Origin of the sequence: Devosia sp. (assembly GCF_048261455.1) — a bacterium.
Classification (GTDB): Bacteria; Pseudomonadota; Alphaproteobacteria; order Rhizobiales; family Devosiaceae; genus Devosia_A.
Map to the genome: position 1 here is coordinate 246,572 of NZ_JBLXGA010000001.1, position 54,848 is coordinate 301,419.

General features: G+C 62.4%; 57 protein-coding genes, 1 tRNA gene and 1 pseudogene (1 of these 59 cut by a window edge). 26 read left to right on the forward strand and 33 right to left on the reverse strand.

Annotated features, from left to right (window positions below; all coding sequences use genetic code 11):
* The first annotated feature begins 99 nt into the window (after nt 1-99).
* Nucleotides 100-600, forward strand: a complete 501-nt coding sequence (locus tag ACN0TK_RS01220; RefSeq protein WP_417307607.1) for a YidB family protein — start codon at nt 100-102, stop codon at nt 598-600.
* Nucleotides 601-634: 34 nt separating this feature from the next.
* On the opposite strand, the gene fghA is transcribed toward ACN0TK_RS01220, so the two are convergent.
* The 7 genes from fghA to ACN0TK_RS01255 all read right to left on the reverse strand — a co-directional run bounded on the left by fghA (nt 635) and on the right by ACN0TK_RS01255 (nt 8,872).
* Nucleotides 635-1,477: an S-formylglutathione hydrolase gene (gene fghA, locus ACN0TK_RS01225; protein ID WP_417307608.1), complete on the reverse strand. Its 843-nt coding sequence runs from the start codon at nt 1,475-1,477 to the stop codon at nt 635-637.
* Nucleotides 1,477-2,586, reverse strand: a complete 1,110-nt coding sequence (locus ACN0TK_RS01230) for an S-(hydroxymethyl)glutathione dehydrogenase/class III alcohol dehydrogenase (protein WP_417307609.1) — start codon at nt 2,584-2,586, stop codon at nt 1,477-1,479. The genes fghA and ACN0TK_RS01230 overlap by 1 nt, the downstream gene beginning before the upstream one ends.
* 106 nt (nt 2,587-2,692) lie before the next feature.
* The gene (locus ACN0TK_RS01235; RefSeq protein WP_417307765.1) at nt 2,693-3,523 is read right to left on the reverse strand and encodes a carbohydrate ABC transporter permease; all 831 of its coding nucleotides are present in this window, start codon (nt 3,521-3,523) and stop codon (nt 2,693-2,695) included.
* Between the two features lie 43 nt (nt 3,524-3,566).
* Nucleotides 3,567-4,475: a carbohydrate ABC transporter permease gene (locus ACN0TK_RS01240; protein ID WP_417307610.1), complete on the reverse strand. Its 909-nt coding sequence runs from the start codon at nt 4,473-4,475 to the stop codon at nt 3,567-3,569.
* 73 nt (nt 4,476-4,548) lie between these two features.
* On the reverse strand, nt 4,549-5,808 hold the full coding sequence (locus ACN0TK_RS01245) for an ABC transporter substrate-binding protein (protein ID WP_417307611.1): 1,260 nt from the start codon (nt 5,806-5,808) through the stop codon (nt 4,549-4,551).
* A gap of 188 nt (nt 5,809-5,996) precedes the next feature.
* Nucleotides 5,997-6,776 (reverse strand): orotidine 5'-phosphate decarboxylase / HUMPS family protein, encoded by a 780-nt coding sequence (locus tag ACN0TK_RS01250; RefSeq protein WP_417307612.1) that lies wholly within the window; start codon nt 6,774-6,776, stop codon nt 5,997-5,999.
* 137 nt (nt 6,777-6,913) lie between these two features.
* The gene (locus ACN0TK_RS01255; protein WP_417307613.1) at nt 6,914-8,872 is read right to left on the reverse strand and encodes a putative bifunctional diguanylate cyclase/phosphodiesterase; all 1,959 of its coding nucleotides are present in this window, start codon (nt 8,870-8,872) and stop codon (nt 6,914-6,916) included.
* A gap of 181 nt (nt 8,873-9,053) precedes the next feature.
* Between ACN0TK_RS01255 and ACN0TK_RS01260 the strand changes: the two genes are divergently transcribed.
* Together ACN0TK_RS01260 and ACN0TK_RS01265 are read left to right on the forward strand one after the other, a co-directional pair.
* The gene (locus ACN0TK_RS01260; protein ID WP_417307614.1) at nt 9,054-10,040 is read left to right on the forward strand and encodes an SDR family oxidoreductase; all 987 of its coding nucleotides are present in this window, start codon (nt 9,054-9,056) and stop codon (nt 10,038-10,040) included.
* Nucleotides 10,041-10,218: 178 nt separating this feature from the next.
* Nucleotides 10,219-11,037, forward strand: a complete 819-nt coding sequence (locus ACN0TK_RS01265; protein ID WP_417307615.1) for a hypothetical protein — start codon at nt 10,219-10,221, stop codon at nt 11,035-11,037.
* Here ACN0TK_RS01265 and ACN0TK_RS01270 read toward each other — a convergent pair.
* Nucleotides 11,029-12,024: a DUF2125 domain-containing protein gene (locus ACN0TK_RS01270; RefSeq protein WP_417307616.1), complete on the reverse strand. Its 996-nt coding sequence runs from the start codon at nt 12,022-12,024 to the stop codon at nt 11,029-11,031. The genes ACN0TK_RS01265 and ACN0TK_RS01270 overlap by 9 nt on opposite strands.
* Nucleotides 12,025-12,107: 83 nt before the next feature.
* Here ACN0TK_RS01270 and ACN0TK_RS01275 point away from each other — a divergent pair, with 83 nt between their 5' ends.
* Nucleotides 12,108-12,653, forward strand: a complete 546-nt coding sequence (locus tag ACN0TK_RS01275; protein WP_417307617.1) for a gamma-glutamylcyclotransferase — start codon at nt 12,108-12,110, stop codon at nt 12,651-12,653.
* On the opposite strand, the gene ACN0TK_RS01280 is transcribed toward ACN0TK_RS01275, so the two are convergent.
* From ACN0TK_RS01280 to ftsE, 4 genes are all read right to left on the reverse strand, one after another.
* Nucleotides 12,650-12,988, reverse strand: coding sequence for a hypothetical protein (locus ACN0TK_RS01280; protein WP_417307618.1), 339 nt, complete (start codon nt 12,986-12,988; stop codon nt 12,650-12,652). The two genes, ACN0TK_RS01275 and ACN0TK_RS01280, sit on opposite strands and share 4 nt — an antisense overlap.
* Before the next feature lie 114 nt (nt 12,989-13,102).
* Nucleotides 13,103-13,927, reverse strand: coding sequence for a lysophospholipid acyltransferase family protein (locus ACN0TK_RS01285; RefSeq protein WP_417307619.1), 825 nt, complete (start codon nt 13,925-13,927; stop codon nt 13,103-13,105).
* Nucleotides 13,928-13,964: 37 nt separating this feature from the next.
* Entirely contained in the window at nt 13,965-14,912 is a 948-nt protein-coding gene (locus ACN0TK_RS01290; RefSeq protein ID WP_417307620.1) for a cell division protein FtsX, read from the reverse strand.
* Nucleotides 14,905-15,564 carry a cell division ATP-binding protein FtsE gene (gene ftsE, locus ACN0TK_RS01295; protein ID WP_417307621.1) on the reverse strand — a complete coding sequence of 220 codons (660 nt, stop codon included), beginning with the start codon at nt 15,562-15,564 and terminating at the stop codon, nt 14,905-14,907. Before ftsE ends, ACN0TK_RS01290 begins: the two co-directional genes overlap by 8 nt.
* An 89-nt stretch (nt 15,565-15,653) precedes the next feature.
* Here ftsE and ACN0TK_RS01300 point away from each other — a divergent pair, with 89 nt between their 5' ends.
* The 3 genes from ACN0TK_RS01300 to ACN0TK_RS01310 all read left to right on the forward strand — a co-directional run bounded on the left by ACN0TK_RS01300 (nt 15,654) and on the right by ACN0TK_RS01310 (nt 17,748).
* Nucleotides 15,654-16,649: an MJ0042-type zinc finger domain-containing protein gene (locus ACN0TK_RS01300; RefSeq protein ID WP_417307622.1), complete on the forward strand. Its 996-nt coding sequence runs from the start codon at nt 15,654-15,656 to the stop codon at nt 16,647-16,649.
* 22 nt (nt 16,650-16,671) lie between these two features.
* A complete protein-coding gene (locus ACN0TK_RS01305) occupies nt 16,672-17,079 on the forward strand; it encodes a response regulator (protein ID WP_417307623.1) in 408 nt (135 codons plus the stop codon).
* Nucleotides 17,080-17,226: 147 nt separating this feature from the next.
* Nucleotides 17,227-17,748 carry a tetratricopeptide repeat protein gene (locus tag ACN0TK_RS01310; RefSeq protein WP_417307624.1) on the forward strand — a complete coding sequence of 174 codons (522 nt, stop codon included), beginning with the start codon at nt 17,227-17,229 and terminating at the stop codon, nt 17,746-17,748.
* Nucleotides 17,749-17,787: 39 nt separating this feature from the next.
* Here ACN0TK_RS01310 and ACN0TK_RS01315 read toward each other — a convergent pair whose 3' ends face one another.
* The 4 genes from ACN0TK_RS01315 to lysA all read right to left on the reverse strand — a co-directional run bounded on the left by ACN0TK_RS01315 (nt 17,788) and on the right by lysA (nt 22,028).
* Entirely contained in the window at nt 17,788-18,051 is a 264-nt protein-coding gene (locus ACN0TK_RS01315) for a hypothetical protein (protein ID WP_417307625.1), read from the reverse strand.
* Entirely contained in the window at nt 18,048-19,466 is a 1,419-nt protein-coding gene (locus tag ACN0TK_RS01320; RefSeq protein ID WP_417307626.1) for a type II and III secretion system protein family protein, read from the reverse strand. Before ACN0TK_RS01320 ends, ACN0TK_RS01315 begins: the two co-directional genes overlap by 4 nt.
* A 90-nt stretch (nt 19,467-19,556) precedes the next feature.
* The gene (cpaB, locus tag ACN0TK_RS01325) at nt 19,557-20,630 is read right to left on the reverse strand and encodes a Flp pilus assembly protein CpaB (protein WP_417307627.1); all 1,074 of its coding nucleotides are present in this window, start codon (nt 20,628-20,630) and stop codon (nt 19,557-19,559) included.
* A 141-nt stretch (nt 20,631-20,771) separates the two neighbouring features.
* Nucleotides 20,772-22,028: a diaminopimelate decarboxylase gene (gene lysA / locus ACN0TK_RS01330; protein ID WP_417307766.1), complete on the reverse strand. Its 1,257-nt coding sequence runs from the start codon at nt 22,026-22,028 to the stop codon at nt 20,772-20,774.
* A 67-nt stretch (nt 22,029-22,095) separates the two neighbouring features.
* Between lysA and ACN0TK_RS01335 the strand changes: the two genes are divergently transcribed.
* Complete coding sequence (locus ACN0TK_RS01335) at nt 22,096-23,154, forward strand: helix-turn-helix domain-containing protein (protein ID WP_417307628.1); 1,059 nt, start codon at nt 22,096-22,098, stop codon at nt 23,152-23,154.
* Between the two features lie 478 nt (nt 23,155-23,632).
* Here the strand turns inward: ACN0TK_RS01335 and ACN0TK_RS01340 are convergent, their stop codons facing one another.
* Nucleotides 23,633-24,334: a gamma-glutamylcyclotransferase gene (locus ACN0TK_RS01340; protein WP_417307629.1), complete on the reverse strand. Its 702-nt coding sequence runs from the start codon at nt 24,332-24,334 to the stop codon at nt 23,633-23,635.
* 9 nt (nt 24,335-24,343) lie between these two features.
* Nucleotides 24,344-25,789 carry an argininosuccinate lyase gene (gene argH, locus ACN0TK_RS01345; RefSeq protein ID WP_417307630.1) on the reverse strand — a complete coding sequence of 482 codons (1,446 nt, stop codon included), beginning with the start codon at nt 25,787-25,789 and terminating at the stop codon, nt 24,344-24,346.
* A gap of 144 nt (nt 25,790-25,933) precedes the next feature.
* On the opposite strand from argH, the gene ACN0TK_RS01350 reads away from it, so the two are divergent.
* Nucleotides 25,934-26,485, forward strand: coding sequence for a TlpA family protein disulfide reductase (locus ACN0TK_RS01350; RefSeq protein ID WP_417307631.1), 552 nt, complete (start codon nt 25,934-25,936; stop codon nt 26,483-26,485).
* Entirely contained in the window at nt 26,485-27,372 is an 888-nt protein-coding gene (locus ACN0TK_RS01355) for a PfkB family carbohydrate kinase (protein WP_417307632.1), read from the forward strand. The genes ACN0TK_RS01350 and ACN0TK_RS01355 overlap by 1 nt, the downstream gene beginning before the upstream one ends.
* Nucleotides 27,373-27,692: 320 nt before the next feature.
* On the opposite strand, the gene ACN0TK_RS01360 is transcribed toward ACN0TK_RS01355, so the two are convergent.
* From ACN0TK_RS01360 to ACN0TK_RS01380, 5 genes are all read right to left on the reverse strand, one after another.
* Nucleotides 27,693-27,878: a hypothetical protein gene (locus tag ACN0TK_RS01360; RefSeq protein ID WP_417307633.1), complete on the reverse strand. Its 186-nt coding sequence runs from the start codon at nt 27,876-27,878 to the stop codon at nt 27,693-27,695.
* A 58-nt stretch (nt 27,879-27,936) separates the two neighbouring features.
* Nucleotides 27,937-28,626, reverse strand: coding sequence for a rhomboid family intramembrane serine protease (locus ACN0TK_RS01365; RefSeq protein WP_417307634.1), 690 nt, complete (start codon nt 28,624-28,626; stop codon nt 27,937-27,939).
* Nucleotides 28,627-28,630: 4 nt separating this feature from the next.
* The gene (locus tag ACN0TK_RS01370; RefSeq protein ID WP_417307635.1) at nt 28,631-29,215 is read right to left on the reverse strand and encodes a cob(I)yrinic acid a,c-diamide adenosyltransferase; all 585 of its coding nucleotides are present in this window, start codon (nt 29,213-29,215) and stop codon (nt 28,631-28,633) included.
* Between the two features lie 72 nt (nt 29,216-29,287).
* Entirely contained in the window at nt 29,288-29,482 is a 195-nt protein-coding gene (locus ACN0TK_RS01375; protein ID WP_417307636.1) for a twin transmembrane helix small protein, read from the reverse strand.
* Entirely contained in the window at nt 29,479-30,375 is an 897-nt protein-coding gene (locus ACN0TK_RS01380; RefSeq protein WP_417307637.1) for a LysR family transcriptional regulator, read from the reverse strand. The genes ACN0TK_RS01375 and ACN0TK_RS01380 overlap by 4 nt, the downstream gene beginning before the upstream one ends.
* A 102-nt stretch (nt 30,376-30,477) precedes the next feature.
* Between ACN0TK_RS01380 and ACN0TK_RS01385 the strand changes: the two genes are divergently transcribed.
* Complete coding sequence (locus tag ACN0TK_RS01385; protein WP_417307638.1) at nt 30,478-31,443, forward strand: NAD-dependent epimerase/dehydratase family protein; 966 nt, start codon at nt 30,478-30,480, stop codon at nt 31,441-31,443.
* Here ACN0TK_RS01385 and gluQRS read toward each other — a convergent pair.
* Complete coding sequence (gene gluQRS / locus ACN0TK_RS01390) at nt 31,440-32,303, reverse strand: tRNA glutamyl-Q(34) synthetase GluQRS (RefSeq protein WP_417307639.1); 864 nt, start codon at nt 32,301-32,303, stop codon at nt 31,440-31,442. The two genes, ACN0TK_RS01385 and gluQRS, sit on opposite strands and share 4 nt — an antisense overlap.
* Between gluQRS and ACN0TK_RS01395 the strand changes: the two genes are divergently transcribed.
* From ACN0TK_RS01395 to ACN0TK_RS01415, 5 genes are all read left to right on the forward strand, one after another.
* Nucleotides 32,302-32,982 (forward strand): DNA-3-methyladenine glycosylase family protein, encoded by a 681-nt coding sequence (locus ACN0TK_RS01395; protein ID WP_417307640.1) that lies wholly within the window; start codon nt 32,302-32,304, stop codon nt 32,980-32,982. The two genes, gluQRS and ACN0TK_RS01395, sit on opposite strands and share 2 nt — an antisense overlap.
* Complete coding sequence (locus ACN0TK_RS01400; RefSeq protein ID WP_417307641.1) at nt 32,979-33,632, forward strand: alpha/beta hydrolase; 654 nt, start codon at nt 32,979-32,981, stop codon at nt 33,630-33,632. The genes ACN0TK_RS01395 and ACN0TK_RS01400 overlap by 4 nt, the downstream gene beginning before the upstream one ends.
* A gap of 95 nt (nt 33,633-33,727) precedes the next feature.
* Nucleotides 33,728-34,285, forward strand: coding sequence for an HNH endonuclease (locus tag ACN0TK_RS01405; RefSeq protein ID WP_417307642.1), 558 nt, complete (start codon nt 33,728-33,730; stop codon nt 34,283-34,285).
* Between the two features lie 59 nt (nt 34,286-34,344).
* Nucleotides 34,345-34,608 carry a type II toxin-antitoxin system ParD family antitoxin gene (locus tag ACN0TK_RS01410; protein ID WP_417307643.1) on the forward strand — a complete coding sequence of 88 codons (264 nt, stop codon included), beginning with the start codon at nt 34,345-34,347 and terminating at the stop codon, nt 34,606-34,608.
* The gene (locus ACN0TK_RS01415; RefSeq protein WP_417307767.1) at nt 34,598-34,906 is read left to right on the forward strand and encodes a type II toxin-antitoxin system RelE/ParE family toxin; all 309 of its coding nucleotides are present in this window, start codon (nt 34,598-34,600) and stop codon (nt 34,904-34,906) included. The genes ACN0TK_RS01410 and ACN0TK_RS01415 overlap by 11 nt, the downstream gene beginning before the upstream one ends.
* Here ACN0TK_RS01415 and ACN0TK_RS01420 read toward each other — a convergent pair.
* The 5 genes from ACN0TK_RS01420 to ACN0TK_RS01440 all read right to left on the reverse strand — a co-directional run bounded on the left by ACN0TK_RS01420 (nt 34,903) and on the right by ACN0TK_RS01440 (nt 40,137).
* Nucleotides 34,903-35,430 (reverse strand): disulfide bond formation protein B, encoded by a 528-nt coding sequence (locus ACN0TK_RS01420; RefSeq protein ID WP_417307644.1) that lies wholly within the window; start codon nt 35,428-35,430, stop codon nt 34,903-34,905. The genes ACN0TK_RS01415 and ACN0TK_RS01420 overlap by 4 nt on opposite strands.
* Before the next feature lie 85 nt (nt 35,431-35,515).
* Nucleotides 35,516-36,379, reverse strand: coding sequence for a DUF72 domain-containing protein (locus tag ACN0TK_RS01425; RefSeq protein WP_417307645.1), 864 nt, complete (start codon nt 36,377-36,379; stop codon nt 35,516-35,518).
* Nucleotides 36,380-36,431: 52 nt separating this feature from the next.
* The gene (locus ACN0TK_RS01430; RefSeq protein WP_417307646.1) at nt 36,432-37,415 is read right to left on the reverse strand and encodes a hypothetical protein; all 984 of its coding nucleotides are present in this window, start codon (nt 37,413-37,415) and stop codon (nt 36,432-36,434) included.
* Nucleotides 37,416-37,464: 49 nt separating this feature from the next.
* On the reverse strand, nt 37,465-38,172 hold the full coding sequence (locus tag ACN0TK_RS01435) for a phosphatase PAP2 family protein (RefSeq protein ID WP_417307647.1): 708 nt from the start codon (nt 38,170-38,172) through the stop codon (nt 37,465-37,467).
* 111 nt (nt 38,173-38,283) lie between these two features.
* Nucleotides 38,284-40,137, reverse strand: a complete 1,854-nt coding sequence (locus ACN0TK_RS01440) for a DUF2264 domain-containing protein (protein ID WP_417307648.1) — start codon at nt 40,135-40,137, stop codon at nt 38,284-38,286.
* 231 nt (nt 40,138-40,368) lie between these two features.
* Here ACN0TK_RS01440 and ACN0TK_RS01445 point away from each other — a divergent pair, with 231 nt between their 5' ends.
* The 5 genes from ACN0TK_RS01445 to ACN0TK_RS01465 are packed head-to-tail and all read left to right on the forward strand — an operon-like array spanning nt 40,369 to nt 44,300.
* Complete coding sequence (locus tag ACN0TK_RS01445; protein ID WP_417307649.1) at nt 40,369-40,797, forward strand: hypothetical protein; 429 nt, start codon at nt 40,369-40,371, stop codon at nt 40,795-40,797.
* Complete coding sequence (locus tag ACN0TK_RS01450) at nt 40,794-42,071, forward strand: relaxase/mobilization nuclease domain-containing protein (RefSeq protein ID WP_417307650.1); 1,278 nt, start codon at nt 40,794-40,796, stop codon at nt 42,069-42,071. The genes ACN0TK_RS01445 and ACN0TK_RS01450 overlap by 4 nt, the downstream gene beginning before the upstream one ends.
* A 26-nt stretch (nt 42,072-42,097) precedes the next feature.
* Complete coding sequence (locus tag ACN0TK_RS01455) at nt 42,098-42,598, forward strand: hypothetical protein (protein WP_417307651.1); 501 nt, start codon at nt 42,098-42,100, stop codon at nt 42,596-42,598.
* Nucleotides 42,595-42,825, forward strand: a complete 231-nt coding sequence (locus ACN0TK_RS01460; RefSeq protein ID WP_417307652.1) for a hypothetical protein — start codon at nt 42,595-42,597, stop codon at nt 42,823-42,825. Before ACN0TK_RS01455 ends, ACN0TK_RS01460 begins: the two co-directional genes overlap by 4 nt.
* Nucleotides 42,822-44,300, forward strand: coding sequence for a type IV secretory system conjugative DNA transfer family protein (locus ACN0TK_RS01465; RefSeq protein WP_417307653.1), 1,479 nt, complete (start codon nt 42,822-42,824; stop codon nt 44,298-44,300). Before ACN0TK_RS01460 ends, ACN0TK_RS01465 begins: the two co-directional genes overlap by 4 nt.
* 526 nt (nt 44,301-44,826) lie before the next feature.
* Here ACN0TK_RS01465 and ACN0TK_RS01470 read toward each other — a convergent pair.
* Nucleotides 44,827-46,251, reverse strand: a complete 1,425-nt coding sequence (locus tag ACN0TK_RS01470; RefSeq protein WP_417307654.1) for a hypothetical protein — start codon at nt 46,249-46,251, stop codon at nt 44,827-44,829.
* A gap of 273 nt (nt 46,252-46,524) precedes the next feature.
* On the opposite strand from ACN0TK_RS01470, the gene ACN0TK_RS01475 reads away from it, so the two are divergent.
* From ACN0TK_RS01475 to ACN0TK_RS01490, 4 genes and pseudogenes are all read left to right on the forward strand, one after another.
* Complete coding sequence (locus ACN0TK_RS01475; RefSeq protein WP_417307655.1) at nt 46,525-47,304, forward strand: DUF6602 domain-containing protein; 780 nt, start codon at nt 46,525-46,527, stop codon at nt 47,302-47,304.
* Between the two features lie 218 nt (nt 47,305-47,522).
* Nucleotides 47,523-49,526: an ATP-dependent nuclease gene (locus ACN0TK_RS01480; protein WP_417307656.1), complete on the forward strand. Its 2,004-nt coding sequence runs from the start codon at nt 47,523-47,525 to the stop codon at nt 49,524-49,526.
* A 2-nt stretch (nt 49,527-49,528) separates the two neighbouring features.
* On the forward strand, nt 49,529-51,385 hold the full coding sequence (locus tag ACN0TK_RS01485) for a UvrD-helicase domain-containing protein (RefSeq protein ID WP_417307657.1): 1,857 nt from the start codon (nt 49,529-49,531) through the stop codon (nt 51,383-51,385).
* Between the two features lie 995 nt (nt 51,386-52,380).
* Nucleotides 52,381-52,617: pseudogene (locus tag ACN0TK_RS01490) on the forward strand (zinc ribbon domain-containing protein); the annotation flags it as partial.
* Nucleotides 52,618-53,107: 490 nt separating this feature from the next.
* Here the strand turns inward: ACN0TK_RS01490 and ACN0TK_RS01495 are convergent.
* From ACN0TK_RS01495 to ACN0TK_RS01505, 3 genes are all read right to left on the reverse strand, one after another.
* Nucleotides 53,108-53,192: transfer RNA gene (locus ACN0TK_RS01495), tRNA-Leu, on the reverse strand.
* Between the two features lie 58 nt (nt 53,193-53,250).
* A complete protein-coding gene (locus ACN0TK_RS01500) occupies nt 53,251-53,568 on the reverse strand; it encodes an AzlD family protein (protein ID WP_417307658.1) in 318 nt (105 codons plus the stop codon).
* A complete protein-coding gene (locus tag ACN0TK_RS01505; protein ID WP_417307659.1) occupies nt 53,558-54,274 on the reverse strand; it encodes an AzlC family ABC transporter permease in 717 nt (238 codons plus the stop codon). The genes ACN0TK_RS01500 and ACN0TK_RS01505 overlap by 11 nt, the downstream gene beginning before the upstream one ends.
* Before the next feature lie 295 nt (nt 54,275-54,569).
* Here ACN0TK_RS01505 and ACN0TK_RS01510 point away from each other — a divergent pair, with 295 nt between their 5' ends.
* Nucleotides 54,570-54,848, forward strand: partial view of an MATE family efflux transporter gene (locus tag ACN0TK_RS01510; RefSeq protein ID WP_417307660.1) — the 5' portion only. It continues 1,038 nt past the right edge of the window; only the first 279 of its 1,317 coding nucleotides appear in the window; it begins with the start codon at nt 54,570-54,572; its stop codon lies off the right edge, out of view.

Here is a 54,848-nt window from a genome sequence, read left to right on the forward strand (position 1 = left end):
GTCTGATCGGCGCCGTGGTCGGTGCGATCATCGTGCTCGCCGTGTGGGGTTTCATCGCCCGCCGTCGCGCCTGATCCAGCGCCAGGGAGGAGACAGACCATGGCCAAAGGCATGCCATCATTGCTCGCGTTGCTCGGCCTCGTGGCCGTCGCGGGCTATCAGCATCGTGACAAGATTGCCGGCGCGCTTGGCGATATGCAAAAGCGCGCCGACCGCCAGCCGGGCGACCAGCCCGGTGGGCTGGATGGCCTGATCTCCGGCATCGGCGGGTTGTTCGGCGGCGACGGCAATGCCGACGACAATGTGCTGACCGGCGGATTGGCTGACCTGATGGACCGGTTCAAATCGTCCGGGCAGGGCGAGGTCGCCGATTCCTGGGTCAATCCGAATGTGGAGACCCGGGGCCTGACGCCGGACGAGGTTGAACGCGCCGTGGGTGCGGACAATCTCGAAGAGCTGTCGCGACGCACCGGACTGTCGCGGGAAGAACTGGTCCAGCGGCTGGCGACGGAGATCCCCCGTCAGGTCGATGAAATGACACCCGGCGGACGCATGCCGACCGAGCAGGAGGCGCGTCAGCGCTTCTCCCAGTCGGTCTGAGCAAACTGTCGAATTGAAGCCGAGCGGCTGGGCCTTAGCCCAGCCGTTCTGCGTGCCAGCGCAGATGCGCGGCCATGAAGCTCGAGATGAAATAGTAGGAGTGGTCATAGCCGGGCTGCATGCGCAGCGTCAGCGGCTGACCAACGCTCTCACACACCGCAGCCAGCCGATCCGGCATCAGCTGTGTTTCCAGAAAGCCATCCGCCTCGCCCTGATCGACCAGGATGTCGGGCACACGGCCACCATCCTCGATCAGCGCACAGGCATCATATTGCCTCCAGTCGGCGCGTTCGCTGCCCAGGTAGCTTGAAAAGGCCTTTTCCCCCCACGGCACTTCCTTCGGGGTGCAGATCGGCGCGAAGGCCGAGACGGACTTGAAGCGGCCGGGATTGCGCAGCGCACTGGTCAGCGCGCCATGCCCGCCCATCGAATGGCCCATTATCGCTTGGCGGTCCATATCGGCAGGGAAGCTGTCGCCGATCAGGGTGGGCAGCTCCGATTCGATATAGCTGCGCATCTGGTAGTGCTCAGCCCAGGGCGCCTGCGTGGCATCGAGATAGAATCCCGCACCCAGCCCGAAGTCCCACGCACCCTCCGGATCATCCGGCACGTCCTCGCCCCGCGGCGAGGTGTCGGGCGCGACGAAGATCAGCCCGAGTTCGGCGCAGGCGGCGCGAAACTCGCCTTTTTCGGTGACGTTGGCGTGGGTGCAGGTGAGCCCCGACAGGTACCAGACGACCGGCAGTTTCGCCCCTTCGGCATGGTCCGGCACGAAGACCGAGAACGTCATCGGCGTGCCGGTTGCGGTGGACTGATGGCGATAAACGCCCTGCGTGCCGCCGTGACTGCGAGTGGTCGAGAGGGTTTCCAGCCCCATCAGAAGACCACCACGGAGCGGATCGACTCGCCGGCATGCATCAGCTCGAAGCCCTTGTTGATTTCCTCGAGATCGAGCACGTGGGTGATCATCGGGTCGATCTCGATCTTGCCGTTCATGTACCAGTCGACGATCTTGGGCACGTCGGTCCGGCCGCGGGCGCCGCCGAAGGCCGAGCCCTTCCACACACGGCCCGTCACCAGCTGGAACGGCCGGGTGGAGATTTCCTTGCCCGCCTCGGCAACGCCGATAACGGTCGAGACGCCCCAGCCGCGATGGCAGGCCTCGAGCGCGGTGCGCATCACGTCGGTATTGCCGGTGCAATCGAAAGTGTAGTCGGCGCCGCCATCCGTGAGGCCCACGAGGTGCTGGACGATGTCGCCTTCCACTTTGCGTGGGTTGACGAAATCGGTCATGCCGAAGCGGCGGCCCCATTCTTCCTTGTCGTCATTGAGATCGACGCCGATGATCTTGTCGGCCCCGACCATGCGGGCCCCCTGGATGACATTGAGGCCGATGCCGCCGAGCCCGAAGACGATGACATTGGAACCAGGCGTCACCTTGGCGGTGTTGATCACCGCGCCGACGCCGGTGGTGACGCCGCAGCCGCAGTAGCAGGCCTTTTCGAAGGGCGCGTCTTCACGGATTTTCGCCACCGCGATCTCGGGCAGCACGGTGAAGTTCGAAAAGGTCGAACAGCCCATGTAGTGGTAGATCGGCTGGCCTTTGTAGCTGAAGCGCGTCGTGCCATCGGGCATCAGCCCCTTGCCCTGCGTGGCGCGGATGGCGGTGCAAAGGTTGGTCTTGCCGGAAAGGCAGCTTTTGCACTGCCGGCATTCGGGCGTGTAGAGCGGAATCACGTGGTCGCCCGGCTGCACCGAGGTGACGCCGGCGCCCACCTCGACAACGATGCCGGCGCCTTCATGGCCCAGCACCGAGGGGAAGATACCCTCGCTGTCGAAGCCATCGAGCGTATAGGCGTCGGTGTGGCAGATGCCGGTCGCCTTGATTTCGATCAGCACCTCTCCGGCCTTGGGGCCTTCGAGGTCGAGTTCAACGATCTCCAGCGGCTTTTTCGCCTCGAAGGCCACGGCGGCACGGGTTTTCATGGGTCTTGATCCTCCAATAGGCAGCCGCGTTCCGGCCGCGCGCGAAGCGTTTGTGTCGCCTTGCTGGGTATTGGAATGCGGCCGCGATGTCCACGGCGGCCGTGTGTCACGCCTTCATGGCACCCGCCGTGAGACCCGCTATGATGTAGCGCTGGGCCAGGAGGAAGACGGTGATCGCTGGTAGAATGGTGATGGTGATGTAGGTCAGGATCTTCGGCCAGTCGGTCGAATAGAGGCTCTGGAACTGCATCAGGCCCAGCGGCCAAGGGTAGTTCTCGGGCGAGTTGAGGACGACCAGCGGCAGTAGGTAATTGTTCCACGACTGCACGAAGGTGATGATCGCGACGGTCGAAACGATCGGCAGCGACAGCGGCAGCACGATCGACCAGAAGATGCGCGCATAGGAGGCGCCGTCGATCAATGCCGCCTCGACCAGTTCGGTCGGCACATGCCGGAAGGCATTGCGCATCAGCAGCACCGATGCGGCGAGGCCGAAGGCGACTTGGGGCAGGATGATGCCCCAATGGGTGTCGAGCAATTGGAGATCGCGGATCTTGAGGAATAGCGGCAGGATGGCGGTCGCAAAGGGGAAGGTCAGCCCCAGGATCAGGTAGTTGAACAGCATCTGTTCGCCGAAGAATTTCAGATGCGCGAAGGCGAAGGCCGCCGGCGCCGCGACGGCGAGGGTGAGCAGCACGGTGAAGATCGCGATGTTGAGCGAATTGCCGAGCATGCGCCAGACCTCGGGCCGGGTGATGACATCGGCGTAGTTGTCCCAGATCCACTCCTGCGGCAGGCCCAGCGTATTGGTGCGTAATTCGCCCAGGGTCTTCAGACCGCCGAGGCCCGTCGCGACGATCGGGATCAGCACGAAACCCGCAATGAGGACCAGAACCAGCAGGCGCGCCAGCGCCGCACCCGGTCCGGTGAAGCTCATGTCACGGTGGGCCGCGCGGCGGCGGGCGAAGGGCAGTGCGTGGTCAGTCATTCTTCATCACCCAGCGGCGGTAAGAGAAGGCGACCACGACGCAGATGAGGAACAGGGTGACGCCGACGGCGTCGCCGAAGCCGATCCGCATGCGCGTGATGCCGAAATAATAGAGGAAGGAGACGATGGTGTGCGAGCTGTTGAGCGGGCCACCTCCCGTCAGCGGCACCACCAGATCGAAGAACTGCAGACAGCCGAGGATGGCAAAGAAGACGCTGAGCCGGATGGTCGGGGCGAGGCCGGGCAGTGTGATGTTGACGAAGCGCTGCCAGGCAGTGGCCCCGTCGATCGCCGCGGCTTCATAAAGCGAGCGGTCGATGGCCTGCATGCCGGCGATGTAGAGCATCATGTGGAAGCCGAAATACTTCCAGGTGGCGACAACGAGAATGGAGACAATGGCGAGGTTCTTGTCGCTGAGCAGGTGAATCTCGCCGCCGCCAAAAGCCTGCGAGATCTGTGTGATCAGCCCGACGTCGCCATCGAACATGAACCGCCAGATCAGCCCGCTCGCGACTTCGGCGAGGATGAAGGGCAGAAAGAAGATCATGCGGAACAGCACCGTGCCGGTCTGGCGTCCGGACAGCAGGGCGGCGACGCCAAGCGCCAGCGGCAGTTGCACGACGAGAGAGGTCGCGATGATCAGTCCGGTATTGAACAGTGCGCGCTGGAAGGTCTTGTTGCCGACGAGCTGCTCGAAATTGCCCAGGCCGACGAAATTGTCTGCGCTCGGGGCGCGCAGGCCGTTCCAGTTGAAAAAGGAGGCATAGCCCGCCTCCAGCACCGGCAGGGTGATGAACAGCGTGAAGAGCAGCAGCGCAGGCGCCGCAAAGATCAGCGCCGTCTTCCAGCCGCGCTGGGCGCGCATCGATCCGGAATAGGCAAGGCGTTGGGTCGTGGCCATGGTCAAGTCTGCTGGAGGTCAGGGAGCCCCCCGGCGCGTCGGCACCGAGGGGCGGTGAGAGACCCGGTTCGCGTCAGCGATTGTCCCAGGCGTCCTGCAGGGTGGCGGCCGCATCCTCGGCCGTCATTTCGCCCGCGGCGAGCGCCACAGCGACGTCGTTGAAGGCGCCACCGGCCGAAGGGCCGAGGTCGCGGTCGGCGAAGTTCTGGTGCTTCGAGGCCGCGGCGATGGTTTCCACCACCCACTGCAGCGTGGGGTCGGTGATGTATTCCGCCACGCCGGTGGCCGACGGAATGCCGAGACCGGATTCGGCATAGGCCTTCTGCTGCTCGAGCCCGGCATAGTAGATCAGGAAGTCGACGGCCTCGGGCGGCGCGCCGGCGGTGATCGTATAGCCCGACAGCCCGCCGACGGTTTCGGTGCCGTCGCCCATGCCGCTTTCGACAGCGGGGAAGGGGGCGACCAGAAGGTTGTCGCGGGAAATGCCTTCGCCATCCGAGGCATTGTCGGCCTGTTGCACGATGGCCCAGTTGCCGGCGAGATAGATGGCGCCCTTGCCGTCGCCGAACTGGCCGATCGAGGTCAGCCAGTTGGTGTTGAGCCAGCCGTCCTGGAACGGCTCGCGTTCGCCGAGCGCGATCAGGTCATTGGCCGCAGCGATGAACGGCTCGATCGCGAAGCCTTCCTCGCGGACGCGGTTCATGATGTCGCCGCCGCCCTCGCGCAGCATCAGGTAGAGCAGCCAGTGCTGCACCGGCCATTTGTCGCCGCCCGAGGTGACGATCGGGGTGATGCCCGCGGCCTTGAGCTTTTCCACAGCGCCGAGGAAGCCCTCCCAGGTCTTCATTTCGTCGAGGGTGACGCCGGCCTCGTCGATCAGCGTCTTGTTGACGTAGAGATTGACGAGGCTGAAGTCGGTTGCCACCCCGACCTGCTTGCCGTGCACTTCGAAGGCGCGGACGGCCGATTGCGGCACCACGGCCAGCAGGTCGTCGGTGCGCTCGGAAATGTCGGCGAGATAGCCGGCGTCATCCTGCGCCTCGATGTCGCCGCCGCCGAAGCTGGAAATGATCGACGGCGGATCGTTGGACTGCAGCAGGGTCGGCAGCTTGGTGCGCAGGGCCTCGTTTTCCATGGCCTCGCGGACCACGGTGACGCCCGGATGGCTCTCATTGTAGCTGTCGATGATGGACTGCAGAATTTCGTTGGTCGCCGGCGTGTCGCCGATGTGCAGCATGCGGATTGTCGTATCCTGCGCCAGCGTGTGCGGGGCCGTTGCGCTCAAGGCAAACCCCGCTGCGAGCGCGAGCGCGCCCAGCAGCTTGATCTTCATATCGAACTCCTCCCATTGGGCGGCCGACCGTTCCGGTCTGTGCCGTCCTAATATTAGTGAATCCAATAATATTAGAGGAAGTCAACCCGGTTCTGAGTAACGTACGTCTTTTTGCGTTTCGTTCGGGATATGAACATATGGAGTGCAAGTAAGCGTGGGAGTCTCGGCCCGACCGGCGCTGGACTGTTTCAGCCGCCAACCTCGGCGATGAAGCCGGCAATGTGGCGCTGGAGCTGGTCGGCAGGCAGCGTGTAGCGCGGCGTGCCGTCGTCTTCGCCGAGATTGCCGGAAATGACGAAGGCCTTGAGTCCGTCTGCTGCCAGCGCCTTGGCCTGGGCGATGGTCAGCCCGCCGACCACCTGCACCGAGACGCGATCGCCGACGGCGGCATAGACGGCGCGGGCGGCATCGGACAGATAGCTCGAGCGGAACAGCTCCGGGTCGGCGCGGCGGGCGTCGAGCTGCAGATGCAGGCCCACGCCGTCGACACCGGCTTCGACCATGCGTTCGGCGGTTTCGACCGCTGCCTGCGCCGGGCCCTGCTGGGGCAGCAGGATGTCGGCGAAGGCAAGGCGCGGCAGCGTCGGGTCGTCCTGACGGAACTGATCGCGCACCGCGCATACGGCCCGCGCCGTAGCGGTGCCGGCGGCCGAGAGGAAATCGATGATATTGGCGCCGCCACCATAGACGCCCTTGGCTTCAAAGCCGCCCCCATCCATGGTTTTCATGTCGGCGAGCAGCATTGCGTCGGGAAAATGCGCGCGAAAGGCCGGCACGACGTTGCGCACACCTTCGGTCTTCAAAAGCGGCGTTCCCATTTCGACAAGGTCGACGCCGGCGCTTAGGGCGGCCGTTGCGACCGTCAGCCCCAGCGACATGTCGTCGACATCGACCGAGATCTGAAAGCTCGGCCGGGTGCGCAGGCGCTCGACTAGCGCAACGGATGGCGCGTGGGCGGTGGTAGTCATGGGGTTCCTCCTGATTTTTCGGCGAGGCTATCCTCTGGCGCAGCAGAGGAACAGGCGGAATGCTGGTCTCTTGAAGGATCGGCATCGCAACGCAGCGCGGGAAAGGTGTGCAGGCCGCCTCGGGTCGGCCCTGCCTGTCAGCTGGCGCGCTTGGCGAGGCCGACAGGCGGCAGGTGAAACTCCGGAACGATCGGGTCGGGGCTCGGTCGTCCGATCAGATAGCCCTGCAGGCTGTCCACCCCCAGGGCCCGCAAGGCCTCGACCTGTTCGCTGGTTTCCACGCCCTCGGCGATCACGGTCAGCTCGAAGCGGCGCGCAATCAGCACGGCACCCTCGATCACCGTGCGCGATTTGCCGCCGATATCGCATATAAAGCTGCGGTCGATCTTGAGCTGGCGGATCGGGTAATCGCGCAGCCGCGACAGCGACGAGTAGCCGGTGCCGAAGTCATCGATGGCGAGGCAGATGCCCATGGCATCGATGCGGCACAGGATATCGAGGACGGGCGCGTCGCTCGACGGATGAAAGACGGATTCGGTGACTTCGATCTGCAGGCTCGCTGGCGCGAGCCCGTGGCGGTCAAGCGACAGCGCTGCAAGCTCGAGAACGGACCGGTCGAGCAGCTGCTTGATCGAGAAGTTGACGGCGACACCCGCCTCAACGCCCTGGCGTTGCCAGTCGGCAGCGGCGGCGCAGGCGCGGTCCAGCACCCAGTTGCCGATTTCCTGTATCTGGTTGGTCTGCTCGGCAATGGGGATGAACTCATCGGGCATGAGCTCTCCAAGCACTGGGTGTGTCCAGCGCAGCAGGGCTTCGAAGTGCTGCAGCTTGCCGGTTGTCGCGTTCACGATGGGCTGGAAGGCAAGCCAGAGCTGGTCCGCCTTGATGGCAGTTGCCAGATCATCCGCAATGGTGTCGCGGCGGTGCATCGCTGTGGCGAGTTGGGGTTCATAATGCAGCGGCGTGGTCAGCCCCAGACGCTTGGCCTCGGTGCCGGCGAGATCGGCGCAACCGACGAGGGTTTCGAGGGTCGTGCCGTCCTGGGGCATGAGGGCGCGGCCGACGCTGGCGCTGACGTCCAGTTCGAGCCGGTTGAAACTGAAGTGCTCGGCAAAGGCCACGCTGATGGCAGCGTCGAGCCCTTTCGTGTCGGCGGTATTGGGCACGATGCAGACGAATTCATCGCCGCCCCAACGCGCTACGGTGGCATCAGCGGGCAGCGCGGTGCGCAGTCGCCGTGCCACTTCGATCAGCAGTTCGTCGCCGGCTTCGTGGCCCAGCGTATCATTGATGCGCTTGAAGCGGTTGAGATCCAGAAAATAGATGAGCACGGGCGCCTGATCGGGGGACAGCGCGGCGAAGACCGACTCCAGCCCGCGTCGGTTCATCGCGCCGGTCAACTGGTCGTGCAGCGCCATCTGGCGCAAGGTCTCGGTGCGTTCGGCCACGCGCTTTTCCAGCGTCTGGTTGGCGTCCAGCACCTTGGTCAACAGGGCTGAGTTCTCTTGGCTCAGCAGCACCGAATTGCGCAGTTGCGCGCGGCTCGAACGCTGGGTGACGATCATGACCAGGGCGTACATGACAGCGAGGCCACCGACCATGGCGTCGGCGCCTTCGTGGGGCGTCATCCTGAGCGCAGGCGGAATGATCAGAATGAGGATATAGAGCGGGCCGATCCAGCGGTAGGGCGCCAGAACGCCGGATGCGCCTGCGGCCATGCCGCCGATGATGATGCTGGTGGTGTAGCGGACCTCGGGGGCATCTGCTCCGACCAGCGGCCAGGCGACTGCCACCCACAGCATTGCTGCAGCGAGTGTGCCGGCGGCGGAAATACGCAGGCACAGCTGATTGCGCGCGTGGTCACCGGGCGCGTGCGGCGGCACTTTGTAATGCAGGACGATACGGACGAGTGTCAGCGCCAGCACAGCTGCCAGCCACCAGTCTATCCATGGTGTCACCTCGCGCGGCGCCACCAGCGCAGTGCCGATGGACGCTGCCAGGTTGATCATCATCGAGGAAATGAAATTGCGGCGGATGAAACCCAGCATTGCCGAGGTCATCTCGATGCTGTCACCTGTAAGGAGAAGCTTTTTCATGCCGCGAAGAGGCCAGTCTTAATTACCTGCCCAGAACTTATCTACCGCGGTTTAAGGCAAGCTAAACGCGGTGCGTTGAAATCGTGTGGTGGGATGGCACTGGAGCCTGCGGCCGCAATTTTCTATGATGCGGTCGCCCGTCCGGGCGGAAATTTCCACATGTTCAGAATGGAATAGTATTATGGGGTCGAGGGTACTTTTTGTTGGCGGCACGGGACAGATTTCGCTGCCGTGCGTGGCCGAGGCGGTGGCGGCGGGCCACGATGTGACGGTGTTCAACCGCGGCAAGCGCGAGGCCGACCTGCCGGCCGGTGTCACCTCCATTGTCGGCGACATGGGCGACAAGAACGCCTATCGGGCGCTGGGGGAGCAGAATTTCGACGTCGTGGCACAGTTCATGGTGTTCAAGCCCGAGCAAATGGAGGAGGACATCGCGACCTTCGCCGGCAAGTGCGGGCACTACATCTTCATCTCGTCGGCCTCGGTCTACGAGAAGCCGCCGCGGCATTATGTGATCACCGAAGAGACGCCGGCGGTGAACCCCTACTGGCCCTATAGCCAGGCCAAGATCGCCTGCGAGGAGATCCTGGCGAAGTCGGAGGGGCTGAACTGGACCATCGTGCGACCCAGCCACACGGTGCGCAACGGGTTGCCGACCATGGTGGGCGAGAACGACGTGATCCCGCGCCGCATGCTGGCAGGCAAGCCGGTGATCGTCGCCGGCGACGGGGCGACGCCGTGGACGCTGACGCGTTCGGAGGATTTTGCCGTGCCGTTCGTCAACCTGTTCGGTAAGTCCGATGCCAGCGGCGAGATCTTTCACATCACCTCCGACAAGGCCTACACCTGGGACGATATCTACAAGGCGATCGCGCGCGGCATCGGAGCTGAGGCCAAGATCGTGCATGTGCCGACCGATACACTGGTCCGCTACAACCCGGAATGGGAGGGCCCGCTGACCGGCGACAAGAGCTGGGCAGCGCTGTTCGATAACTCCAAGGTCAAGCGGGTCGCAGGCGATTTCAGCTGTTCCGAGGATCTCGACGAGGTGCTGGCGGAACCGATCCGCTTCCTCAAGGCGCGCATGGCCGAAGGGCTGGCGCCGGGAGGCGAACTCGACCAGTTGATCGACCGGATCTGCGCCGAACAGTCGGCTCTCGGCGCCTGACCCAGTTCTGACGCAACACGCATCTGGCAACGCCAAGACGTCATGGCGTTGCCAGAACCCGATGTTTCGCAATAGAAATATTGCATGGAGCCGTTCTCAGCGGCCGCGTCGGGATCAGCAGTCCCTGTTGTGAGCGCTCCTTATCCCTTTGGGGGGGATAATGCAGGAGGACGATAGAGTGACTGCAGTTTTCAATCCCGTTGCTGCGGGGTGTCTGGTGCTGGCCGCGTTCGCGGCGCTGATGACCGGCACAGCGATGGCGCAGGAAACCGTGCCCATGGGCAATGGCACGACCGTGACCATCAATGAATATCTGATCGAAACGCCGAATGACGGCGGTCCCAAGACCCTGATCGTCAAGGGCGTGCCGAATTTCGATCCTGAACCCTATGGGCAGGTGCCGGCCGACAATTATGCGCGTTACGCCCGGCAGCTGTGCCAGAATCTCGTCAACAACAGCTGGGCGCAGCTGCAGGAAGAGGGCGTCGCCACTGTGCGGGTCCGCTATGATTTCACGCCGACCAAACCTGCCAATGAGCCGCCCGAAGGCGTGACCGTCACCCGCTTCCACGAGATGCGGTATGCCCTTGCCGACGACAGGACCTGCGATCCCATGCCCTATGGCGTGCGCGAAGTTGCACCGGCCATCCCCAGCGATGTCGGTGCGGTGCTCAAATATGTCGAATACGGCCCCGATCCGCGCGAGCTGAAGCTCACCTATCGCCTTGGCGACTCATCGCAGCCGGCTGACAAGCTGGAGCGGGCGGCCATCGAGCTATGCATCGTGCATGCCGACCCGATCCTCGCCGACCGCGCGAAGTACTATACGCAGCTCGAGCCGGACTACGTGACCATCGCTTTCGTTTCCGGCACGGTACAGAACGAACGCGAAGACAGGATCCGCTTTCCAATCCAGGGCGATCGCTGCGTCTCGGGACTGAGCGACATGCTGGTCGAGGGGATCCGCGGCGAGGCTGAGGGAACGTCCTCAGAATAGCGCTGGCAGTTCCAGCAGGGTGAAGGTCAAAAGGCGCACGGCGCCGCCGGAAATGGCGAGCGTATTGCCGAAATAGCCTTCGCCCTGCGCCATGCCCTTGAAGGCGGCGAGCTCCAGCGGCGGCACGGTGCCGGCCAGCCGGTCGAACACGCCCTTGCCGCGGTAGGTGAGGTCGCCGTCGGCCAGTCCGGCATCGTCGAGCCGGATGGTGCCGGTGATCTCGAAATCCTCGTCCGGGGCCGGCTGGTTGCCGGCTATGCGGATGTTGCGCAGTTCGCCGCCCCGCCGCTGCCAGTTGCGCACGGGATCCGGATCGGCGGCGAGAATGCTCAGATCGTCGGGCAGGCCGGTCAGTTCCCCTTCGATGCTGAAACGGCCATCGGTGACGTTGGCGAGGGGCAGGTTGAGGCCGTCGGCCTGGGCATAAAGCGCCAGTCCGGCCAGGCCGGCGTCGCGGTCGTGGACCTCGGGCATATCGAGCAGGTGCAGTTCGACATGGGCGGCGTCGCCGCGGTCGAGATCGCCGGTCGTGGTGTCGACCCATTTGAGTTCGTCCGCGGTCATCGAGATGCGCGCGATGCGCCAGCCCTGCCAGAAGTCGCGTGAGACGACGCGGGCACTGCCCTCGAAGCCGGCAAACTCAAGCCGGGCGGTGGAGCCGGTGAAGGCATCGGCGACCTCTACGGGGCCGTGAGCCGAATAAATGACATGGGTCGGCCGATAGGCGAGCACCGAGGCGCGCAGCCCGTCGACCCGGTAGGTCATGTCCGCATCGCGCACGGTGGCGTCGCTGCATTCGAGGTCGACGCGGAAGGGAAAGCCCGAGGTGTTGATGGCGCCGCAGGTCAACTGCGGGGTGGTTTCGCCATCGGCCTGGGCCAGCGCCGCAACCTGGGTGCGGGCCTCGCCTGCCAGCCAGAACCAGCCGGCCGTCCACAGCACGCACAGCAGCAGAACGAAAACACCGAGGGCGATGATCTTGCGCAACGTCAGGTCTCCCATGCGGCGCGGATTGTTGCGCCCGGCGGACCCTAAAGGTAGCAACTGGACGACAGCAAGGCAGGGCCGGCATGGAAAATGAAAAGCTCCACTGGGTGTTCGGCTATGGATCGCTGATCTGGAATCCCGGCTTTGCCTTTGTCCGCCAGATGCCGGCGACGTTGCTGGGCGCGCACAGGCGGCTGTCTGTGCTGTCGCACCGGCATCGGGGCACGGCCGCGCGGCCGGGACTGGTGTTCGGGCTGGTGCGCGGCGGCTCGTGCCGGGGCATGGCCTTCGGCGTGGCGCCCGAGGCTTGGGAAGAGGCGCATGACTATCTCGTCGCGCGCGAGATGGACAATGGCGTCTATCTCGAGACCGTGCGGCCGGTGCAGATGGCGGACCGCAGCAGGGGGCCGGCATTGACGTTCATGGTGGATGAGCGCCATGCGCAGTTCGCGGGAAAGCTCGACCTTAAGGCGCAGCTCGAAATCGTTCTCGGTGCCGTGGGTGAATCCGGTCCCAACCCTGACTATGTGCGTGAAACGGCAGCGCATCTGAGCGCGCTGGGCATGGCCGATCGCTATCTCGATGCGCTGGTCGCGGAGATCGACGCGCGCGCTGGTCCCTCGCCCTAGGCGGCGCTGAGACCCATGGCGGGTTCGGCGCCCTCTAGGTCCCAGATGATCGTCATGCGCTCGACTTCATCGACGCCGGATTCCACGTGGAACACCCGGTCTCCGCATTCCATGGCAAGGCGGAACCGCGCCCGGCTGACGGCGTCCTCGACGACATTGCGGGCGGAGCCCGCCCACATGACATGATTGCCGAGCGCGACGAGATAGAGTTCCTCGCCCGCAAAGACAAAGTCCTCGATGCGTTCGGGCGCCAGCGCGTAATAGCGCCCGGAGCGGCCCCGCCAGTTGACCGGGCGGGCCGTGTGTTCAAGTGAGCGATCGAGAACCGGAACCATGCAAGTTCCCCTCAAATTGCACGAGGAATAGAACAAAAATAGAACAAAAAGCCGTCTAGTGTCAAGCGTTCCTCGTAACCCTAACGATATCTATGGGCTGCGTCGCTGAATCGGTCAAGATGTAGTGGTTTCGTCGCCGTTCTCAGAGGCTGCGCGCCGCAGTCCGTCCAGCCGCTCGCGTAGCTCCGGCGGGATCGGGCGGCTGAGTCCATCGTCATAGGCGCGCAACAGCAGGGCATTGGTGCCGGTCTCGATGGCGTCGACCAGACGGTCGCGGAACGCGGCGGCAGGTAGTCCCGGCGGGATCGCCGGCAGATAGCGGGCCCGCGCGGTGCCGGGCCAGAGCAGCAGCGACTTGCGGCCCCAGAACAGACCCGAGTTGAGCGCCACAGGCACCACGGGCACATCGAGCCCCTCGTAGAGCCTTGTAATGCCCTGGCGGTAGTCGATCGGTTCCAGCGGCGCCTTGCGGGTGCCTTCGGGGAAAATGATGATTCGCGCGCCGTGGCTCAGGGCTTCGCGAGCGTCCTCGAGCATCAGGGGGATGGCGTTGCTGCCGCGGCTGCGGTCGATGCGGATGGTGTGATAGGCGCGCGCCGCATGGCCGAACAGCGGGATGTCCATCAGCTCCTTCTTGGCGATGAAGGCGGGCCGCTTGGCGGCGGGCACCAGCGCGAAGATGTCCCAGTCGCTCATATGCTTGGCGGCGAAGATGCACGGCCCGTCGGGGATGTTCTCCTCGCCGCTGACTTCGGTGCGGATACCGGCCAGCAGGCGCAGGGCGATCAGGTTGGAGTGAATCCAGTAAAGCGACAGCGCCCAGCCGATCCGCGTGCGTCCCCAGATCACCGCGGTCAGCCCGATGATGATCGCGAGCGGGACGGTCTGCACATAATAGAATGCGTAAAACAGCAGCGAACGCAGGGCCTGGAGGATCATCGGGGTTCCTTTGCGGGCGCCGGTTGGCTGCTGAGGGTCAGGAGGTCTTTTGCAGGAAGCGGCGCACGGTCATGCGCGAGGTGATGGCGGTCACGGCAGCGATCACCGGAATCACCGCAAGAATGCCGAGCAGCCCGTCGAAGCCGAGGGCGAAGCGGCCGAACAACACGCCGAGCTGCTGGCTTGCCTCGTTGGGCACCACCGATCCGGCTGCGAGGCCAACCAGAAAGAAGAAGGCGATGGCCGCGACGCCGCCGACAATGCCGCCGCGAAAGCCAATGGTGAGGAAGCGGCCCTGGAATTCGCCGGCGATGAAGCTGTTCGAAGCGCCGACGAAATGCAGCACGTCGACGATCTCGCGGTTCGAGGACATGGTGCCGCGCGTTGCGAAGATGATGGCGAGGACGGTCGCGGCGACGATCAGCGCCAGTACCAGCAGACCGGAGGCGACGACCGTTCCGGCCATGACATTGAGCTGCTGGCGCCAGGCGGCGTGGGTGTCGAGACTGGCGCCTTCGATGGTTGCGATGTCGCTGGTGAGCTTGTCGAGATCGGTTTCTGCCGGGTCGCTGAGCTGCACCACCACGAGGCGGGGAATGTCGATGGCGCCGAGATCGACGCCGGCCCCGAGCCAGGGCTCGAGCAATTGCTGGTTTTCCTCCAGCGTCAGGGCGCGCGCATTGGCGACGCCAGGCGTCGCTTCGGCGAGGGCGACCGCAGTGCGCAGGTTGGACTCCATCACCTCGTCATCGACGGGGCGGAGCTGGATCGTCACCTCGCGGCCGACATCGGACGACCAGGCGAGCGCGGACTTCTGCACCAGCACCACGCCGCCCAGGGTTACCCCGGACAAAAAGGTCATGATGGCGATCAGCAGCACCAGGGTGCGGCCGGCCACCGAGCGTTCGGGAACGATCGCGGCATTGCGCTCACGGCTGGCAAAGCCGGGCATCGAGAGGCCCTTGGGCAAATGCAGATCAACCATCGAAGCTGACCTGCCCGTCGTTAAGCGTGATGCGGGGGAAGGGGAAATTGTCGAGCAGGGGCAGTTCGTGGGTCGCGAGAATGATCGTGGTGCCCATCTTGTTGAGCTCAGCGAACAGCCGCACCAGACGCAACGACAGTTCGGGGTCGACATTGCCGGTGGGTTCGTCGGCGAGAAGGATATCGGGACGGCCGATCACGGCGCGGGCAATCGCGGCGCGCTGCTTTTCACCGCCCGAGAGCACGGCGGGATGCGCATCGAGCCGCTCGCCCAGACCGACCCATTCGAGCAGTTCGGTGACATTGGCGCGATAGGCGCTTTCCGGTTCGCCCTGCACGCGCAGCGGCAGCGCGACGTTCTCATAGGTCGTCAGGTGGTCGAGCAGGCGAAACTCCTGGAACACGATGCCGATATGGCGGCGCATCTGCAGTAGCGCGTCCTGGTCGAGCGCCGAGGTGTCCTTGCCGAACAGCGTCACCCGGCCGCGCGTCGGGCGCAGCGACAGCAGCAGCAGCTTGAGCAACGACGTCTTGCCCGAGCCGGAGGGCCCGGTCAGGAAATGAAAAGACCCCGGCTCGATACGAAAGCTGAGATCCTTGAGGATCTCGGGGCCCTGTCCATAGCGCAAGCCAACCTTAGAAAACTCGATCACCGGCTGTGCCGCTCCGAATCAGTTCAGTCGCATCATAACAGCGGCTATGCCGCGTGCCCGGGCTTGTTCCCCACAAATCGAGCCAAATCTTGGTCACAAGCGCGATCTGTAGCCCAGTTTGCGCAAACTTAACTGACCGGTGCGTAGGGTCCGGCATGTCGAGCGCGCAACCGCAAACCATCGTGATCGAGTGTCCGCATTGCCGGACCCGCTATCAGGTGCCTCCCGATACCGTCGGGAAGGACGGCCGCAAGGTCGCGTGCGCGCATTGCAGCAAGACCTGGACAGCGCGCGCGCTGCCGCCGGCCCAACCAGCAGCATCACCGGATGACGAGGAAGACCTCGACGCCGAGTTCATGACGGAAGAGGAAAAAGCTCTGGCCGCGCTACCGCCGCGGCTGCGCCAGATGCTGCCCAAGGGTGAAAAGCCCTCAGCGGAGATGCTGCGCACCATTGCAGAAATCCAGTCGGCCATCGGTGGCAAGCCGGAGGATGCAACAGATGACGCGACGGATGCGGAACCTGCCGAAGCGCCCGCGAAAAACGCGGCTGCTGCGGCGCGGGCGCGGATGCGCAAATCGCTCCGGGCGTTTGCGCGACGCCAGCGCCTCGTTGCCAAACGACTGCCGGCCGCGCGGGTCCGGCGCGTGGCGCGCGTCGTCTCGCTCAGCACGCTGGCGCTGGTGCTTGTGACGCTCTTCGCCTTCCGCGCGCCGATCGTCGGCGCCGTGCCGGACATGGCGGCGCTCTATGCCGCGGTCGGACTGAAGGTGAACGTGGTGGGACTCGAATTTTCCGACGTCAAAACCCTCATCAGCCGGCGCGATGGCGTCAACCTGATCGAGGTCGACGCCAAGATCAATTCCATTGCCGACCGGGCGACCCCGGTGCCGGCGATGGTGGTTACACTGATGGACGAGGCCGGGGGCGAATTGTATCAATGGAGCGTCCTGCCTCGGGTCGGCGAACTGGAACCAGGCGAAAGCCTGCCAGTTAGTACCGAACTGTCCGGTCCGCCGCTCGCCGCCGCGTCGGTCCATCTGAGTTTTGCCAAGGGTGCGATTCCGCCCCGAAACCCGACCTGACGACGATAGCGTGGACAAAGACATGGCTCGTATCCTGATTGCCGAAGACGATGACGCAGTGCGCTCCTTTGTGGCGCGGGCCCTGGGGCTTGCCGGCCATGAAGTGGTCGAGGCGGAAGATGGCGGTCTCGCAGCCGAGATCATGGCCGAGGAAGATGGCCGGTTCGACCTGCTGCTCAGCGACATCAAGATGCCGGTGATGGATGGCATCGCGCTGGCACTGTCGGTTGGTGCCTCGCACCCAGATGTCACCATCATGCTGATGACCGCCTTTGCCGAACAGCGCGAACGCGCGCATGGGCTCGATGCGCTGATCTATGACGTCATCCCCAAGCCCTTCACGCTCGCGGGGCTGATGGAAAAGGTCGAGGACGCCTTGGCCGGCAAGCCTGTCGAGATCATTCCGCTGGCCCGCCGGGCGCTGGGCTGAAGAACAGCGCAGGCCGGCGGTAACCGGCTGTTAGCCATGAATGCGGGCCGTTACGCGCCGTTTACCAAAGCTCCGGCCGGATTGGCATAGACTTCTCTCCGTGGACGACGGGCGCCCGAAGTGGCGTCTTTTCTGGGGCAGAAGCGTATGACCAAAGTTCTTTCACGCACTCTCGGACTCGGTGCCGTGCTGGTGGTTGGGGCCGTTGCAATCAGCGGCTGTAGCAGCGGCTTCGGCGGGCTGAGCACCTATGGCAACAACAAGGTTACGGTGGCCGAGGTCTCCAATATCGAGACCTATACCGCCGACGGGGCCTTGGCCGAGGCGCGCCACCATTTCCGAAATGCCAATTACGGCTACTCGGCAGCCTTTTACAAACGCGCGGTCGAGATGTCGCCAAAGAATGCCGATGCCTATGTCGGGCTCAGCGCATCCTATGACCAGCTTGGCCGGTTTGACCTGTCAGACCGGGTCTATGCGACGCTGTACGAGCTCAAGGGCGGCACGGCGCAGTACTACAACAATGTCGGCTATTCCTACATGCTGCGCGGCAATTTCAACCAGGCGCTGGTGAACTTCCGCAAGGCGAAGGCGCTTGAGCCGAACAATCTGGTCGTCGCCAACAACATGCAGCTGCTGGCCAATGCCGCAGCGCAAAACCGCGCCTGACGGCCAAGCCGGGCGGCCGTTAGCCTGACCGGCCTCCGACTAGGGGACCGGGGTCGTTGTGGTCGGCGGCGCATCGTCTTCGCCTTGCCCGACGACAGCGCCGTTCTTGCCAAGCCCATCGGTGCGATACATCGAGTCCTTCGACGGATCTGTGGTCTGCGCCTCGAGATTGGCCTTGACCGCGTCACCGGCGTTGTAGCTCACGCGGTCGGTGCGCTGGGTGTAATCGTATATGCAGCCGCCGAGCAGCAGCAGCAGGCCGCCGGCAAGCGTTACCGTGGTCATGCGGCGGAACGGGCTCATTTGTCACCTCGCGGGGCCACGTCGATAATATGGCCGAAGGGACCGGCAACGCCGGCACCGGTGCGGATCGACTGCACCATCTTGGGGGTGACCTCCATCTGCCCGAGGGCGAAGAACTCGGCGTCATTGGCCGGGCGGGTCGCATCGAGCGGCGTCGCCAGAACCTGGCCCGGCACCGCCGGTTGCACCAGGCGGGGGGTGACGATCACCACCAGTTCGGTGTCGCGCTTCTGGTAGCTCGAGGATTTGAATAGCGAGCCGAGAATGGGCACGTCGCCGATCCACGGCAGTTGGTCCTGGCTCAGGCCGACCTCGTTTTGCAGCAGACCGGCGACGGCAAAGCTCTGGCCATCGCGCAGTTCGACCGTGGCATCGAGATTGCGGGTATTGAAGATCGGGTCGCCGGCGGTCGTATAGCCATTGATGCCGCTGACTTCGGGCGTCAGGTGGATCTGGATGCGGTCGCCTTCCATCACGACTGGCGTGAAGACCAGCCGCACGCCGAAATCGCGATAGTCGAGCGCCACGGTGTTCTCGTCGGTACGGGTGCGCACCGGCACCTGCCCACCGGCGAGGAAGCTCGCCTTGACGCCGGAAAGTGTCGTCAGGTTCGGCTCGGCCAGGGTGCGGATCAGCTGCTTGGTCTCGAGCGCATTGATGATCGCCGAGATGTTCACGCCGCCGCCGGCGATGACGCTGGTGATAAAGGAGGAGAACGAGCCGGCATTGGCCGAGGGCCGGTTCGGATCGGTGGAGCCAATCGAGGCGGAGAAGCCGTTGCCGCTGCCGGTCCAGCGCAGGCCGAGCTCGCGGCCGGCATCGCGCTGAGCTTCCAAGATGCGCACCTCAAGATTGACCTGTTGTCCGCCGGTCACCGTCATGGTGTTGATCACGGCGGGGCTGCCGTACTGGTCGACGATCTGCAGCACCTTTTGCATGGCGTCTGCATCGGCCACGGTGCCGCCGACGCGGATACGACCGTTGACGGTCGAGACGGTCACCTTGGAGTTGGGCACTGCGGCGCGGATCGAGCGCGCCATGTCCGAGGTGTCGACTCCCACTTCGACGGCCAGCAGCCCAACGGGTGCACCTTCGATCGAAAACAGGTTCACGGTGGTCGTGCCGAAGCCGCGGCCGACCAGATAAAGCGAGCGATCGGTGATCGGCTGGGCCTCAGCAATCGAGGGGTCGGCCGAAACGATTTTGCCAACCGGGCCGGACACCACGACCGTCACGGCCTGCGAGACCGGCAGGTTGATGCGCATCACCGAGGTCGTTCTGAGATCGTACTCTACCGTCTGCGCTGCGGCCGGCAGGCTGGCGAGCAACAGCATCAGCCCGCTCAGAACGCAAAGCGTCCAGTGCCGGATCTGGCGCGCGAAAGATGCTGCGAAAATAGTGGAGGGAGCCGTCACGTTCGTCGCCTTGCCAGAGAATCCGCTGCGGGGTCATTATTTGAGGGTTTGGTCAACGGCCCCTTAACAGGCGACCGCTGCAATCGACTGTCAGTTGGTCCAGAACGGGCTGGTCATGCGAATGCGCTGGTTGGCGGTCTGCTCCGAGAGCCGCGGCACCGTCGCCTCCGTCGCGGCGGGGCGCAGCACCAGCGACAGCCGTCCGCTGGTCACGGCGCTGGTCACCATCTCGGACTGCTCGGGGTCGAGCTCCAGCGTGGCGATGGCCGTGTTGTAGAACAGGTCCTGACGCGGTCCCTCCGCATCGGCCTGTGCCGGGACGGGTTGCAGGTCGTCCCCTTCCATCCCCGGCTGAGCGCTACGGTTGCCGGCAGGCTGGGCGCTGAGCCGGTCGTTGATCGCCAGCACACGCACATTGCGCAGAATTGTCTCGGACACCGAGCGGGTTTCGCTGCCGCGGGTCAGGATCACGTCGACGCGGTCGAGCGGCACGATGAAGCCGCCGGAGGCCGATTGCGCAGCCACTTCCACGGATACAGCGCGCATGTTCTCGCTCAGGACCGAGGCGAGATAGCTTGACCCTTCGTCCAGCAGTTTTTGCGGCAAAATGGGTTCGCCGGCATAGAACGGCTGGCGGACCAGGGTACCGGACACCTGCTCGATCGCCTCAGGGGCGGTAACTTCGGTGATGAATTCGGCGCGCACGGCGGCCTCGGGCCAGTCTTCCCAGCCAAGCGAGGCCTGCGACAGGCGCTGGCCGATGCCTACAGTATTGCGGGCAACGAGCACGCGCGTCATCGGTTCGTGAATGACGGTCGGGGGCGGCGCTTCAACGGGTGCAGGGGCGGGCGGGGCCGGTTGCGGCTGCAGCGACAAAAAGGCCGCAAGGCCCGCGGCGACGACGGCGATACCGACCATGGCGAGGCGCAGGCGGCTATAGCCACCGCGCAGACTGATGCGGTCGCGCAGCCCACCGAAACGATTGTCTTCGACCTGCGAGATGACGGCCTGCAGCGCCTCGGTGCGCAGCTGATCCATGCCGCGCCGCTCGGTCTTGCGCCTGTCGGCAATGGGACGGGCGCTGGCGGGTGCGGGCGGCAGCGAGGACTCGTCTGGCGCTTCGGCTTCTGCCGGAAACGCGATGGTTTCGACGCGACGGAGCAAGTCATGCCTCTTGCTGATGCGAACAGGGTCATGGCTACAGGGCCACGCTCGTCACACTACGCAGCAAGCGTCACTGACGGGTTTCAAGCCGGATGCAAAACTGGTCTCAGGCTCAACGCCGCGTTAACCGTGAGATCAGTGTCAGAGCCAGTCGGGCACGCTGTCGAGGCCGATCAGGGCGTCGACGGACAGCCGCGGGCGAATGACGTGCCAGCGCGCGCCATCGACCAGCACTTCGGGCACCAGCGGCCGCGAGTTGTACGTCGAGGCCATCACCGCGCCATAGGCACCGGCGCTCATAATGGCCAGCAGGTCGCCTTCCTTGACGCCTTCGATCTGCCGGTCCTGGGCGATGAAGTCGCCCGTTTCGCAGACCGGACCGACGATATCGGCGGTGATGCGCGGCAGGTTGGAATGCAACACGGGCTCGATGTCGTGATGCGCCTCGTACAGCGTCGGCCGCAGCAGATCGTTCATCGCGGCATCGACGATGACGAAGGTCTTGCCGCCTTCCTTCACATATTCGACGCGGGTGACCAGAATTCCGGCATTGCCGGCGATCAACCGGCCCGGCTCGAGCACCAGCGAAATGCCGAGCGGAGCAATGTGCTTGCGCACGATTTCGGCATAGGCCAGCGGATCCGGCGGTGCGGTTTCGTCGAGATGGTAGGGAATGCCAAGTCCGCCGCCGACATCGGCGTGACGAATGTCATGGCCGGCGTCGCGCAGTTCGCGGATCAGCTCGGCGAGCAGCGCGAAGGCGCTGTCGAAGGGCTGCATCGCGGTGATCTGGCTACCGATATGCATGTCGACGCCGACGGCGCGAACGCCGGGCAGGGCGGCGATACGGGCATAGACCTCGCGGGCCCTTGCAAAAGGAATACCGAACTTGTTCTCGGCCTTGCCGGTCGAGATCTTGGCATGGGTGCCGGCATCGACGTCCGGGTTGATGCGCACCGAGACCGGCGCGGTCATCCCCATGGACACCGCGACATCGCTCAGCCGCTCGAGTTCCGGCTCGCTTTCGAGGTTGAAGCAGTGGATGCCGAGTTCGAGCGCCCGGCGCATTTCCGCGAAAGTCTTGCCGACGCCGGAAAAGACGATCCGCTGGGCGGGAATGCCCGCGGCAATGGCGCGCTCCAGTTCACCCCCCGAGACCACGTCGGCACCTGCGCCCTCGCGGGCCAGCAAGGTCAGCACGGCCTGGTTGGAATTGGCCTTCATCGCATAGGCCAGCAGCGTGTTGATGCCCGAAAACGCCTCGCGCATCACGCGCACATGGCGGCGCAAAGTGGCGGCCGAATAGACATAAAACGGCGTGCCAACCTTGCCAGCGAGTTCGGTCAGATCGACGTCCTCGGCAAACAGCCGGTCATCGCGTCGCTGGAAAAAATGCACCACGTGAAGTCCCCTGCGGTAGGCGCCGCCGTGGCGCGCCGCACCCAATAGGGGAAAAGCCGGTGCAATGGAAGCCGACCGGACCTGTGTCAATTGTCACCCGGGCATGCCACTACCTAGAATAACCAGTCAGGTTTTAGTCAAAGTGCACGCACCCTTGTATCCGCCGACCCCCAGTCTGTCTGTCGATCTGGTGCCCCTGGCGCTACTGGCCTCCGGTCTCGCACCATTGCTGTGTCTGCTGGTGGTTTGGCGCACCGGGCGCTCGCCGGCCCATCTTTTCTGGTGGGCGGGCGGCGGCGTGCTGCTTTCGCTGTCATTGACCTTGCTCGCCTGGCGTGAAGCGATCCCTGCAGTTTCAGTGCCCGTCGGCAACGTCGGCATGATCGTCAGCTATGCCTTCCTGTCGTCCAGCGTAAGGGTGGTCCAGCGTCGCTCGGTGGTGCCTGATTTCTGGCTAGCAGCTATCCTGAGCGTCTTGTTCCTTGCGGTTTATCTGAGCGGTGGCACATTCGAACACCGGGTCGCAGCCTCGACACTTGCAACTCTCGTCTTCGGCGTCCGCATGGTGCCGTTCTTCTTCAAGAGGGCGCGCCAGGGGCACATGTGGGCCACCGTCACGCTTGGCGCGCTGCTGTTCGTAGATCTCGGTGCACTCCTGCGCGGTCTGATCGCCCTGCTCCCCATCGATGGAGATGGTGCGCTTTACGTGATTGCCGTTGTCGTCGGCACGTTTTCGGCCCTGGGTATCGCGCTGACGAGCCTGTGGATGACGCTGTCGATATTCCGCCCACAGTTGCAGGCAGGGCAGGATGTGGCACCGGTTTCAGCCACGTGGGCGCTTGATCGCGAGAATGGCATGCTGGTCCTGCCGGACAATCAGAAGCTCAAACTCACCGGCAGTGAGTTGCAGATCCTGCAAAAGCTGTTCGAAGGGGGCGAGGAGCCAGTCTCGCGCGCCGTCCTCAACCTCGCCATCGGGCGCAGCGAGGAAGACCTCAAGGACCGCAGCATCGACATCCTGATTTCGAGGCTGCGGCGCAAGAGCGGCAAGGCTGGTACGCCGCTGCCGATCGTGTCGGTGCGTGGTCGCGGCTACGTGTTTCACGGCGAAGTTGCAGCCTGATCGTTCGCGGATCTGCGGCAAGGTCCGGCGATGATCCTGTCGCGGTTGAGTTCGCGCCAGTGTCGCAGGAAATGAAGCAGCAGTTGCAGGTGGCGGTCAGTACCGCACCGATGCCCAGACCTTCGGTCCGGTTGATCTGACAACACCCCCCAGCGTTGCCAGCAGCAGCATTAGTAGACGCAAGCTTCAAACCGATGCAGACAACCGACACCGGTTCGACGGCTGCGTCCCGTAAGTCGCCATCTCAAAAAGACGACGCCCGACGGAAAGACCCTAAGGCGCGCATCCGGAGGCAACCACTGCTTCAATACCATTTTCGGCGTCACCGGCGCTGAGTACCAGCCGTTGAAGTGTTGCAAATCGTTGCAATTATCGAAGAAATCGAACGATTTCCGCTATTTGGATGGGGGTGAAGGTCGGATCGCGGCGAAACGGGCGGTCGCGAGTCGCGGCAATCCAAACCCCCTTTCCCCCTCAATCAGGCATTGCGGGTGTGTGTTGCCGAGTCTATTCGCGCTGCGATCAGCTTTTGCAGCGACCACAGGTTGCGGTCGTGAATGCCGAGGTCTTCCAGCTTGCTGATCGTGGCGAAAACGTACTCCGCCATCGAGCCGCGCCAGCCGCTGGCGATGGCCAGCCGGTCGGCCCGCTGGTCGAGAGACAGCCCGCCGACATAGCGCGCATTGCGCCGGTCGATGACGAAGGTCAGTGCCTTGAGCGGACCGGTTTCGGTGGCAACGGTAACCCAGCGGCCCGGGAAGGCATTGGGGATCACACTCATCTCGCGGCGAATGAGCTTGTCCATGTTCTCGCGGATGCGATCCTGCGGCAGCCGATAGGCGACGCCGCGACAGGCGCCGCCGCGATCGAGGCAGAGCATCAGGCCGGGCTGGGCCGGATTGCCGCGATAGCGCTCGTCGTGCAGGCAGAAATTGCGGTGCCAGCCGCGCGCTACGGCAATGCGCTGATCGTCGAATTCGGTCGCCGGGTTCCAGATCAGCGAGCCATAGGCAAAGATCCAGAACTCGCCGTCTGGGGCGCCGGCCATCAGATGGTCGACGGCCGCGTCGTAATCCGCATCGGTCGCGGGTCGCGTGCCGGCGTAGTTCGCCGGGCCCGGGTCACCGATCACCGGCACCCGGGCGACATGGTCTGCTGTAAGATGCAGGCGCCGCGCCATGACCGGAGGCTAGGCCCCGCCGTCACCATGTCCGTGCTTGCGCTTCTTGCCGATGGCGACCGGCTCGGTCTTTTCGCCGGTGAGCCGTTCGCGCCAGCGCGCGGCCTGGAATGCCACCTGCGCCGGGGCGGTGCCGCCATAGCTCGCGCGTGCCGCCACCGAGGCCTCGACGGTCAGCACCTTGTGGATACGGCTGTCGAGCCGCTGATCGACGAGTTTGAAATCCTCGATGGTCAGGCCTTCGAGGCCCACGCCCTTCTGTTCGGCGAGCGCAACGATCTGTCCGGTGATGTGATGGGCGTCGCGGAACGGGATATTCACCTCGCGCACCAGCCAGTCGGCGACATCGGTCGCGGTCGAATAGCCGGCGGTGGCGCTTTCGCGCATGCGGTCGGGTACAGCCACCAGATCGGAGACCATGCCGGTCATCGCCGCCAGCGACAGGCTGAGGCTGTCGAGGGCGTCGAAGGCGACTTCCTTGTCTTCCTGCATGTCCTTGGAATAGGCGAGCGGCAGGCCCTTCATGACGATCATCAGCGAGGTCAGGGCGCCCATGATGCGGCCGATCTTAGCGCGGATCAGCTCGGCGGCGTCCGGATTGCGCTTTTGCGGCATGATCGAGGAGCCGGTGGTGAACTTGTCGCTGAGCTTGACGAAGCCGAACTGGGCCGAGCTCCAGATCACCAGTTCCTCTGAAAACCGGCTCAGGTGCATGGCGCAGATCGAGGCGGCCGCCAGTGTCTCCAGCACGAAGTCGCGATCCGACACCGAGTCCAGCGAGTTGGCGGTCGGCCGGTCGAAGCCCAGCGCTTTCGCTGTCATGTCGCGGTCGATCGGATAGGGCGTGCCGGCGAGTGCGGCAGCGCCGAGCGGGCTTTCGTTGAGGCGCTTGCGGGCATCCTCGAGGCGCGAAAAGTCGCGGCCGAGCATTTCGACCCAGGCCAGCAGATGGTGGCCGAAGGTCACCGGCTGGGCATTCTGCAGATGGGTGAAGCCGGGCATGATGGTTTCGACATGCTCTTCGGCGCGGGTCACCAGCGCCAGCTGCAGCGTCTTCAGCTGCGCCAGCAGCGTGTCGATGGCATCGCGGACATAGAGCCGGAAATCGGTGGCCACCTGGTCGTTGCGGCTGCGCGCAGTGTGCAGGCGCCCGGCGGCGTCGCCGATCAGCTCGCGCAGCCGGCTTTCGACATTCATGTGAATGTCTTCGAGCGCGCGCGAGAACGTGAACGTGTTTGTGTCGATCTCTTTCTGAACGGCCTCTAGACCGGAGATGATCTGGTCGCGGTCGGCTTCGGTCAGAATGCCGGTCTCGGCCAGCATTCGGGCATGAGCGATTGACCCGGCCACGTCCTGTTTGTAGAGCCGCTGGTCATAGCCGATGGAGGCGTTGATCTCTTCCATGATGGCGTCGGGGCCGGAGGCGAAGCGACCGCCCCACATGCTATTGCTCATAATGTCTCCCAGCTTCAGACCCAGGTTTCGTCAATGACCCAATCGAGTCCCGAACCGCGTCCGCGCAGCCCTGTTCCCCGCCCCGTGATCGGGGCCGTGGTCGTTGCGGGCGTAGCTCTAGCCATTGGGTTCGGGCTTGGCAACTTGCCCGCGGCACAGGCCACCCAATGCGTCGCGCAGCCCGAACGGGCGCGGGCCATCGATCTGGCCGCGGTCGGTCATCTTGCCGCGCTCAACGGCACCGCTACCGGCCGCGGCTATGCCGATATGGCGTTTGCCGATGCGGACGGGGCGCAGACGACGATCGGCGATTTTGCCGGCAAGGCGCTGCTGGTCAATTTCTGGGCCAGCTGGTGCGTGCCGTGCCGCGCCGAGATGCCGGCGCTCGACGCGCTGGCGACCGAGCTCAACTCCGATGATTTCATGGTGCTGCCGGTCAATCTCGATATCGGCGAGGGCGGGCTCGAAAAGGCCAAGGCGTTTCTCGACGAAGGCGGCTTCCAGAACCTGCCGCTGTACGCGGATTCGAGCTTTGCGGCCTTTGAGCGGCTGAAGAACGAGGCCGTGGCAATCGGCCTGCCGGCGACGCTGCTGCTCGATGCCGATGGGTGCGAGCTCGCGGTGCTGCAGGGACCGGCGGAATGGGACACGGACGAGGGCCGGGCGGTGATCGCCGCTTTGACCGGCGGCGCGTGATGCCCAAGATCCTCTGCGTCGGCGCGCTGGCGATGGATACGATCTTCCGGCTCGATCGCCTGCCGGATGCGCCGGGCAAGGTCATCCCGCTCGATGCGGTTGAGGTCGCTGAAGGCATGGCCGCGGCGCAGGCGACGACGATCACGCGGCTGGGCGGTCAGGCGGCGCTGTGGGCATCGATCGGCGATGACCCGATCGGGGCGCGGCTGGTCAGCCAGATTTCTGGTGAAGGCGTCGATTGCGGCGAGATCCGCACGGTGCCTGGCGCGCCCTCCGGGTTTGCCTCCATCCTGATGGAAGCGGGCGGCAATACGATCATTGTACCGCGCTATGACCCGGCGCTGACATCGACGCCTGAGATCGTGCCGGCGCTCGATGGGTTTGATGCGGTGATGGTCGATGTGCGCTGGCCGGCAGCGGCGCAGCTGGCGCTCACCGCTGCCCGCGACGCCGGGATCTTCGGTATTCTGGACGCCGACATGGCCCCCCGCGATCTGCTCGAACACCTGGTGCCGCTCGCCAGTCATATCGTTGCCTCGGAAGGCGCGGCCAAACTGCTGACCGGCACCGACAGCCCCAAGGCGGCTGCAGCGGCGCTGGGCGACAGCCAGCAGGCATTCGTCGCGGTGACGGCGGGCGCCGAAGGGTGCTGGTGGCTGGATGCGGGGCAGGTGCGGCATACGCCGGCGCCACAGGTCGCGGCAATCGATACGCTGGCGGCAGGCGACGTGTTTCACGGTGCCTTCGCGCTGGGGCTCACCGAGGGCTGGTCCATGGCGGAGATTATCCGCTTTTCGTCTGCTGCCGCAGCGCTCAAATGCACGCGGTTCGGCGGCCGGCTGGGCGCGCCGACGCGTGCGGAGGTTTCAGCATTTCTTGAAGCCTGAGGCGCGGACGTCTCAGGCGGATTTGTCTACCTTCAGCCCCTGGCCCTCGGGGGGCGGGGGCGGGCGGGTGACCGCCTCGGGTGCATTGACTGTCGACTGTTGACGCTCGTTGCGCTGTTTCAGCAATTCGAGCATCGACGACTGTTGCGTCGAGACTGAGCGGCCAGCTGCCAGTGATGTCGTCAGGTCTGTGCTCATGGGCACAGGCTAGACCCGCAGCCGTAAAGCAAAGCCAACGCGAACCGCTGCGATGCGATTCAACTGAAACTGAAATTGTCGGAGGCGTCTGCGGTGAAACGCGTGGGCGTGTTCGCCGGCGATCAGGCCGACTTGTCGACCTTCAGGCCCTGGCCGTCGGGCGCCGGCGCGGAACGGGCGACCGCGTCGATCATATTGACAATCGACTGTTCCATTTCGGCGTTCATCTTGACGACGGCCGTAGCGATCGACTGCTGGGTCGATACGGATTTGGAGACAGCGAGAGCGGTGTTGAGATCAGCGTTCATGGCCTCACACTAGCTGGCGAATATGAACGAAAACTTGTCCTGGGTTGCTGGAATTGCCTCAACGGCCGCCAAACAGGGCCACCTGGCGGCGTTTCAGCGGCACGCAGAGCAGGGCGCCAGCGACGATGCCACCCAGATGTGCCCACCAGGCGATGTCGCTTTCGCCGGCAGTCACCGCGTAGAAAACTTGGGTGGCGATCCACACCCCGACCATCCACAGCGCTGGGATCGGCAGTGGCACCGGGATCACCAGGCGGAAGAGCACATAGACCCGCGCGTGCGGGTAGAGCACCAGATAGGCGCCCATGACGCCTGCCACCGCGCCGGAGGCCCCGATCACCCAGCCGGTGCCGCCGGACATGGCGACGAAGGCGAGGCCCGACAGTACCGCACAGGCGAGGTAGAAGATCAGAAATTTCACATGGCCCAGAGCGTCTTCGACGTTGTCGCCGAAGACCCACAGGAACAGCATGTTCGAGCCGAGATGCAGCCAGTCGGCATGCAGGAACGCATAGGTGATCAGCGTCAGTTGGTCGGGCAGTCCCGGCAACTGGTCGAACTCGCCCGGATGCGCCAGCAGGTAGGGCGCCGTGGCATAGCGGATGGCGAATTCGTCGAAGGCCGTCGGGCTGCCGGTCTGGGTCAGTTGCACCAGAAAGACCAGCACATTGATGGCGATCAGGCTGTAGCTGACGAAGGGAAAGGCCACATGGCGGATCGGGTTCCGGTCATGCAGCGGCAGGAACATGCGCTCAGCCCAGGTCCTGATGCTTGCCGGGCTCCCACAGCACGTCGTGCTCGCCATTGCCATTGGCCACGCGGGCCAGCACGAACAGCATGTCACTGAGCCGGTTGAGATAGACCAGCGCCGCCGGATTGACGTCGGGCTCGGCATTGATCAGCTCGACCAGCTGCCGCTCGGCGCGGCGCACCACGGTGCGGGCCAGATGCAACGCCACGGCCAGCGGCGTGCCGCCGGGCAGCACGAAGCTGGTCAGGGGTTTGAGGTTGGCGTTGAAGGTGTCGATCTGCTCTTCCAGCCAGTCCGCCTGCGCCGTGGTGACGCGCAGTACCGCCTGCCCGCCTTCTGGGTCGGGACCGGGGGTCGCCAGATCGGAACCGAGGTCGAACAGGTCGTTCTGGATGCGGCTGAACAGCCGGTCGAGCTTGGGCATGGAAATAGTGCTCAACCGGGCCATGCCGATGAAGCTGTTGGCTTCGTCGACCGTGCCGTAGCACTCGACCCGCAGGTCGAACTTCATGCGCCGCGGACCGCGCACGAGTCCCGTCGTTCCGTCGTCACCCGTGCGGGTGTAAATCTTGTTCAGCTTGACCATTGGATATCCCGAATCTGGCCGTGAGGCTGCGGTTTCACGGGCCTGCGGTCAAGTGCGTATCAACAGGTGGGTTCAGGTGCCGCGGCCGAAGAAATAGAGCGCGCCAAGGATCACCACCAGCGCCACACCCTGGGCGATGACGCGGGCCCGCATCAGCATCTGACTGCGATTGCCGTCGCCGCCCTTGAACATGTTCCACAGGCCCAGAAACAGAATGACCGCCACGACGGCGAGGGCGATGACGGTGACGACGGTGGTGACGTTCATGGCGGTGTTTCCGATAGGTAGCGGGCCAGGCCTTCGCCGAGCCGGTCGTAGATGGCGCGAATGCGCCGGCTGGTGAACAGTTCCCGGTGCGTGGTGAGCCAGACCTCGAGCGGGGGTGGACGAAAATTGCCCAGGAGCACCACCATTCCCGGGGTGCGCCTGACCAGGCCCAACTGGGCAAAACCGACGCCGAGGCCGGCCTTGGTCAGCTCCCACATGTTGGTCTGACTGTCGGAGCGCAAGGCGAAATCGTCACGCGCGAGCTTATACCCCATCTGCGCTGCGACCGAAATCAACAGTTCGGCACGATCAAAGCCGATCAGGTCATGCGCGGTCAGGTCATCCGGCGACTGCGGCCGGCCGCGCCTGGCAATATAGCGCTCATGGGCGCAGGCGACGATAGGAATGTCGCCGATATGGCGGGTGATCAGTTCGAGCTGGGTCGGGCGGAACATGCGCACGGCGATATCGGCTTCACGCAGCAAGAGGTTTTCCGACGTGTCGGAAGGGATCACATCCAGCGCCACCTGCGGAAAGGCCTCCCGGATGTCGGCGAGGAGTTCGGGCAGCACATAGTTGCAGGTGACGGTGCTCGCGGTGATCCGCACGCTGCCGGTCAGCGTGGCGCTGCTGCCCTCGGCAATCATGCCGGCCTCGCTGAGCGCCTGACGGGCGAGCTTGACCGGCTCGTAGAGGCGCAGGGCCGTGTCGGTCGGGCGCAGCCCGGTCAGCGTGCGTTCGAACAGTACCGCATCGAGCTGGTGTTCCAGCGCGTCGATGTGGCGCCCGAGCGTCGGTTGGCTCAGGCCGAGGGCGCGGGCCGCCGCGGACAGCGAGCCGTGATCGACAACGGCGCCAAAGCTGCGCCACAGCGCCCAATCGGGATCCGGCATCTCTCGGCCCTATACGTAATTGAATGGCATGTAGTCGTTTCTGGTCAATCGCAATACGTCAGAGTGGGGGCTAGCTTCAAGTCATCAACACGGAGCTTTGCTATGACCGATCCTGTCACCCCACGTCGCCGCATCATCATCCTCGGTATCAACGGCCATGTCGGCCACCATGCCGCCGTCGCCTTCCATAAGGCTGGTTGGGAGGTCACCGGTTTCGGACGGACCAATCGCCACCCCATTCCGGGCGTTCATTTCATCGCCGGCGATGCCGATGACGTTAAAGCCATGCGCGCCGCAATCGGCGATATCGATGTCGTGTTCAATGGGCTCAACCTGCCCTATGCGGCATGGGACAAAGGCCGCATGGAGGCGCAGAACGAGCGGGTCATTGCCGCAATGGGCCGTAGCGGCAAGACGCTGCTGTTTCCCGGCAATGTCTACAATTATGCCGCCAGCGACCGGCTGATGACGCCGGACCTGCCGCAGCACCCGCAGACGCCGCGCGGTGAAATCCGCAAGCGGGTCGAGGCCATGTATGCGGCTACCGCACAGCGCGGCGACATGCAGGTGCTCGTGTTGCGGGCCGGCGATTTCTTTGGTCCCGACAGCACCGGCGACTGGTTCGACCTGATCATGCTGCGCGAGGCGAACAAGCGCAAACTGGCGCTGCTCGGTGCACCGGGCGTCAGCCATCAATGGGCCTATCTGCCCGATCTGGCGCGGGCCTTCGTGTCCCTGACCGAATCCCGCGCCGAGCTGGGGCGCTACGAAACCTTCCACTTCGGCGGCCATTTCGTCACGCCCGAGGTCATGGGTGAAGCGATTGTTGCGGCGTCCCCCGTGCCGCTGAAGACCTCGTTTTTCCCGCGCGTCCTGATCACGCTGATGGGGCTGGTCGATCCGACCATGCGCGAGGTCGCGAAGATGGGTTACCTGTGGGACCATCCGATGGAGTTGCGCGATCCGCGGCTCGACGCTCTGCTCGGGCTGGATTTTGCGACGCCGCTCCCCGAGGCGGTCCGCGCGACGGCGATGCCGTTCTTTGCCGAACAGCAGCTCGCTGCCTAAAACCCCACCTGCGCCCGCACTTCTGCCGCCGTCATGCCCGCCTGTCTCAGGCTGCGCAATGACGGCGCGCTGCGCGACTTGGCGAGCTTGGTGTCATTTTCGTCGCGGATCAGATCGTGATGCGCATAGATCGGGTGCGGCAGGCCGAGCAGGGCCTGCAATTGCACCTGCACATCGGTCGCCCGGTAGAGGTCCATCCCCCGGGTGACGTGCGAGACCTGCTGGGCCGCATCGTCCACCACCACGCTGAGGTGATAGCTCGTCGGCGTGTCCTTGCGCCGCACCACCACATCGCCCCAGTCGAGCGGCCGGGCCGGGCGGGTCTGGAGGTCATCCATCACCAGTTCGCCCGCGACATGCCTGAAGGTCCTGAACTCGCGGATCTCGAGGTCCGGCGCAGCGGCGATGGCGCGTTTCATCGCAAGCCGCCAGACGCAGGGCTCACCCGCGGCGATGCGCTTGAGCGCCACTTCGTCGGGAAAGTGCCGACAGGTCCCGGGATAGATCGGAGCGCCGTCTGGGTCGGTGCCGTTTGCGGATGCGGCCACCTGGGCCCGCGAGCAGAAGCAGGCGTAAAGCAGGCCATCCCTGAGCAGCCGCGAGGCGGCGCTTTCGTAGATGTCGAAGCGTTCGGACTGATGCAGCACCGCGCCGGACCAGCCCACACCCAGCCATTCGAGGTCCTCGAGGATGGCGTCGCGAAATTCGGGTTTACTGCGCGCAATATCGATGTCTTCGATGCGCAGCAGCATCTTGCCGCCAAGCTGGCGGGCGGCGGCGGCAGTCATCAAGGCAGAATAGGCGTGTCCCAGATGTAGCAGGCCGTTCGGACTGGGCGCGAAGCGAAGAACCGGGATCATGAGCGTGACGATATCTCAGATGGAGGGCGGAGCAACGGTAGAATTGCTTGATTCCGCCTACGTACTGACCCGGCATGTTGACGCGCTGCTGGTGCTCGATCCGGCGCTGGCCACGGTGCATGAACAGGCGGGGTCATTCGAGATCCGCACGGCGGAACCCGGTTTCGCCGGTCTGGCGCGTATCGTCACCGGCCAGCAGCTGTCGACAGCCAGTGCCGCAGCGATCTGGGGTCGGGTCGCCGCGCTCGAAGGGGCACTGACGCCGGAAGGCTATCTGCAACTGAGCGAAGCGGAGATCCGCGCTGCGGGCTTCTCCGACTTCAAATATCGCACCGTGCGCGGCATCGCCGAAGCGCTGGTCGGCGGCGATTTCGCCTTTTCCGAACTCGACGGGCTTGATGCCGACAGCGCCATCGCGACCCTCACCCGCCTCAAAGGCATCGGTCCATGGACGGCCGAGCTCTATTTGATGTTCTCGGCGGCACATCCCGATGTGTTCCCCGCCGGCGACCTCGCGCTACAATGGGCCGTCGCCTGGGCTGACGGTGACACGGTGCGGCCCAGTGCCAGGGCCCTCAAGACACGCGCCGAACGCTGGGCACCCTATCGGTCGGCTGCAGCGCTGCTGTTCTGGCGCTACTATCGGGCCGTTCGCAAAAAAGAAGGATTGCTGATTTGACCACCACGCTCTCGGGACCGGCGATTGCGCCGCGCAATGGCGAGGCGCCGAAACGGATCGTCGTCTTGCTGCATGGCTATGGCAGTGACGGCCGCGATCTCATCGCGCTGGGGCAGCACTGGGCCGGTGATATGGACGAGACCCTGTTCGTGGCGCCGAACGCGCCGGCACCGTGCGCGATCAATCCGGGCGGTTACGAGTGGTTTCCGCTATCGGGTGACCGGATTGCCGGACGCATCGCCGGGACCGAACAGGCGGCCCCGGTGATCCGGGACTTTCTGGCGGCGCTGTGGGAGCAGACCGGGCTCGGTCCGGAGCAGACGGTGCTCGTCGGCTTCTCTCAGGGGGCGATGATGGCGCTCAATGTCGGTACCGCAATGGACAAGCGGCTCAAGGGTATCATCGCGTTTTCAGGTGCGTTCATTCCCGCGCCGGATTTTGCCGATGGCAAATTCGCCAAGCCGCCCGTGCTGCTGGTGCATGGTGATAGCGACGAGGTGGTCGACCCGCAGCTCAGCCACGATGCAGAAGCCGAGCTCAAGGCGGCGGGCTTCGATGTGTCGCTGCATGTGTCTGCGGGCACCGGGCACGGCATTTCACCGGACGGCCTGGCCGTGGCCACCGCTTTTCTGCTCGGACAGGGCGTCTGATCTAACTTCGATATTCATGCTTCACAGGGGTGTCATAGTCAGCATACAGTATTGGTGATCATGACTGGCGAAGATTCCTGTTTCGGGGGCACCCAGTGACAGTCCATGTGTCACCAGAATCGTGCCCTGCATTGGTGCTGAATGCCGATTTCCGGCCGCTCAGCTATTATCCGCTGTCACTGTGGTCCTGGCAGGACGCCATCAAGGCCATCTGCCTGGACCGGGTGAACGTGGTCTCCAACTATGACCGCCTGGTCAAGAGTCCCAGCTTCGAGATGTTCCTGCCCAGCGTGGTGTCGCTGAAGGACTACGTACGTCCGGCACGGCATCCGGCTTTCACCCGCTTCAACGTCTTTCTGCGCGACCGCTTTCAATGCCAATATTGCGGGTCGAAGGAGGATCTGACCTTCGACCACGTCATTCCGCGCTCGAAGGGTGGGCTGACCACCTGGGAGAATGTCGTTGCGGCCTGCGCACCGTGCAACCTCCGCAAGGGCAACCGCATGCCCCGGGAAATCAAGATGATCCCGCACCAGACGCCCTATCAGCCGAGCGTGCATGACCTGCACAACAATGGCCGGGCCTTTCCGCCCAACCATCTGCACCAGAGCTGGATCGATTACCTGTACTGGGATATCGAGCTCGAGCCCTGAGCCTTTACCACCACGTGTCCAATAACTATTATTGGATGGCGGCAAGAGGAGCTGGAGCCATGGCAATCAGTGCTGATCTGGGCAAGACGCTCGAGGCGGTCGTCGACGATCTGGTCGCCAATGGCCGCTATAATTCCAAGAGCGAAGTGCTGCGCGAAGGCGTCCGGCTGGTGCAGGAGCGCGAGGCGGCGCTGGCCGAACTGATGGCGAAGCTGGACGAGGGCCTCGCCGACGTCGACGCCGGGCGCACGGTTCCACTGGAGGATGTCGTGACAGAGCTTCGCGCGCAGCTCGAGTCTACTCGTCCCGATGATGCGGCGTAGCGTCGAGGTCTCCCAAGCGGCCCGTCAGGACCTCATCGATACAATCGCCTATCTGACGGCTGAGAACTGGCGGGCTGCCCAGTCCGTGGAAGCGCGCCTGACGTCTGCCATGGCCGAACTTGCTTCACGGGCAGAGCAGTTTCCTGTGGTCGCGGATCGCGCTTCGCGTGGGATATGCCGCCGCGTGGTGGGCAGCTACAATATTTTTTACGAGATCAGAGGCGCGCGAGTCGTCATTCTGCGCGTCTTGCATGGCGCGCGGGATGCCAGCCGACTAATGGACGGGGACGAAGATTAGGTGCGCCGTCCCTTGGCCAGCGCCCAACCGAGCAGGGCGACGATTACGATCGAAATCAGCGCATTGTAGCCCGCCAGCGAAATGCCGAGAAAACGGAACTGCACCATGTCGCAGGGGATGACCCGGACATTGTCCATGTTCATCAGATCCTCGAAGGCGACCTCGGTACCCGTGCCGGTGCAGGCGGTCGGGCCGGGCCAGAAGCCCCATTCGACACCCGCATGGTACCCGCCCATCCAGGTGCTCCACAGAAAGATCGCAATGCCGAGCCCGAGACCGATCATCCACACGGTGCGCGGCAGGCGGGTCCACATCAGCAGCACGAGCGCCAGAACGGGCAGGCCCCAGTAGTAGGCCAGACGCTGTTCAAGGCAGAGTTCGCAGGGGACGAGGCCGAAGATCAGCTGGCTGCCCCAGGCGCCGAGAATTGTCGCAAGACCGAGCAGAAATCCCGCAGCCGTGGCGCGGAAACCCGGGTCGCTGGTCACGGAACCGGCGGTGGTGGAAGGCGTATTGGTGACCATTGTCGGCTCCTGAATGCGGCGCGGTGATAGCGCGCCGCCCGGCGCGCATCAACGCGGCAAGCGATAAACAGTGCGTCAAACCGCGCTAGCCCTTGCCTGCCAGGCGTTTGATGACCGCCATCGCATTGTGCGGCGCGTGTTCCTTGTCGGTCGAAACGAAGAACGCAAAAACATCTCGCTGCGCCGGCGCGGCCTCGGCGTCGGTCAGCAAAGGTGCGTCCTTGAGCTGTTCGCCCGCCGCGAGGGCCGCGAGCCAGTCGGCGCGGAGGTCGCGCTCCGTTTCTGAATAGGCCTCCTTGCCGGGAGCGCCCTGTAGCCGGGCGTAGGTGAAATCGGCGGTCTGGTCGAGATAGGGCCAATCCGCCGTGTCGGCGGTCACCAGCGCGACATTGTGCCGGCGGAGCTGCGCGACGAAATCGGGTGTCGCAAAACTGGGGTGCCTTACCTCGATGGCGTGGCGCACCTCGGTGACCCCGCTCGCATCCAGATAGGGCTCAGCCTTGAGCCTGTCGTCGGATTTCCCAGCCAGCGCCAGCAGTGCATCGACATCCCTGGGCAGCAGTTCGAGGAAGCGCTCCAGCCGGTCGGCGTCATAGGTCAAATTGCCCGGCAGCTGCCAGCAGAAGGGGCCAAGCCGCTGGCCCAGCGCCAGGACGCCCGAGGCAAAGAAATTGGCGAGCGGGATTTCGACGTCGTTCAACTTTTTGAGGTGGGTCACCAGTTGGTGGCCCTTCACCGTGAAGACGAAATCCTCGGGCGTTTCCGCCGCCCAATTCAGAAAACTCTGCGGCGCCTGATGGCGGTAAAAGGTGGCGTTGATCTCGATGGCGGTGAGGTGCCGGCTGGCATAGGCCAGCTCTTCCTTCTGCTTCAGACCCTTGGGATAGAAGCTGCCGCGCCAGGGCGCGAACACCCAGCCTGCCGTTCCGACCCTGATCCTGCCCGCCATCGCTGCCTCCGCTCCGCGCCCATGCAAGACAGGCGTCGCGGGTACGCCGATGTCAAGCGGTGAAGGCGGTCACGCTGTAGCTGACGACCAGCGGGCGCGCCGGATCAAGATCGACAGACGTGCGGACGCCGCGCGCATTGATCGGGTTGGGGCCCACCGACACCTTGTCGTTGAGATCGAAGGCGGCCGCCACCGGTTCGAGCCCGACGGCGCGGAACTGGTTGTGCCATGGCGCGCCGCCGATGCCGCCATCGGTGTGCCAGATCTGCATCGACTGGATCAGCTCGCGATCCCAGTCGAGCACGATCCCAGCACCTTCATCGAGCCAGGTCGCGGTGAGCGGCGTGCGCATGCCGCACATTTGCACGTTGCAGTCCATCTTCGGGGTCAGCGGCACGTGCGAAAAGTCCACTGTGCCTTCTGGCAGCGGCACTTCAGCGAGGCGCGCGAATTCCATCGTGTCACCGGGGTGCAGCCGGCCGGGGTGGACCAACCCGAAGGCGAAATCGGCATCGAGCCGCAGCCGCCCCGGCTGTTCGGGCAGGCGGAACATCGGGTGCAGGCCCAGCGACATCTCGGTCTTTGTGCGCGCGAACACCGTCATGGTGAAATCCAGCGCCGGGGCGCCGGCCCGGCCGGAGATCTTGCGTTCGATCCGTTCGACGGCGCTGTCTTCGGGATAGGCGAGCGTCAGCGTCACGGAGTTCTCGTCGGCGCTGGTGATCTGCCAGTCCACGTCGGCTGCCGGTCCGTGAATGGGGTGGTAGGGCGGATAAGCCGCGTTCAGCGTTGCCCACGGCTCCGGCGCCTCGGGCATCGGTCGGCCGGTGCCCATCGGCAGGCAGACGAACTCGCCCGACAGGACCCGCAGGTGGCCGATGATCGAGGGATCGTCGACCGTACCAAGCCAGGGTGCCCGGGCAAATGGTTTGAAGGGCCCCGAAGGCAGGGCGAAGCTGCACTCGGTCAGCATGGCAGCGAGGGTGGTGACCTCGGCCTCGCCATGCGACCAGCGGAACGTGTGGGATGTGCTCATGACTGCGGTGATGCCATGCGGCCCGCCGCCTGACAATGAGACGGAGGTCTCAGCGCGTCGCCCCGGTGCTGGTGACGGGCTCCGGCTCAGCCTCATTGGCCATCGGGCCACGGCGCAGCCAGACGGCGAGCGCCAGGCAGAGCAGCGCCCAGGCCGTGCCGATCGACCAGCCGGCGAGTACATCGGTCGGGTAGTGCACACCGAGATAGACCCGGCTCACGCCGATCATCAGCGTCAACAGCACGGCAAAGCCGATATAATAGGCGCGCAGGCCCCAGGTCGCGGCGCGCTCGGCCAGAATGGCGCCGATGGTCAGAAAGACGACGGCGGAGGCGGTGGCATGGCCGCTTGGAAAGCTGGCAGTGAACACTTCCACCGTGCCGGTCAGATCGGGGCGGGGCCGGTCGAACAGGGCCTTGAGCACCGTGCTGATGATGGTGCCGCCAATCACCGAGAGCACGACGAACAGCGCCGTGCGGCGGGCGCCGGCGAGCAGCAGCTGGATCGCCAGGCCAATGACGATGATACCGAGCACGGTGAAACTGCCGAGCGCCGTGACGTCGCGCATCGCCTCGACGAACCACGAGGGTCCGAGCGGCGTGGACGGGTCAGCAGCGTCGCGGAACCACATCAGGATGGCCTTGTCGACAACGAGCGTTTCGCCCTCGACCACCTCGTCGGCGATCATGCCGAAGCCGGCGAGCAGCGCGGCTGAAACGACCAGTCCGCCGATGATCGTTACCCGATTGCTCGCCATGCTGCTAATGCCCCCAAGTTTGGTTTTTTTGCCGTAGCATAAGGGCCAGGCGGGGGAGAAGGTTCCGAACCTGGGGTCAGCCGCCCCACGAGTCGGCCAACAGACCTGCCGCTATTTCACCTTCATCGCCGTCACTTCGATGCCCTCGGTGGCGCTGCGGCGTTCGAGCTCTCCGAGATCGGGCAGGTCGGGTACGGCGGCCAATGCGGCGTCCGCCTCGGCCCCGGCGGGTAGCGCCAGCACGGCACAGGCGAGGATGCTCGTCCCTGGTCCGATGCGACCCTGCAATTGCGGAATCAGGGCGCGCGGGTGGATGAGGTTGGTGTTGGGCAGCCCTCGTCGCGCGACCCCCTTGCGCTTCACGCCGGCCCCCAGATCCCGGATGACGCTGATGTCGGTCGCGGTCCGGATCTCGCAGCGCGCTTCGCCCTCGTCCAGGGCGTCCTCGCTGCCTTCGATCCGGCCCACGGCAAAGCCGCCCTCGGTGCCGTGCAGGGTGCGCGGTGTGGTGATCCGATGGATACGGATATGCCAGTTGCCGGCCGGCAGTAGCCAGGTCTCCACCGTCACATCGGTCCAGGGCTGCCAGCGGGAGAACAGCAGATCGCCGGCAATTTTCGCGTCCAGATTGTCTTCGCGCACGCGGTAGTGCCGGTCGTCATCGGAGAGCGCCAGCATGCCGTCGAAACTGCCGGCATCGTAGCGTCGCTCATCAGCCTCGACCGAAAAGGCATAGCGGGAGGAATAGGCGAACTTGGCGTATTTTTCCGCCCCGTGGCGCATCAGCGCGTTCTCCTGTCCCGAAGACAGGGCCACGACATTACCCGGCGTCGTTTGCATCACCATGCCCGGATGCGGCAGGGGATGCGGCGGCTCATCGGTGCGCGCAGGCAGTTCTTCGGCCGCCCAGAAGGGGTGGGTCTCCGGCAGGGCGAGCGGCAGGAAAGCCTTGAAGGCCCAATAGGGCGAACCGGCGGAGTTGTAGCTTTCCGACATGAAGAGGTTCGGATAGCCGAAGCCGACCGACAGCACCCCGTCTCGGTCGGCGATCGGCCTGGCCGCCCACCAGCGCAGATGGCGCAGATAGTGGCCCTTGATCTCGCCCCAGGGCAGGCCCTCGACGCCCGCATAGGCCAGCGCCCCCCAGATGCCGCCACAGGCGAAGCGATAGGTCAGCGAGCGGCCGAAGGCCAGCGCGCCCCCATCGGCGTCAAACCAGTGCCGGATGTCCTCGGCGAACAGCGCGGCCCGTTCGCGATAGCGCGCGGCCCGGGCGTCGTCGCCCTGCTGCAGCACGGCGTAGATCAGCCCGTAAAAGTGCATGGCGAAGGGGATGTAATGGTCGATCCGACGCACCGGCCCGTCGCGATACCAGCCATCGCCGAGATAGAAGCCATCGAGTTCGTCGAGATATTCCCGCGTCAGGCCGCGGTCGAAATCGACGCCACAGCGCTCGAGCCCCAGATCGACGAGGACGCGGAAGAACTTCCAGTTGTTGTCGACATATTCCTGCTGACGGGCCTTGAGCAGATAGGCGGCCAGGTTGTCCTTGGCGCTCTGGGGCAGGGGGGCCCACAGTTCGTGCGGCGCGAGGCGCAGCGCGAAGCCGATGGCGGCGAGCTCGACCAGCCGCTGGTCGGTGCCGTTGAAGTCGCCCCAGTATTCGGGATGCGCGGGGTCGGTGCCGTTGGCCAGACCCTGGCGAAAGAGATCCCAGTGCGCGAAACTGCCGCCGCCTGCCGCCAGCGGCACAAGGCCCCAGAGCGGCCGGGCGAAGCCCTCGAGATCGGCAGCTGCCGGGGGGAAGATCGCGCCGGTGGCGCTCAGCCGCACGCGGGCCGATCCGGGCGAAAAATAGGGCAGGAGCGGCGCGAAACTGTCGCGCAACGCCCGTTCGACGTCGCTGCGGTTGCGCAGCGGATTGCCGTTCAGCGGGTTGAATCGTACCGGATCAAAGGGTGTCACGCGTTTCGTCCCACTGCTGCCGCCGCGGTGCGGCCGGATCATCTGGGCGACGAACAGATGTGATTCCCCGCGCTTTCACCAGCCGGTGAGTCGGCAGGGAATGAGACGAACTGTCAGATACAGGAAATTGGTGCGCCTTGATGGCGAGGCCGCGAACGAATTGTTCGAGGTTTTGGCTGACTGGAACACCTACCTTAAGCACCTGAGATCGAATGATCCTCAGGTGCCGCCATGTCCTTAAGCACCGATTTCCAGACCGCATCCAGCGCTGAGCGCACCGAGAAGATAAAGGCCAAACGGCCCGCGCCGTTTAGCATCCGCTTGTCGGCTGAGGACCGCGCCCGCTTAGCTGTTGAGGCTGCGGGCGCTCCGCTGGGGGCTTATATCAAATCCAAAGTGCTGGGCTCTGTGTCGGCGGAGCGCAAGCGGCGGAAGGTCCTCACCATACAGGACAGGGAGGCGCTTGCGCGGGCACTCGCCCTGCTTGGCCGCTCGCACCTTTCAAACAATCTCAACCAGATTGCGCGCGCTGTGAATATCGGCGTGCTGCCAGTGACCCCTGAAACGGAAGAAGAGCTTTACGCGGCGCTGCGCGATGTTCGCGAACTGCGCCGCCTGCTCATGACCGCGCTCGGCTTCAAGGTGGAGGTCGCGCCATGATCTTGAAAGCTTCCCAACGCGGCGGCGGACAAGACTTGGCCATCCACCTGATGCGGACGGACGATAACGAGCATATCAGCCTGCACGAACTGCGCGGTTTCGCGTCCGATAATCTGAAAGACGCATTCAAGGAAGCCGAAGCTGTCAGTCGCGGCACGAAGTGCCGTCAGTATCTTTTCTCTCTTAGCCTCAGCCCTCCGGAACGCGCGAACGTATCCGTCGAGGACTTCGAACTAGCGATCACGCGTGCCGAAAAACGGCTCGGCCTGGAAGATCAGCCGCGCGCGATTGTCTTCCATGAGAAGGAAGGCCGCCGTCATGCGCATTGCGTGTGGTCGCGGATCGACGCCGACACCATGACCGCGCGTCAGATGTCGTTCTTCAAGACGAAGCTCACTGGCCTATCGCGTGACCTGTATCTCGAACACGGCTGGAAGATGCCGCGCGGTCTTGAAAATTCGCGCGAGCGCAATCCTACGAATTTCACTCTCGCCGAATGGCAACAAGCAAAGCGTCAGGGCGTCGATCCCAGATGGATGAAGCAGACGCTTCAGGAATGCTGGAAAAACTCAGATAGCCACAAGGCGTTCATTAACAGCCTCAAGGAAAATGGCCTCTTCCTCGCCAAGGGTGACCAGCGCGGCCATGTCGTCCTGGATCACCAGGGAGAAGTCTATGCGCTGTCGCGCGCCCTCGGCCTGAAGGCGAAAGATCTGCGCGACCGATTGGGTGACGGCGCCGACCTGCCCGCCGTTGAAAAGACTCGGCGCGAAATCGGCAAACTTATGAGCCCGACAGTCCGTCGTCACATCGAGGAAACGCGCCAACGCTTCTACGAGCGCTCCTCAAAATTGGGCTCCTACAAGCAAGAGATGACGCAGCTGCACCGCAAGTCGCGGCTGACACTCGCCGACCGTCAACAATCCGAATGGACGAACGAGACACTAGCCAGAACGGCCAGTCTGCCCAAAGGCCTTCGTGGCCTATGGCATCGTCTGACAGGCACCTATCAGACGGTTCGCAAACACAATGAAACCGAAGCGCAGCTGACGCGCGAACGCCACGCGCAAGAGCGCCAGCAACTCGTTGAAAAGCAACTGGCGCAACGGGCCGTGCTCCAAGACCGCTTTCGCCACCTGCGCAAACAGCAAGCCGCGCAGCTTCTGGAACTGCGGCGCGAAATCGGTCGCTACCTCAAATTCACGAAAACTGACGCCTCGCAGACCCGCTCGATCGAGAGATCTCGTGGCCGGGGGCTTCGGCTTGAGCGCTAACCATCACGCTTGAAAGGAGAAATGTGATGTCTGGAAAAAATGATGAAGTCACTGGAATGGCAGTCATCTTTGCCGTTCTAGGAGCCGGGGTTTTGATCCTTGGGATGATTTTGTTCGCTGCGCTAATCCTCGTGGCGTGTTTTTTGACTGGCCTTGCCCTTGTGATCTGGATCGCAGACCGACCAGTTGAGATATTCGGGGAAACCGTCACCCCACATGACGCGCGGGTCTTCCTGATGGGTGGTGTGGCAGGTGCCTTTGGCGTTCCGGCTTTCACCGCCTTCTGCGCCGCTCTCTATGGTGTGTATGTCGACGATGAAGTTTGGTCTTGGCTGATTGTCGGCGGCTATGTCGGAGGGTCAATCGGGTTAGAATTCCTGATTGGCCGTGAGGATAGGTCCGAGAGCAACTCGTCCACTGCGTCCCTGCCTGCTCCGCAGGAGCATGAACAGCCTGATCCCCCGCCACTCCCCAAGCCCGATCCGTTCAAGTTTGCAAGCTGGGACGACGAGGATGAACGGGGATGAGCATCGGACGGATAATGGAACTCTACCAGTTTGCCTGGATGTTCGAATCCCACGCCCAGCAGCGCTTGGCGTGGGACGATGCAGCTGACGCTCGTTTTGCCCGAATGCGGGCCGAGCAAGAAGCCTCGCGGCAATTGCAGATGATGTTGGAGGCGAACCCTAGCGGTTCACTCGGTCACGCCACGCTTGATGATGAAGACGTGCTGAAAGATTCGGGGCTGCTATGAATCTGCCAGTGCCCGCTTACAACAACCTTCGGCGTGGCATCGAGCTAGGCTTCTTTCGGGGGCAACCGGTGATTTATGACGGCACCGAGCCGGTTGCCATTGATGCGCAGGCGGGAAAAGGAAAGCTAACGCGGTTTCTGGGCGTCAATCTGGTGTCGCCCAGAAGCGCGCACCTCACCAAAATCGTGACCGACCCAAAGGATGCCGAGCTAGCCTGGGTGTCGTGGAAGACGCTTGAGCGCCAAGGCTATCGCGTACGTTTCATCAATGCAGGACAGCTCTGCGGCTATCCGTCCGAGAGCTACAATTTCAACACGCGGCTATTGGAAATCGCGAAGCAGTCTGAACTGCGATCCATCGTTGGCGAAATCGCCTATGACGCGGCAAGTTATCTGGTGCCAATCGATCCAAACCCCGCGCATCGGTGGATCGGCCAAGGCGTGCGCACTGCCTTCGCGCTCTACAACAAGATAACCGCACTTTATCCGTCCCGCTTTTTTCCATGCTCCGCAGGCGGCTTGTGGGATTTTTTCGGGCGCGATCCAAAACAGATCAGAAATGATCTGCACATGTGGGCCAGCGACAGCCGCATGAGTGATGATGCAGGCATGTGCCTACAGGTCGCTAGCCTTACAAAATCTCGCGACCAATGGAGTGCCTACTCGTCGGTGATCATTGAGCGGCTGCAAGGATTCCAACCCGGAACGGCGGCGCGCTCGGTGACGGAGGAAAATTCCTTCGATCCTGCCGACATGAAGTATGAACGCACCGCGCTTTTCATCATCGGCACCGCACGCAGCGAAACCAGCCGTGCCTTTGTCGGCTCAATGACCGCCGCGATCATCGAACGCTTTGCTGATGCACATGGGCCGCTTCGCGCGCTCGTCGTCGGTGAAGAATGGGGTCAGCTCTACGTCAGCAATTTCCATGAGATCCTGACGCTCTATCGCCAGGGCGGAATCAACTTTCTCGGCGTGTTTCAAAACGCAGTCGCGCAGCTCGAAGCGCGATACGGGCGCGAAGTGGCCCGAATTTGGAAGAAGGCCGTGGCGCACACGATTTACCGGGGCTTACCCGACACCGACACTCTGAAAGAAATCGAACACCGTTCGGGTCGCACGTCCGTGATGGTGCGGGGCTTCAACGTCAACAGCAACCAGGTCAACGGATCAGGTGACAATCTATCCGAACAGTCCCGCCCTCTTCTGCAGGTCGAAGACATTCGCGCTGCCACCGGTGGCGAAAAAGGCCTGCTGGAATCTCGCGACCACGGATATTTCACGGTCGATATGCCCAACTTCTGGGAACGGCCCGAACTCAGCGGCTACCTACGCGATGTGCGCGAGAAGCCCGATAAATATGACTGGCTCAGCAAACGGCCAGGGCTTCCATCCCCTGTGCCTGCCGCCGTGTCTAGTGATTCCGATGCCGAAATGCTCGCCCTGCTGTCGAATTTGAGAGATGGCACTGATTGATGTTGGTTTGAGATTCAGCCTCGCTGAACCTCTGCCCTTCGGCGAGAATGGGGGTGCAAACGGAAAGAGCCTTCGCGGGGAAGCAGCCGTAAGGCTGGGCGGAAGGCTCTTGTAGCGCGCGGTGGCAAAGCCCCTGAGATAGTTAGGCCGCACGTCCGTCATGGTGCGCGGCTTCGCACGCGACTTAAACGTTAACAGCAACCAAGTGAACGGATCAGGCGACAACCTGTCCGAACAATCCCCACATTTCTCCAAGTCGAGGACATTCGCTTGGCAACAGGCGGCCACAAGGCGCTCTGGAGTCGCGGGACCACGGCTATTCCACGGTCGACATGCCTACCTTCTGGGAAGGACTAGAACTCAGCGGCCATCTACGGACTCTTGAGCATAAAAACAGACAAGTACCAATATATTCTGGAATGGTGAGTGGGGCTTGACCGATGAGGATATCGAAATACGGGGAACGCTTGCTACATTGTAGCGATCACATTGCCGACCGGGGGATATATGTGGTCCCCATTTCGCTTTATGCCAGCAGCTGCCTGAACTTAGAATGAAGGACTTGCTCGACGACCCCATCATTGAGTTGCGCCCTAGCCTGGAGCATTGACCGCAGGTCATCGTCTGTCAGGACGATCACATAACCATTCCCGCGTACAGCAGCGTCTTTGCACCGATCCAATAGTCGCTTCGAATCATCCACCGTCCTACAAGTTAGGATTCCCAACCGACCTCTATCGTCATCAAATCTTCCCACAAGCTGATCAATTTCCTGGTTCGTAATATCTTCGCTGTAATTTTTGCACTCAACGATGACTAGGTTTGCATTGACACGCGGATCACCGCGACGTTGTGAGAAAAACCCGCTGTCGGCAGCATTGGTGTAGACGATATCTATTCTTTTCCGACCCTGATTTATATCCCACTCCTTCTGCGGAAGGATTAGGGCTGGATAGAACAGGGCTGTAAGTGCACCGAGCACAAGAGAATGGTACTCGCTGGCGTGTTTGGCGCCAGCGGGGATGTTGGGCAACCTGTCAGACAGAGTTTGGCAAACAGCGGTGACGTTCGGCCCTTCATCGCCGAAATCGAGCATTACGCTCTGCTTTGCCGCAATTTCTTTATACAGATCAAGTAATTCAGGATGATCCCTAACCACATCGGCGATGTAAGGTTTGGACTTTGGGTTCGCCTGCCGAACATCTCCCTTGAAAACTTTCCGTTTTCCTTTGATGGTTTGCACTAGAGCGCTGTTGACCCGTAGATTCTCAGCGACCAGAAAATCCGTTATCTGCTTGTTGTAGAATTCTTGACTATCAAGAGAAAGCCGTCTGCGAACGATATACTTGGGAACGAGTAAAACCGCGTCATCGTCGATATAGGGCAACTTGACATCCCTAGCTTCCCAGTTACCCCTGCGCGCGTCCCATAGCGGCGGACCGTTGTAATTCAGAGTCTCTATGCCGTATAATTCACACTGCTCTTGAGTATAATTGACCAGCAGGTCCCGAATTATATTCGTTGTAAGGTCGGACATCTTGTCACGATCAATTCCTTCAACATATAGCGACATTTCAGAAAAATCTGTAAGCAATCCTGTTTGGAATGCCTTGCTTTTCTTGATTGCACTTATAAGTTGGTGCGCCTGATGACGCCCTACACCCCGACCCTTAGGGCCTTCCTTTGATACTCCCAAGAAGGTCTCTTTAGGTTCCTTGAGGTGAGACATCAATCCTTCGGCCCGATGGTCATCGCCATCCCTTAAAGCAGTAAGGACTTCACCAAAAAAAACGCGAACTTGCCCCGCTGCCTCGCGCGCCCAAATATCGTCTCGAATCTCGATGGCATAGGGATCGACGTATACAGGCAGGTCGTACTCGTTGCTGACGTCAACGAAATCTAACTCGTGTTGCGACTTACCCAGCCCAAAGTGTTCGGAGAATTTTGGCACCTAACCTGATCCTTATGACTCAACCGATGCGACGCCACCACCGCACCCACCGACACACATTTTGAGGCCGGACGTTCGTGACTATACAATTGCTATGTCCATAGCCCCTCTACATTTCTGAACCTAACGCAAAAGTTGTCAATAATCAGATCCTATTTACTCACAAAATTTTCTTCTGCAGTTTCATGGTTCACTTCAGCTTCGGCGCTATATTTTGTCTTTTACTTTTTTACCTAGCATATATATTTATGTTCCCCAATTGACGGAGCCTGCATGGCCACATCGGAAAACAACGTTTTTAGAAATGTGTTCCTTGGAAAGGTAAGTAAGGCTATTAGCGATGCGAAACACGCAGCAGGCATTGATCATCAAGGATTGAAAGGTGCTGCACGTGAAATGTTTACAGCAGATATGCTGGTTCCAGTGTTGCCTCCTGAGGTACGATTAGGAACTGGTCAACTTGTCGCGCACGACGGCAAGACCTCTTCGCAGATAGACGTAATTCTCTATGCACCTAGCATAATGCCCCCGGCCCTGTTCAACAGTTCAACCGGCTTGTTCCCGATTGAGGGTGCGGTCTACACCGTTGAGGTGAAGTCGAAGCTGACGGCCAGCAACCTGCAAGAAGCAATCGCCAACGCGCGCTCAGTAAGAGCGCTGAACACGCTTATGACCGAGCACTTTCCGCTTTTCGAAGGGTCAAGCCACCCTTCACGCGTTAATGCTAATACAGCGTATCCCGTAACGTGTCTTTTTGCATTCGATAGCGACTTGTCTCTAGACGGGAAGACCGAAATTGCGCGGTATCGTGAGTGGGATGAGCAAGCTGACACGGATCCGGCGATCGCCGTAATATGCGTCGTTGGGAGAGGTTACTGGTACTCAAGGGTCGGGGGTGGCTGGAGTTATATGTCGGCTTCGGATCAGCTTGACGAAGTCATGACCTTTCTTGCTGGGACGACAAACACCATACCGCAGCTGTTAGCTATTAAAGGTCGGCCAAAGTTTGGCATGTACCTACAGTCCGACGAAACCCACTTTCAAGATGCTTAAGCTGCAGCTTAAGTCACTGTGACTGAACCTGTTCGTGTCGGCACCACTCCATCTTGCCTTCCCGGCCAAATTTGCGGAGCGTTGGATGCCGGGCTTGTTTCCAGATAAGCGAGAATAGATGAAAGAAGGGCCCAATCTACGATGTCCCATCAATTATTGATTGCGATTTCTTGCTCAATACAACACGTTTAACCTAATTAAATCCGTTGGGGGGGTAAATGCATCTTGAGAGTATTACAATAAGGAACTTCCGCTGCTACGGGGATAGACCCGTCACGATCCGCTTTAGCCCCGGAACGAATGCGTTCGTAGGAAACAACGGCTCTGGCAAGACAGCCGCGTTGGAAGCTCTCAAACGTTTGTTCTCGCCGGTCTCTGCGGAACGTCAAATCCGCCGATCGGACATCCACTTCGGGCCTGGCGAAGACGTGCTTCACCTAAAGGAGCGCGAGCTCGTTATCGACGCGATTTTCGGCTTTGAAGCCGACGGAGATGACACGACCGCTGTATTCAACGATCTATTTTTCAACGCAGCAGACAAGTCGATGAAGGTCCGGATCGTTCTTGAAGGTCTCTATCTCCGCTCGGAATCGATAGAGGATAACATCGAGATCAAGCTTTACTCTGTAAATACGACTGATGCGGTTCCTTTCGGCCCTGACGACGAGCGCAAGACGCCGCTCCGGGGGCGCACCACTCAATACGCTGAAGTGATCTATATCCCAGCACAACGGGACTCTCGCGGCGTTAGCCAGTTCGCTTTGAAGAATGTGCTTCAACGATTGGAATGGTCCGCGGATTGGGGCGACGATACAAAGGAGAAATCACTCAAGTTCGCCGAAGAACTCGAGAAAAACATCAATGAAACTGATGCTATCAAGGATGTAACAGAGCGACTGCACGGGTTTTGGTCTGCGCTTCACGACGGGCATTACGATGCATCACCAAAGCTAAGTGTCGTGGCCGTGGAATTTGAAAAGCTGATCCGCGAGCTGACCCTCAAGTTCGACAAAGCGCCTGGCGGTGGCATGCGTCAACTGGGAGAGCTCAGCGAGGGGCAAATGTCACTCTTGTACTTTGCGCTAGCCGCAACACTGCATAAGCTTGTGTGGGAGATGCAGGGCGCCCTACCGAAAGCGATAAAGGGTTTCAAAGCGGCCGACTTCGCGCATCCCCCCTTAACCGTCTTTGCGCTTGAAGAGCCAGAGAACCATTTGTCGCCCTTTTATCTTCCGCGGCTAATGGCACTTCTCGACACGCTCAATGCCAGCAATTCAGCTCAATCGATCGTGACAAGTCATGCTACGAGTATTCTTTCGCGGGTTGAGCCCCGCCACGTTCTCTATTTCAGAAATTGCCAAAAAACCCTGCAGTCCAGCGTACTGCCACTGCCTCTCCCTCCCGAGAAGAGTGAGGAAGACAAGTTCGTCCAGCAGGTCATCCTAGCTAACCCAGAAGTGTACTTTGCAAGGCTTGTTATTATCGGCGAGGGTGACACAGAACGCATCGTGATCCCGAAGATGGCCGAGGCGCTTGGCACGAGCCTAGATCCATCTTTTGTAGCCTATGTCTCAATCGGAGGCAGGCATGCGCAGCATCTGTGGAAGCTCCTCAACGGCCTTGCGATACCCCACATCACCCTGCTCGATTTTGATCTTGGGCGCTACGGCGGCGGCATGGGGCGTATCAAGAATGCAGTCACCTGGCTGACAAAGCTTGGCGACGATTTTGTTCCGAAGCTATTGCAGCAGCCCGCCACCACTCCACCAACCTACATCCCGGCAACCGTAGCTGCCATGCCCGACAACAGTGGCCTCACAAATGAAAACTTCGACGTTTGGGTCAAGTGGCTTCGCGCTAACAATATCTTCTACTCATCGCCCCTCGACCTAGACATGATGATGCTGAAGGCATTTCCTGAAGCATACGTGACCCATCCCGCGTATGATGCAACTGCCGACAACTCCAAGCTGCCTAAGGCAGTGTTTGGTGACGCCGGAAAAGGCAACGCTGAGCTCACCCCCGCCGGGCAAGCGATCTCTGAAGAGGCGCTCTTCAAGTACAATCAGCTCTTCAAGTCTAAGTCGAAGCCAGGATCGCACCTCGTCGCTTTCGCCAAACTGACCAATGAACGACTGAAGGAGGCGTGCCCGGAACCGCTCGCAGCCCTCATCGATCGCGCGAAGTCGTTGATAGCGCCCTCTGCCGGTGCAGGAGCGTAGCCATGTTTGTACGCCCCGAAGAATGGAAGCCAACCCCCGGCATTACCCTTGAAGGCACTGCACTCGAAGTCGTGAGGTCCCCCTCGTCGATCTCCGTTCTTGCTGGACCTGGTGCGGGCAAGACGGAGCTACTCGCTCAGCGTGCTGCCTTCCTTCTCAATACCGGCATGTGCCCTAGGCCAAAGCGAATACTGGCAATCGCCTTTAAGGTAGACGCGGCACGCAATCTGAGAGACCGTGTGGCTCAGCGCTGCGAGCCAGAGACCGCCAGCAGGTTTGAGTCCATAACCCTCCACGCCTTTGCCAAGAGAACTCTCGATCAGTTTCGAGAAGCGCTTGATAACTCGCTGCTTCCCACACCCGACTACAAGGTTATCTTTCCCAACAGGGACTCTTGGGAGGAGTTTCAGAGAAGCGAGGGTGACAATCATCCCGAGGTCGGCACCTACAACTTCTCCCAGGCATCCGACATTCTAGGGCGGAGGCTGCCCAACCTCAGCACGCCCGAGCCGTCAGTACAGGAACTTGTCCGGCGCCGCTGGTGGGAGGTCAATTTAGCTAGGCGACCTTCAACCTTATCGTTCGACATGATTATGCTGCTTGCAACCCACATCGTGCGGAGCGAAGTCTCCGTAAAGAATGCGATTGCCCGCACGTATTCCCACGTCTTCTTGGATGAGTTCCAAGATGTGACGGGGCAGCAGTACGATCTTTTCCGCGAGATTTTTCACGGAACGAAGACGATCGTCACCGCCGTTGGGGACACCAAGCAGGCAATTATGGGCTGGGCCGGCGCCCTGCCAGGCATATTTGGCAAATTCGATCAAGACTTTGGCGCAGTCAACCGTAAGCTTCTTTTCAACTTCAGGTCAAACTCGGCGATCGTTGATCTCATCAATGCGCTTTCCAGCTTGGTCACCGAAGAAGAATTAGTTCGCACTGAAAGCGGAAGACGCGATGCGGCGCCTCCGCCCGATGCCGTCGAGGGCTGGATTTTTCCCGACCGGGACTCCGAAGGACAAGCCATCGCTGACTTCATGCGAGACTCTCTCGCTAGCAATCCTGACTTACGGCCTCACGACTTTGCCATCCTTGCTCGGCTTAGGGCTGATGCCGTGGAAACAAGAATGGCGCCCTATTTCGCCGCCAACGGCCTGCGCCTTAGAAACGAGGCCCGGTCGCTTGGCCCGATCTCTGTCCAAGATACCATCAAGGAACCTGTCTTTCTTTTCATCACTGCGCTGTTAAAGATGACGCACGGGGTCAGAGACGGCGGTCCCTTCCAGGTGGCGAGGGACCTGATCGCGAACCTCGATGAGCTTGATGTTACAACGGATAAGGGCGCCGCAAGAAGCCTGCGTACTGTACAAGACTTGGTCGCAGCCGTCACTGCTATTACGGATGGGAGAGCGCCTTCGGAGGTGGCAGCAGAGGAGCTATCTGCTGTAGCCTTCACTGAGGGGCGCAGAGACCAGCTTGCGCGGACGTTCAAGGACTATCAGAACCGTGAACACCTCGATTCCGTAATTGCAGCGTTCGCATCGTTCTATGCCGAGTGCAGCGATGGAGCCGCGACCTGGGCAACAGTGATTGCGAACCTTGAGGGCCGGGATGCCGTTAAGCTGATGACTATCCACAAGTCCAAGGGGCTTGAATATCACACGGTCATATTCACGGAATTCAATGACGATGCATTCTGGAACAGTGCTGATGATGTGAACGTATTTTTCGTGGCGCTGTCGCGCGCTCGCGAACGGATACGCTTCTCGCTAACCAGAGATTCCAGGGGGTTTAAAAACGTCACACGGTTCCTTGAGAAACTGGAAGAAGCAGGGGTACAGTTTCGAGAGATTGGATAGCACCCTGAGTGCTTTCGGGTGAAGTACGAGAGCTGTCGAGTGGCATACGCTGGCGACGTTCAATCAGTGCACGGTTGGGCGATGGGCTCCGGGAGAGCGAAATCTCTCGGTCGCCTCCATGCGCGAAAGCATGGTGCGCTCCAGCGGCAGACGCTGGCGGCATCCAAACGGCAAACGGTTGGTCAGGATTGCATAAGGGCAGGAACGCCCTTTGCTCGATGGGGTGTGGGGAGAGCGAAGTCTCCCCGCGAGTGGTCAAACGGCGATACGGTTGTTGGCGCATAAGAGGCTCGATGCCTCGTCATGCGCCACGGCCTGGGGGATGCAACGGGGGCGCGCAGCGGCCCCCTTGCCAAGATTGCGGGTACTACCCCGCACATCTTGCACTCAGCCTAACGGTCCCTTTTCTCCGCTGTCAGACGGTTCATCGTTAGTATCGCCATCTTGTCCAACATCATGCGCCATCATATCGAAGAACGAGTCCATCAGTGCATCCAAAACCTCGATCCTCAATCGCCAAAGCCGGTGGCATTCTTGAATCCCCGTCGATTGAATTTGGAGAGGACCCGGATTCGATCCTCGTTGAAAACTTGCTGGCAAGTGTCTCGCAGCATCAGCGCCAGAAGAACGGCGAGCAGACGAAGAACCGCATGCGCGCCAGAGTCATGAATGGCTATTGGGTTTTTCAGGCACCGACTGGATACAAATATCAAAATGTCCCCGGTCGTGGGAAAATGCTCAAGCGCGATGAGCCCGTAGCATCGGTTGTCCAGGAAGCTCTTGAAGGCTACGCGATGGGCCGCTTTGAAATGCAGGCGGACGTGATGCGCTTTCTACAAACCCATCCTATCTTTCCAAAGGATGGGACCGGGATCGTCCGCAATCATCGCGTCTTTCAACTGCTCAACCAATGCGCCTATGCCGGCTACATCGAAGCGCCAAAGTGGGGCCTCGCAATGCGACCCGCCCAGCACGATGCGCTTATCAGCTTTCAAATGTATCAACGCATTCAAGAGCGATTGCACAACACCGGGCGTGCTCCCCGTCGAAAGAACCTCAACGAGGATTTTCCGCTACGCGGGTTTGTGACCTGCGCAGATTGCGGTGGTCCGCTGTCTGCGTGTTGGTCCACAGGTTCTCATTACCGATACCCCTACTACCTGTGTCAAAAACGCGGCTGTGACAGCTATGGCAAGTCGATACGCCGCGAAAAGCTCGAGGGCGAATTCGAGAAGCTTTTGCGAAATGTCCGACCTACCGAAAACCTGTTTCGTGTAGCGCGGGCAATGTTCAAGGATTTGTGGGACCGCCGCCTTGCGAAGGCAGATGCCCAATCGCAGGCGCTGTCTGCACAGCTTGTCAAAATCGAGCGGGAGGTGTCTCGTTTCCTGGAGAGGATTCTAGACGCCAATGTTCCGAGTGTGATCTCAGCCTACGAGGACCGGGTCCAAAAGCTCGAAGAAGAAAAGTTTGCCATCAAGGAACGTATGGCCAATTACGGTCGTCCAGCGAGCAGCTTCGAAGACACACTTAGAACGGCACTGGATTTTCTCTCAAACCCTTGGAATCTATGGGCGTCTGACAGGTTGGAAGATCGTAGAACAGTATTGAAACTGACCTTCGCGCGCAGATTAGAGTATGACCGGGGTGAAGGTTTTAGAACGGCAGATTTATCCTTTCCGTTCAAGGTGTTAGGGTCGATTTTGGGTGAAGAAAAAGGAATGGTGCCCCCGGTCGGACTCGAACCGACACGCCTCGCGGCGGGGGATTTTGAGTCCCCTGCGTCTACCAATTCCACCACAGGGGCGCGGCACTGCCACTAGCATTGGCAGAAGTCACAAGGCAAGTGGGCCGTTGAGGGGCGCTCAGACGCCGAGCAGCAGGCGGGCGACAAACACCGTGGCGACGCCACCGGCCATGGCGGCGAACAGGCTGCGCGTCAGCACATAAAGCGCAACGGTCGCGGCGGCGGCGAGCCACTCGGGCAGGCTACCTTCGATCAGCGCCGGCGCCACCAGCGCGGCCAGCACGGCGCCGGGCAGATGCCGCATCCAGGCGGCGACGAAGCCGGTGGTGGGCAGGCGGCTCGCCAGCAGATAGCCACCGGCGCGGATGGCGAAGGTCACCGCGGCCATGCCGAGAATGGCGAGCAGCGCTTCGGTCGAGATCAGCTCAGAGGGCATCGCGTGGCGCCCTCCGCATTTCGACCACGGCGCCGGCGAAGCTGCCCGCGAGGCCGCCGGCAATGATATACCAATTGCCTTCGATCCACTGGCTGACGGCCATGGCGACCAGCCCGCCGACGAGCCAGGGCACCAGATCGCCCCGGCCCTTCCACATGCCGAGCAGCAGGGCGATGAAGGTGGCGGTGAAAGCGAAATCCAGCCCATAGGTCCTGGGGTCGTCGATGAAGGCGCCGAGCAGCCGGCCGGCCATGGTCGACAACAGCCAGGCGGCCCAGCATAGGGTTCCGGCGCCGAGCAGGAAGGCGATGCTGCCGCGCCCGTTGCGCACCTCGGTCATGGTCAGTGCCCAGTTTTCGTCGGAGACCAGGAACATCGCCGCCAGCGCCCGTGGCAGCGGCAGATGCGCGGCCAGCGGCTTCAGCGAGGCCGTCATCAGCAGGACCCGCAGATTGACGATGGCGGTGGCGATGATGATCGAGGCGATGGGCAGGCTGCCCGGCGTCCACATGTCGAGCACCACGAACTGGCTGGCACCGGCAAACACCAGGGCGCTCATCAGCAGCACTTCGAGCGCCGTCATGCCCGCCTGGCCGGCCAGCACGCCCCACACGACGCCATAGGCGGCGACGGAAATGGCGATCGGCACGAACAGGCGCATGCCGAGCCAGAACGGAACCGTGGTGGTGCGGGCAGGCGAGATCATGGTGCAAGTCTTACGCGACTGGGCGCTGCCGCGGCGACAGTTTTCATCGCTGCGCGGTGCCGAAAAATGCCGGTGGCGGTTCGGTTGACGGGCTGGTGGCCGATGGCTACATAGCCGACAGTGCTGTCAAGTTCCGTGCTCCGACCCGCCTGCGTCCCATCAGGGATGTGAAGAGGCCCAGACCGCCGGCCATTTCGCCCCCGATCTGTAGCGTGACTGCACGCCATGGTCCTGTCGTCGGAGGCGTCTTCAAGTGAATAGTCCTGCCAGCGCGCGCCCTTTGTGGCAGCGTTTCGTGATCTTTCTGCTGCCGCTGTCACTCAGCAATATCCTGCAATCGATGTCGGGGACGATCAACGCGATCTTCGTCGGTCAGCTGATCGGCGTCGATGCGCTCGCCGCCATCGCCGTGTTCTTCCCGATCATGATCTTCCTGATCAGTTTCGTCGTCGGCCTCGCATCGGGGTCGACCATCCTGATCGGTCAGGCCTGGGGCGCGCGCAACATCGAAAAGGTCAAGCAGGTGCAGGGCACGACGCTGACCGCCGCCTTTATTCTGGGGTTGGTCATCGCC

Bases quoted from the DNA above. Each gene is read 5' to 3' on its own strand.
- ACN0TK_RS01220 (WP_417307607.1), top strand. From the start codon at position 100: ATGGCCAAAGGCATGCCATCATTGCTCGCGTTGCTCGGCCTCGTGGCC.
- fghA (WP_417307608.1), bottom strand. From the start codon at position 1,477: ATGGGGCTGGAAACCCTCTCGACCACTCGCAGTCACGGCGGCACGCAG.
- ACN0TK_RS01230 (WP_417307609.1), bottom strand. From the start codon at position 2,586: ATGAAAACCCGTGCCGCCGTGGCCTTCGAGGCGAAAAAGCCGCTGGAG.
- ACN0TK_RS01235 (WP_417307765.1), bottom strand. From the start codon at position 3,523: ATGAGCTTCACCGGACCGGGTGCGGCGCTGGCGCGCCTGCTGGTTCTG.
- ACN0TK_RS01240 (WP_417307610.1), bottom strand. From the start codon at position 4,475: ATGGCCACGACCCAACGCCTTGCCTATTCCGGATCGATGCGCGCCCAG.
- ACN0TK_RS01245 (WP_417307611.1), bottom strand. From the start codon at position 5,808: ATGAAGATCAAGCTGCTGGGCGCGCTCGCGCTCGCAGCGGGGTTTGCC.
- ACN0TK_RS01250 (WP_417307612.1), bottom strand. From the start codon at position 6,776: ATGACTACCACCGCCCACGCGCCATCCGTTGCGCTAGTCGAGCGCCTG.
- ACN0TK_RS01255 (WP_417307613.1), bottom strand. From the start codon at position 8,872: ATGAAAAAGCTTCTCCTTACAGGTGACAGCATCGAGATGACCTCGGCA.
- ACN0TK_RS01260 (WP_417307614.1), top strand. From the start codon at position 9,054: ATGGGGTCGAGGGTACTTTTTGTTGGCGGCACGGGACAGATTTCGCTG.
- ACN0TK_RS01275 (WP_417307617.1), top strand. From the start codon at position 12,108: ATGGAAAATGAAAAGCTCCACTGGGTGTTCGGCTATGGATCGCTGATC.
- ACN0TK_RS01280 (WP_417307618.1), bottom strand. From the start codon at position 12,988: ATGGTTCCGGTTCTCGATCGCTCACTTGAACACACGGCCCGCCCGGTC.
- ACN0TK_RS01285 (WP_417307619.1), bottom strand. From the start codon at position 13,927: ATGATCCTCCAGGCCCTGCGTTCGCTGCTGTTTTACGCATTCTATTAT.
- ACN0TK_RS01290 (WP_417307620.1), bottom strand. From the start codon at position 14,912: ATGGTTGATCTGCATTTGCCCAAGGGCCTCTCGATGCCCGGCTTTGCC.
- ACN0TK_RS01305 (WP_417307623.1), top strand. From the start codon at position 16,672: ATGGCTCGTATCCTGATTGCCGAAGACGATGACGCAGTGCGCTCCTTT.
- ACN0TK_RS01310 (WP_417307624.1), top strand. From the start codon at position 17,227: ATGACCAAAGTTCTTTCACGCACTCTCGGACTCGGTGCCGTGCTGGTG.
- ACN0TK_RS01315 (WP_417307625.1), bottom strand. From the start codon at position 18,051: ATGAGCCCGTTCCGCCGCATGACCACGGTAACGCTTGCCGGCGGCCTG.
- ACN0TK_RS01335 (WP_417307628.1), top strand. From the start codon at position 22,096: ATGGAAGCCGACCGGACCTGTGTCAATTGTCACCCGGGCATGCCACTA.
- ACN0TK_RS01340 (WP_417307629.1), bottom strand. From the start codon at position 24,334: ATGGCGCGGCGCCTGCATCTTACAGCAGACCATGTCGCCCGGGTGCCG.
- argH (WP_417307630.1), bottom strand. From the start codon at position 25,789: ATGAGCAATAGCATGTGGGGCGGTCGCTTCGCCTCCGGCCCCGACGCC.
- ACN0TK_RS01355 (WP_417307632.1), top strand. From the start codon at position 26,485: ATGCCCAAGATCCTCTGCGTCGGCGCGCTGGCGATGGATACGATCTTC.
- ACN0TK_RS01360 (WP_417307633.1), bottom strand. From the start codon at position 27,878: ATGAACGCTGATCTCAACACCGCTCTCGCTGTCTCCAAATCCGTATCG.
- ACN0TK_RS01365 (WP_417307634.1), bottom strand. From the start codon at position 28,626: ATGTTCCTGCCGCTGCATGACCGGAACCCGATCCGCCATGTGGCCTTT.
- ACN0TK_RS01370 (WP_417307635.1), bottom strand. From the start codon at position 29,215: ATGGTCAAGCTGAACAAGATTTACACCCGCACGGGTGACGACGGAACG.
- ACN0TK_RS01375 (WP_417307636.1), bottom strand. From the start codon at position 29,482: ATGAACGTCACCACCGTCGTCACCGTCATCGCCCTCGCCGTCGTGGCG.
- ACN0TK_RS01380 (WP_417307637.1), bottom strand. From the start codon at position 30,375: ATGCCGGATCCCGATTGGGCGCTGTGGCGCAGCTTTGGCGCCGTTGTC.
- ACN0TK_RS01385 (WP_417307638.1), top strand. From the start codon at position 30,478: ATGACCGATCCTGTCACCCCACGTCGCCGCATCATCATCCTCGGTATC.
- ACN0TK_RS01395 (WP_417307640.1), top strand. From the start codon at position 32,302: ATGAGCGTGACGATATCTCAGATGGAGGGCGGAGCAACGGTAGAATTG.
- gluQRS (WP_417307639.1), bottom strand. From the start codon at position 32,303: ATGATCCCGGTTCTTCGCTTCGCGCCCAGTCCGAACGGCCTGCTACAT.
- ACN0TK_RS01410 (WP_417307643.1), top strand. From the start codon at position 34,345: ATGGCAATCAGTGCTGATCTGGGCAAGACGCTCGAGGCGGTCGTCGAC.
- ACN0TK_RS01415 (WP_417307767.1), top strand. From the start codon at position 34,598: ATGCGGCGTAGCGTCGAGGTCTCCCAAGCGGCCCGTCAGGACCTCATC.
- ACN0TK_RS01420 (WP_417307644.1), bottom strand. From the start codon at position 35,430: ATGGTCACCAATACGCCTTCCACCACCGCCGGTTCCGTGACCAGCGAC.
- ACN0TK_RS01425 (WP_417307645.1), bottom strand. From the start codon at position 36,379: ATGGCGGGCAGGATCAGGGTCGGAACGGCAGGCTGGGTGTTCGCGCCC.
- ACN0TK_RS01430 (WP_417307646.1), bottom strand. From the start codon at position 37,415: ATGAGCACATCCCACACGTTCCGCTGGTCGCATGGCGAGGCCGAGGTC.
- ACN0TK_RS01435 (WP_417307647.1), bottom strand. From the start codon at position 38,172: ATGGCGAGCAATCGGGTAACGATCATCGGCGGACTGGTCGTTTCAGCC.
- ACN0TK_RS01445 (WP_417307649.1), top strand. From the start codon at position 40,369: ATGTCCTTAAGCACCGATTTCCAGACCGCATCCAGCGCTGAGCGCACC.
- ACN0TK_RS01450 (WP_417307650.1), top strand. From the start codon at position 40,794: ATGATCTTGAAAGCTTCCCAACGCGGCGGCGGACAAGACTTGGCCATC.
- ACN0TK_RS01455 (WP_417307651.1), top strand. From the start codon at position 42,098: ATGTCTGGAAAAAATGATGAAGTCACTGGAATGGCAGTCATCTTTGCC.
- ACN0TK_RS01460 (WP_417307652.1), top strand. From the start codon at position 42,595: ATGAGCATCGGACGGATAATGGAACTCTACCAGTTTGCCTGGATGTTC.
- ACN0TK_RS01465 (WP_417307653.1), top strand. From the start codon at position 42,822: ATGAATCTGCCAGTGCCCGCTTACAACAACCTTCGGCGTGGCATCGAG.
- ACN0TK_RS01475 (WP_417307655.1), top strand. From the start codon at position 46,525: ATGGCCACATCGGAAAACAACGTTTTTAGAAATGTGTTCCTTGGAAAG.
- ACN0TK_RS01480 (WP_417307656.1), top strand. From the start codon at position 47,523: ATGCATCTTGAGAGTATTACAATAAGGAACTTCCGCTGCTACGGGGAT.
- ACN0TK_RS01485 (WP_417307657.1), top strand. From the start codon at position 49,529: ATGTTTGTACGCCCCGAAGAATGGAAGCCAACCCCCGGCATTACCCTT.
- ACN0TK_RS01500 (WP_417307658.1), bottom strand. From the start codon at position 53,568: ATGCCCTCTGAGCTGATCTCGACCGAAGCGCTGCTCGCCATTCTCGGC.
- ACN0TK_RS01505 (WP_417307659.1), bottom strand. From the start codon at position 54,274: ATGATCTCGCCTGCCCGCACCACCACGGTTCCGTTCTGGCTCGGCATG.